Annotated in this window: 51 protein-coding genes (2 of these 51 running past the window's edge); 22 read left to right on the forward strand and 29 right to left on the reverse strand. The window is 68.7% G+C overall.

The window, feature by feature from the left end; genetic code table 11:
• Positions 1-160: the beginning of an extracellular solute-binding protein gene (locus tag CHC02_RS22380; RefSeq protein WP_089393608.1), read on the reverse strand. Its footprint begins 941 nt before the window's first position; the window shows 160 of its 1,101 coding nt (coding positions 1-160); it begins with the start codon at positions 158-160; the stop codon falls past the left edge of the window.
• 183 nt (positions 161-343) lie between these two features.
• Positions 344-1,384: a histone deacetylase family protein gene (locus CHC02_RS22385; protein WP_089393609.1), complete on the reverse strand. Its 1,041-nt coding sequence runs from the start codon at positions 1,382-1,384 to the stop codon at positions 344-346.
• Between the two features lie 225 nt (positions 1,385-1,609).
• On the opposite strand from CHC02_RS22385, the gene CHC02_RS22390 reads away from it, so the two are divergent.
• Positions 1,610-4,033 carry a DUF3772 domain-containing protein gene (locus tag CHC02_RS22390; protein WP_089393610.1) on the forward strand — a complete coding sequence of 808 codons (2,424 nt, stop codon included), beginning with the start codon at positions 1,610-1,612 and terminating at the stop codon, positions 4,031-4,033.
• A 226-nt stretch (positions 4,034-4,259) separates the two neighbouring features.
• Here the strand turns inward: CHC02_RS22390 and CHC02_RS22395 are convergent, their stop codons facing one another.
• Both CHC02_RS22395 and fabF read right to left on the reverse strand, forming a co-directional pair.
• A complete protein-coding gene (locus CHC02_RS22395) occupies positions 4,260-6,191 on the reverse strand; it encodes a DEAD/DEAH box helicase (protein ID WP_089393611.1) in 1,932 nt (643 codons plus the stop codon).
• Positions 6,192-6,276: 85 nt separating this feature from the next.
• A complete protein-coding gene (fabF, locus tag CHC02_RS22400) occupies positions 6,277-7,554 on the reverse strand; it encodes a beta-ketoacyl-ACP synthase II (protein ID WP_089393612.1) in 1,278 nt (425 codons plus the stop codon).
• A gap of 153 nt (positions 7,555-7,707) precedes the next feature.
• Between fabF and CHC02_RS22405 the strand changes: the two genes are divergently transcribed.
• The gene (locus CHC02_RS22405) at positions 7,708-8,193 is read left to right on the forward strand and encodes a GFA family protein (protein ID WP_089393613.1); all 486 of its coding nucleotides are present in this window, start codon (positions 7,708-7,710) and stop codon (positions 8,191-8,193) included.
• Here the strand turns inward: CHC02_RS22405 and egtB are convergent.
• Complete coding sequence (egtB, locus tag CHC02_RS22410) at positions 8,190-10,307, reverse strand: ergothioneine biosynthesis protein EgtB (protein WP_089393614.1); 2,118 nt, start codon at positions 10,305-10,307, stop codon at positions 8,190-8,192. The two genes, CHC02_RS22405 and egtB, sit on opposite strands and share 4 nt — an antisense overlap.
• Positions 10,308-10,560: 253 nt before the next feature.
• On the opposite strand from egtB, the gene bla reads away from it, so the two are divergent.
• From bla to CHC02_RS22425, 3 genes are all read left to right on the forward strand, one after another.
• The gene (gene bla / locus CHC02_RS22415) at positions 10,561-11,442 is read left to right on the forward strand and encodes a class A beta-lactamase (RefSeq protein WP_089393615.1); all 882 of its coding nucleotides are present in this window, start codon (positions 10,561-10,563) and stop codon (positions 11,440-11,442) included.
• 149 nt (positions 11,443-11,591) lie between these two features.
• Positions 11,592-11,864, forward strand: a complete 273-nt coding sequence (locus tag CHC02_RS22420) for a type II toxin-antitoxin system Phd/YefM family antitoxin (protein ID WP_089393616.1) — start codon at positions 11,592-11,594, stop codon at positions 11,862-11,864.
• Entirely contained in the window at positions 11,842-12,147 is a 306-nt protein-coding gene (locus CHC02_RS22425) for a Txe/YoeB family addiction module toxin (protein ID WP_244160949.1), read from the forward strand. Before CHC02_RS22420 ends, CHC02_RS22425 begins: the two co-directional genes overlap by 23 nt.
• 18 nt (positions 12,148-12,165) lie before the next feature.
• Here the strand turns inward: CHC02_RS22425 and CHC02_RS22430 are convergent, their stop codons facing one another.
• Together CHC02_RS22430 and parS are read right to left on the reverse strand one after the other, a co-directional pair.
• On the reverse strand, positions 12,166-12,633 hold the full coding sequence (locus tag CHC02_RS22430) for an RES family NAD+ phosphorylase (protein ID WP_089393618.1): 468 nt from the start codon (positions 12,631-12,633) through the stop codon (positions 12,166-12,168).
• Positions 12,633-13,091, reverse strand: coding sequence for a type II RES/Xre toxin-antitoxin system antitoxin (gene parS / locus CHC02_RS22435; RefSeq protein WP_089393619.1), 459 nt, complete (start codon positions 13,089-13,091; stop codon positions 12,633-12,635). Before parS ends, CHC02_RS22430 begins: the two co-directional genes overlap by 1 nt.
• Before the next feature lie 468 nt (positions 13,092-13,559).
• Between parS and CHC02_RS22440 the strand changes: the two genes are divergently transcribed.
• Together CHC02_RS22440 and mdtI are read left to right on the forward strand one after the other, a co-directional pair.
• A complete protein-coding gene (locus CHC02_RS22440; RefSeq protein ID WP_089393620.1) occupies positions 13,560-13,925 on the forward strand; it encodes a multidrug/spermidine efflux SMR transporter subunit MdtJ in 366 nt (121 codons plus the stop codon).
• Positions 13,913-14,242 (forward strand): multidrug/spermidine efflux SMR transporter subunit MdtI, encoded by a 330-nt coding sequence (mdtI, locus tag CHC02_RS22445; protein WP_089393621.1) that lies wholly within the window; start codon positions 13,913-13,915, stop codon positions 14,240-14,242. The genes CHC02_RS22440 and mdtI overlap by 13 nt, the downstream gene beginning before the upstream one ends.
• Before the next feature lie 263 nt (positions 14,243-14,505).
• Here mdtI and gabP read toward each other — a convergent pair whose 3' ends face one another.
• The 5 genes from gabP to glaH all read right to left on the reverse strand — a co-directional run bounded on the left by gabP (position 14,506) and on the right by glaH (position 21,208).
• On the reverse strand, positions 14,506-15,906 hold the full coding sequence (gabP, locus tag CHC02_RS22450; RefSeq protein ID WP_089393622.1) for a GABA permease: 1,401 nt from the start codon (positions 15,904-15,906) through the stop codon (positions 14,506-14,508).
• 144 nt (positions 15,907-16,050) lie between these two features.
• Complete coding sequence (gabT, locus tag CHC02_RS22455) at positions 16,051-17,325, reverse strand: 4-aminobutyrate--2-oxoglutarate transaminase (protein WP_089393623.1); 1,275 nt, start codon at positions 17,323-17,325, stop codon at positions 16,051-16,053.
• A 38-nt stretch (positions 17,326-17,363) separates the two neighbouring features.
• On the reverse strand, positions 17,364-18,812 hold the full coding sequence (gabD, locus tag CHC02_RS22460) for an NADP-dependent succinate-semialdehyde dehydrogenase (RefSeq protein ID WP_089393624.1): 1,449 nt from the start codon (positions 18,810-18,812) through the stop codon (positions 17,364-17,366).
• A 31-nt stretch (positions 18,813-18,843) separates the two neighbouring features.
• Positions 18,844-20,109: an L-2-hydroxyglutarate oxidase gene (lhgO, locus tag CHC02_RS22465; RefSeq protein ID WP_089393659.1), complete on the reverse strand. Its 1,266-nt coding sequence runs from the start codon at positions 20,107-20,109 to the stop codon at positions 18,844-18,846.
• 121 nt (positions 20,110-20,230) lie between these two features.
• Positions 20,231-21,208: a glutarate dioxygenase GlaH gene (gene glaH, locus CHC02_RS22470; RefSeq protein ID WP_089393625.1), complete on the reverse strand. Its 978-nt coding sequence runs from the start codon at positions 21,206-21,208 to the stop codon at positions 20,231-20,233.
• A gap of 193 nt (positions 21,209-21,401) precedes the next feature.
• Here glaH and csiR point away from each other — a divergent pair, with 193 nt between their 5' ends.
• Together csiR and CHC02_RS22480 are read left to right on the forward strand one after the other, a co-directional pair.
• Positions 21,402-22,103, forward strand: a complete 702-nt coding sequence (csiR, locus tag CHC02_RS22475) for a DNA-binding transcriptional regulator CsiR (protein WP_176450341.1) — start codon at positions 21,402-21,404, stop codon at positions 22,101-22,103.
• 242 nt (positions 22,104-22,345) lie between these two features.
• Positions 22,346-23,389, forward strand: coding sequence for a class I SAM-dependent methyltransferase (locus CHC02_RS22480; RefSeq protein WP_089393627.1), 1,044 nt, complete (start codon positions 22,346-22,348; stop codon positions 23,387-23,389).
• Between the two features lie 330 nt (positions 23,390-23,719).
• On the opposite strand, the gene CHC02_RS22485 is transcribed toward CHC02_RS22480, so the two are convergent.
• From CHC02_RS22485 to CHC02_RS22495, 3 genes are all read right to left on the reverse strand, one after another.
• Positions 23,720-24,736 (reverse strand): AraC family transcriptional regulator, encoded by a 1,017-nt coding sequence (locus tag CHC02_RS22485; protein ID WP_089393628.1) that lies wholly within the window; start codon positions 24,734-24,736, stop codon positions 23,720-23,722.
• A 162-nt stretch (positions 24,737-24,898) separates the two neighbouring features.
• Positions 24,899-26,080: a vWA domain-containing protein gene (locus CHC02_RS22490; RefSeq protein WP_089393629.1), complete on the reverse strand. Its 1,182-nt coding sequence runs from the start codon at positions 26,078-26,080 to the stop codon at positions 24,899-24,901.
• Between the two features lie 113 nt (positions 26,081-26,193).
• Positions 26,194-27,039, reverse strand: coding sequence for an AAA family ATPase (locus CHC02_RS22495; RefSeq protein ID WP_009623574.1), 846 nt, complete (start codon positions 27,037-27,039; stop codon positions 26,194-26,196).
• A gap of 285 nt (positions 27,040-27,324) precedes the next feature.
• Here CHC02_RS22495 and cysK point away from each other — a divergent pair, with 285 nt between their 5' ends.
• The 4 genes from cysK to aceK all read left to right on the forward strand — a co-directional run bounded on the left by cysK (position 27,325) and on the right by aceK (position 32,734).
• Positions 27,325-28,299 carry a cysteine synthase A gene (cysK, locus tag CHC02_RS22500; protein WP_089393630.1) on the forward strand — a complete coding sequence of 325 codons (975 nt, stop codon included), beginning with the start codon at positions 27,325-27,327 and terminating at the stop codon, positions 28,297-28,299.
• Positions 28,300-28,473: 174 nt separating this feature from the next.
• Positions 28,474-29,568 carry a polyamine ABC transporter substrate-binding protein gene (locus CHC02_RS22505; protein ID WP_089393631.1) on the forward strand — a complete coding sequence of 365 codons (1,095 nt, stop codon included), beginning with the start codon at positions 28,474-28,476 and terminating at the stop codon, positions 29,566-29,568.
• A gap of 432 nt (positions 29,569-30,000) precedes the next feature.
• Positions 30,001-30,894, forward strand: coding sequence for a DMT family transporter (locus CHC02_RS22510; RefSeq protein ID WP_089393632.1), 894 nt, complete (start codon positions 30,001-30,003; stop codon positions 30,892-30,894).
• 115 nt (positions 30,895-31,009) lie between these two features.
• A complete protein-coding gene (aceK, locus tag CHC02_RS22515) occupies positions 31,010-32,734 on the forward strand; it encodes a bifunctional isocitrate dehydrogenase kinase/phosphatase (protein ID WP_089393633.1) in 1,725 nt (574 codons plus the stop codon).
• A 292-nt stretch (positions 32,735-33,026) separates the two neighbouring features.
• Here aceK and CHC02_RS22520 read toward each other — a convergent pair whose 3' ends face one another.
• Complete coding sequence (locus CHC02_RS22520; protein WP_089393634.1) at positions 33,027-33,980, reverse strand: GlxA family transcriptional regulator; 954 nt, start codon at positions 33,978-33,980, stop codon at positions 33,027-33,029.
• Positions 33,981-34,101: 121 nt separating this feature from the next.
• Between CHC02_RS22520 and CHC02_RS22525 the strand changes: the two genes are divergently transcribed.
• Entirely contained in the window at positions 34,102-34,731 is a 630-nt protein-coding gene (locus CHC02_RS22525) for a cysteine hydrolase family protein (RefSeq protein WP_089393635.1), read from the forward strand.
• Positions 34,732-34,901: 170 nt separating this feature from the next.
• On the opposite strand, the gene CHC02_RS22530 is transcribed toward CHC02_RS22525, so the two are convergent.
• From CHC02_RS22530 to CHC02_RS22540, 3 genes are all read right to left on the reverse strand, one after another.
• Positions 34,902-35,426: a DUF2937 family protein gene (locus CHC02_RS22530; protein ID WP_089393636.1), complete on the reverse strand. Its 525-nt coding sequence runs from the start codon at positions 35,424-35,426 to the stop codon at positions 34,902-34,904.
• A 13-nt stretch (positions 35,427-35,439) separates the two neighbouring features.
• Positions 35,440-36,213, reverse strand: coding sequence for a class II glutamine amidotransferase (locus CHC02_RS22535; RefSeq protein WP_089393637.1), 774 nt, complete (start codon positions 36,211-36,213; stop codon positions 35,440-35,442).
• Between the two features lie 172 nt (positions 36,214-36,385).
• The gene (locus CHC02_RS22540) at positions 36,386-36,862 is read right to left on the reverse strand and encodes an MFS transporter (protein ID WP_089393638.1); all 477 of its coding nucleotides are present in this window, start codon (positions 36,860-36,862) and stop codon (positions 36,386-36,388) included.
• A 98-nt stretch (positions 36,863-36,960) separates the two neighbouring features.
• On the opposite strand from CHC02_RS22540, the gene CHC02_RS22545 reads away from it, so the two are divergent.
• On the forward strand, positions 36,961-39,012 hold the full coding sequence (locus CHC02_RS22545) for a S9 family peptidase (protein ID WP_089393639.1): 2,052 nt from the start codon (positions 36,961-36,963) through the stop codon (positions 39,010-39,012).
• Positions 39,013-39,332: 320 nt separating this feature from the next.
• Here the strand turns inward: CHC02_RS22545 and CHC02_RS22550 are convergent, their stop codons facing one another.
• Complete coding sequence (locus tag CHC02_RS22550) at positions 39,333-39,782, reverse strand: YcgN family cysteine cluster protein (protein WP_089393640.1); 450 nt, start codon at positions 39,780-39,782, stop codon at positions 39,333-39,335.
• Positions 39,783-39,992: 210 nt separating this feature from the next.
• Between CHC02_RS22550 and CHC02_RS22555 the strand changes: the two genes are divergently transcribed.
• Entirely contained in the window at positions 39,993-40,586 is a 594-nt protein-coding gene (locus CHC02_RS22555; protein ID WP_089393641.1) for a nitroreductase family protein, read from the forward strand.
• Between the two features lie 32 nt (positions 40,587-40,618).
• Here CHC02_RS22555 and CHC02_RS22560 read toward each other — a convergent pair whose 3' ends face one another.
• The 3 genes from CHC02_RS22560 to rnd form a co-directional block, all read right to left on the reverse strand.
• Positions 40,619-41,551: a D-2-hydroxyacid dehydrogenase gene (locus CHC02_RS22560; RefSeq protein WP_089393642.1), complete on the reverse strand. Its 933-nt coding sequence runs from the start codon at positions 41,549-41,551 to the stop codon at positions 40,619-40,621.
• Positions 41,552-41,779: 228 nt separating this feature from the next.
• Positions 41,780-42,073: a YcgL domain-containing protein gene (locus tag CHC02_RS22565; protein ID WP_089393643.1), complete on the reverse strand. Its 294-nt coding sequence runs from the start codon at positions 42,071-42,073 to the stop codon at positions 41,780-41,782.
• A complete protein-coding gene (rnd, locus tag CHC02_RS22570; RefSeq protein WP_425262404.1) occupies positions 42,070-43,209 on the reverse strand; it encodes a ribonuclease D in 1,140 nt (379 codons plus the stop codon). The genes CHC02_RS22565 and rnd overlap by 4 nt, the downstream gene beginning before the upstream one ends.
• Positions 43,210-43,344: 135 nt before the next feature.
• Between rnd and CHC02_RS22575 the strand changes: the two genes are divergently transcribed.
• Positions 43,345-44,403 carry an SMP-30/gluconolactonase/LRE family protein gene (locus tag CHC02_RS22575; protein ID WP_089393661.1) on the forward strand — a complete coding sequence of 353 codons (1,059 nt, stop codon included), beginning with the start codon at positions 43,345-43,347 and terminating at the stop codon, positions 44,401-44,403.
• Positions 44,404-44,409: 6 nt separating this feature from the next.
• Here the strand turns inward: CHC02_RS22575 and CHC02_RS22580 are convergent, their stop codons facing one another.
• Positions 44,410-45,207 carry a lysophospholipid acyltransferase family protein gene (locus CHC02_RS22580; protein WP_089393644.1) on the reverse strand — a complete coding sequence of 266 codons (798 nt, stop codon included), beginning with the start codon at positions 45,205-45,207 and terminating at the stop codon, positions 44,410-44,412.
• Between the two features lie 106 nt (positions 45,208-45,313).
• Between CHC02_RS22580 and CHC02_RS22585 the strand changes: the two genes are divergently transcribed.
• The 3 genes from CHC02_RS22585 to CHC02_RS22595 all read left to right on the forward strand — a co-directional run bounded on the left by CHC02_RS22585 (position 45,314) and on the right by CHC02_RS22595 (position 48,352).
• Positions 45,314-46,168 carry a sulfurtransferase gene (locus tag CHC02_RS22585; RefSeq protein ID WP_089393645.1) on the forward strand — a complete coding sequence of 285 codons (855 nt, stop codon included), beginning with the start codon at positions 45,314-45,316 and terminating at the stop codon, positions 46,166-46,168.
• A 250-nt stretch (positions 46,169-46,418) separates the two neighbouring features.
• Positions 46,419-46,898, forward strand: coding sequence for a hypothetical protein (locus CHC02_RS22590; protein ID WP_089393646.1), 480 nt, complete (start codon positions 46,419-46,421; stop codon positions 46,896-46,898).
• A gap of 176 nt (positions 46,899-47,074) precedes the next feature.
• A complete protein-coding gene (locus CHC02_RS22595; protein WP_089393647.1) occupies positions 47,075-48,352 on the forward strand; it encodes an outer membrane protein transport protein in 1,278 nt (425 codons plus the stop codon).
• A 443-nt stretch (positions 48,353-48,795) separates the two neighbouring features.
• Here the strand turns inward: CHC02_RS22595 and CHC02_RS22600 are convergent, their stop codons facing one another.
• From CHC02_RS22600 to CHC02_RS22610, 4 genes are all read right to left on the reverse strand, one after another.
• Positions 48,796-49,350 carry a glutathione peroxidase gene (locus CHC02_RS22600; RefSeq protein WP_089393648.1) on the reverse strand — a complete coding sequence of 185 codons (555 nt, stop codon included), beginning with the start codon at positions 49,348-49,350 and terminating at the stop codon, positions 48,796-48,798.
• A 58-nt stretch (positions 49,351-49,408) separates the two neighbouring features.
• Positions 49,409-49,534, reverse strand: coding sequence for a hypothetical protein (locus tag CHC02_RS30785; protein WP_279615549.1), 126 nt, complete (start codon positions 49,532-49,534; stop codon positions 49,409-49,411).
• Positions 49,531-50,727 (reverse strand): MFS transporter, encoded by a 1,197-nt coding sequence (locus tag CHC02_RS22605; RefSeq protein WP_089393662.1) that lies wholly within the window; start codon positions 50,725-50,727, stop codon positions 49,531-49,533. Before CHC02_RS22605 ends, CHC02_RS30785 begins: the two co-directional genes overlap by 4 nt.
• 74 nt (positions 50,728-50,801) lie before the next feature.
• Positions 50,802-51,218 (reverse strand): MarR family winged helix-turn-helix transcriptional regulator, encoded by a 417-nt coding sequence (locus CHC02_RS22610; protein WP_089393649.1) that lies wholly within the window; start codon positions 51,216-51,218, stop codon positions 50,802-50,804.
• Positions 51,219-51,368: 150 nt separating this feature from the next.
• Here CHC02_RS22610 and CHC02_RS22615 point away from each other — a divergent pair, with 150 nt between their 5' ends.
• Positions 51,369-53,189: an acyl-CoA dehydrogenase C-terminal domain-containing protein gene (locus CHC02_RS22615; RefSeq protein WP_089393650.1), complete on the forward strand. Its 1,821-nt coding sequence runs from the start codon at positions 51,369-51,371 to the stop codon at positions 53,187-53,189.
• A gap of 261 nt (positions 53,190-53,450) precedes the next feature.
• Here the strand turns inward: CHC02_RS22615 and CHC02_RS22620 are convergent, their stop codons facing one another.
• A complete protein-coding gene (locus tag CHC02_RS22620) occupies positions 53,451-54,815 on the reverse strand; it encodes a DEAD/DEAH box helicase (protein ID WP_089393651.1) in 1,365 nt (454 codons plus the stop codon).
• A gap of 134 nt (positions 54,816-54,949) precedes the next feature.
• Here CHC02_RS22620 and CHC02_RS22625 point away from each other — a divergent pair, with 134 nt between their 5' ends.
• A protein-coding gene (locus tag CHC02_RS22625) for an MFS transporter (protein ID WP_089393652.1) crosses the window boundary here: on the forward strand, positions 54,950-55,454 show its 5' end (the start). The gene runs 860 nt beyond the window's last position; only the first 505 of its 1,365 coding nucleotides appear in the window; its start codon is at positions 54,950-54,952; the stop codon falls past the right edge of the window.

The following is a 55,454-nucleotide window of genomic DNA, read 5'->3' on the forward strand; positions in this document are numbered from 1 at the left end:
GCGCGATGCCCGTGTCCTTCTGGAAACCCTTGAGGGTGTCCGGGCCGATGTAGTCGAACCAGTTGTAGATGCGCACCACCGGCTCGGCGCTGGCCAGGCCGGCGGCAGCCAGCAATGCCACGCCGAGCAGGCCGCGGATGGTCTTCTTGTTCTCGCGCATGACTCGCTCCTCGAAATGGCGCGCCCTCAGAGCCTGTTTACGATCTCGCGAGCTAGAGCAGAACAAGGCAAAAACAGGCGAGGGACGGACCGGGCTCGCGTTCGAGTTTAGGCCGCTAAATGAGCATCACTCGCCTGTTTTTAACGCAGTTATGCCGACGCGCAGCAGATCGTAGACAGGTTCTTAGCGGGCGGCGCCCTCGTAACCCTGCAGGACGTTGACCGCGTTCACCCCGATGGCTTCCACCGCGTAGCCGCCTTCCATGATGAACAGCGTCGGCAGGCCCAGGGCGGCGATGCGTTCGCCCATGCGCAGGTAGTCCGGGGAGTCCAGCTTGAACTGGGAGATCGGGTCGTCCTTGTAGGTGTCCACGCCGAGGGATACCACCACCGCGTCCGGCGCGTAGGCGGCGATCTTGCGGCAGGCATCCTCCAGGGCGGCGGACCAGCCGTCCCAGCCGGTGCCGTGGGCCAGCGGGTAGTTGTGGTTGAAGCCCTCGCCCGCCCCTTCGCCGCGCTCGTCGGCGTGGCCGAGGAAGTACGGGTACTCCACCAGCGGGTCGCCGTGGATGGAGGCGAAGAGCACGTCGCCGCGATCGTAGAACAGCTCCTGGGTGCCGTTGCCGTGGTGGTAGTCGACGTCGAGGATGGCCACGCGCCTGGCGCCCTGGTCGAGGAAGGCCTGGGCGACGACGGAGGCGTTGTTGATGAAGCAGTAGCCGCCCATGAAATCGCTGCCGGCGTGGTGGCCCGGCGGGCGGCACAGGCCGAAGGCGGTGCGCGCGCCCTGGCGCATGTGGTCCTGGGCGGTCAGCGCGACCTGCGCCGAACTGTAGATGGCCTGCCAGGTGCCGGCGGTGATCGGCGCCTCGGTGTCGAAGCTGTAGTGGCCCAGCTCGCCCATCAGCGCGGTGGGGATGGGCCCGTCGCGGCGCAGGCGGCGGCCCGGGAAGGTGGTGGAGACCAGGTCGCCGGTGTGGCCCTCGGCGGCCCAGCGGGCCCAGGCGCCCTTGAGGAAGGCGACGTATTTCGGATCGTGCACGCGGTGGATCGCATCCAGGCCGAAATCCTTCGGCGCGATGATCTCGCCGAGGTTCTGCGACTGCACCCGGGCCAGCACGGTGTCGGCGCGGCTGGGCATTTCGAAGCAGGGCTGGAGCTTGCCATCGACCAGTTCGGACTGGCCGAAATGCAGGCGATGATCGTCGCTGTAGACGGTCAACATGAATAAAACCTCTCGGCTTTGTTGTTCTTGGTGGGGGGATTCTGCCCATTCGGGCGGCCTCGGCTGAACGGTGGCAGCGGCCAAAAGGGGATTGATATGGCCAACATTTATGGCCCTTTACCACAGCGCCCCTTACCATTTCCCATCGGCTCGCTATGCTCTGGAGAATGGCTGCCGGCCTTGTCGGCCGGCCGGCGTGCACCTGTTGAACGCAAGGAAGGAAAGATGTCGGGGGACCGCAAGATCCTGCTCCGTTGCCTGTTGATCCTCAGCCTGTTCTGCGCCGGCTGGGCCCTGGCCGCGCCCGCCCCGCAGGTGCCGGCCGAACTGCCGGTGCTGGCCGAGGACGCCGGCCTGCCGGCCCTGGCCGAACGCCTGGAAAGCATCCGCCAGGGCGTCTCCGACCAGGTCGGCGACGACGACCTGGCACGCCTGCGCCTGGCCACCCTGGACGTGCAGAAGCTGGCCGGCCAGCACGGCGAAGAACTGCAGGCGCGCCTGGACCGCCTCTCCGACCAGCTCAACGTGCTCGGCCCGCCGGCCGAGGGCGAGGCCGCCGCGCTGGCGGTGCAGCGCGTCGAGCTGAGCCGGCAGAAGGCCGAGTTGCAGGCCCAGGCCACCCAGGCGGCGGACATCCTGCGCTCGGCCCAGGACCTGGCGGCGCAGATCGTCAACCTGCGCCGCAGCCTGTTCAACTCGCAGATCGCCATGCGCTCGCCGCCGCCCTTCAGCCCGACCTTCTGGTCCACCCTGACGCGCCCCACCGACGACGACCTGGCGCGCCTGCGCAACCTGGGCGACAGGTTCGGCGCCGGCCTCGCCGCCACCTGGCGCGACGCGCGCCTGGCGCTGCTGGTCTGCCTGGTCGCCGCCGCGCTGCTGTGGACGCCGGGCCGGCGCCTGCTGGAAAGGTTCGCCAGCTACCTGGTCAGCCGCTTCATCCCCGAGGGCCGCCTGCGCCGCAGCAGCCTGGCCCTGGCCACGACCCTGGCCAGCGTGGTCACCCTCGGCGGCGCCGCCGCGCTGGCCCGCCAGGGCCTGGACTGGAACGGCAGCCTCGACAACGGCCTGGCCGCCCTGGCCGACCAGATGGTCACCCTGGCGGTGTTCAGCGCCTTCATCACCGGCCTCGGCCGCGCCCTGCTGATGGTCAGGCGGCCGTCCTGGCGCCTGCTGCCGATCCCGGACCAGGCCGCCCAGGCGGTGGCGCACTTCCCCGGCCTGCTGGCCATCGTGGTCATGCTGCTCGGCGCCCAGGACCGCATCAACAGCAGCATCGGCGCCAGCCTGGCGCTGACCGTGGCGGTCAACGGGCTCACCGCGCTGCTGATCGCCGTGCTCTTCGGCATCGCCCTGCTGCGCCTGCGCCGCAGCGGCGAGGAGGACGAGGAACACCCGCGCCCGGCGCTGGCCGGGGTGATCCACTTCGCCGCCCTGCTGGTGGTGGCGCTGATCGTCCTGGCGCTGCTCAGCGGCTACCTGTCGCTGGCCTTCTTCCTCGCCACCAAGCTGCTGTGGGTCAGCGCCGTGGCGGTGATCGGCTACCTGCTCACGGCCTTCTTCGGCGACCTCTGCGACACCCTGCTGTCGCCCCGCCAGGCCGCCGGCAAGACCCTCGCCCGCGCCCTGGGCCTCGCGCCGCAGCACCAGGCCCAGGCCGCCACCCTGCTGGCCGGGGTGGGCCGCACCCTGCTGGTGCTGATGACGCTGATGGTGGTGCTCTCGCCCACCGCCAGCAGCCCCGACGAACTGCTCGCCGGCGTCGAGCGCCTGGCCCAGGGCGGCCAGGCCCTGGGCAACCTCAACATCGTCCCGCAGGACATCCTGCTGGCCCTGCTCACCCTGCTCGGCGGGCTGTTCGCCCTGCGCCTGCTCAAGCGCTGGCTGGCCGAGGAACTGCTGCCGGAAACCAGCATGGACGCCGGCATGCGCGCCTCCCTGGTGACCCTGGTGGGCTACCTCGGCTTCGTCCTGCTCGGGCTGCTGACGCTGTCGGCGCTGCGCATCAACCTGACCAGCCTGACCTGGGTGGTCAGCGCCCTGTCGGTGGGCATCGGCTTCGGCCTGCAGGCCATCGTGCAGAACTTCATCAGCGGCCTGATCCTGCTCACCGAGCGCCCGGTGAAGGTCGGCGACTGGGTCAGCCTGAGCGGCGTGGAGGGCGACATCCGCCGGATCAACGTGCGCGCCACGGAAATCCAGCAGGCGGACAATTCCACGGTGATAGTGCCCAACTCCCAGATGATCACCCAGAACGTGCGCAACGTGACCATGGGCGGCGCCCTGGGCAGCGTCGGCATCAGCCTGACGCTGCCGCTGGACACCGACGTGCACAAGGTCCGCGAACTGATGCTGGCGGCCTACGCCGAGCACCCGGCGATCCTCGAGACGCCCAGGCCCTCGGTGAGCTTCACCCAGCTCACCGACCAGGGCCTGACCCTGGCGGCCAGCGGCAGCGTCAGCAGCCCGCGCGGCGTATCGGCCGCCCGCAGCGACCTGTTGTTCAGCATCTTCGGCAAGCTGCGCGCGGAAGGCATCAACCTGGTGGCGCCGCGGAGCTTGCGCCTGGTGGGGGATGGGAAGGGGTTGGTGGAAGAGCCCGCTGCGGGTGGGTCGGGTGAAGAGCCCAAGAGCCCCTCCTCTCCCTGAAGGGAGAGGGTTAGGGAGAGGGAGCAGAGTAAACCCGAAGCACTGTTACCCCCGGGTAACACCATTCGCCAACAAGAGCCAGGCGCCCCCTCGAGCCTTGTAGGGCGCATAACGCCTACGGCGTTATCCGCCATCGTGCCCAGGCACCGGCGGATAACCGCGAACGGTTATTCGCCCTACGGTCACGCCGCCTCCCCGCGGTGGAGCAGGCCCACGTAAAGAACCTTTACCCCTTCCTCGCCAACAGCGCCGCCGCCCCCTGCGCCTTGCGCGAATACCAGAACACCCGGCTCACCCCGCGGGTAACCGCCACGTAGGCCAGGCGCAGGCTCTCGTCCTGCATCGCCTGGTCGTAGCTGTTGCGGAAGAACCCGCTGTGGGCATACAGCACGTTGCGCAGCGGATGGCGCTCGGGTGGCGCGCAGTCGTCGACGATGATCGCCACCTCCGCCTGCAGGCCCTTGGCGCGGTGGATGCTCATGGCCTTCACCGGCAGCTTGGCGTCGAGTTGCGCCTGGATCTGCTGCAGCGGCTCGTTGCGCCGGCTCAGCAGCATCACCGCGGTGCTCTCGCGGCTGCCGCGCTGGGCCACGTGTTCGCACTGGGCGCGAATGTCCGCCACCAGCCTGGGCAGGTCGCGGGCCAGGTCGAAGCGGGTTTCCACGCGCACGCCGTGGTCGCCCGGCTGCATCGGCTTGAAGGCGCGGCAGGTCTTGGCCTGCTTGAAGTTCACCTCGGCCAGCACCGCCTCGGCGTCGCGGATCACCGGTTCGATGCTGCGGTAGTTGGTTTCCAGCAGCAGCACCGTGCTCTGGCGGTTGCGGCCCTTGCTGGGGAAGTGCCTGTCGAAGTCCATGAACAGCTCCGGCGAGCTGCCGCGCCAGCCGTAGATCGACTGCCAGTCGTCGCCGATGGCCATCAGGCTCGGCGCCTTGCCGCTGCGCGCCAGGAAGCGGTGCAGGGCCTGCAGCCAGAGGACGATCTGCGGCGAGATGTCCTGGAATTCGTCGATCAGCAGGTGCGTCATCGGCTCGGCCGCTTCCAGCTTCGCCTCGCCTTCGGCGAAGCGCTGGGTGAGCTGCTGGAAGGCGGCGTTGAAGGTGGTCAGGCGCTGGCGCTTGAGCAGGGCCAGGAAGAAGCTCCAGTAGATGGCCAGGGCCTCGAGGAAGATCTTCTCGCGCGTCGAGCAGTCCAGCTCGGCCACCTTCAGGTCCTGCGGGCGCAGGCCGAGGCTTTCCATGAAGCCGGCCTGGGTGTGGAAGACCTCCACCAGCGGCGCCTCGACGAACTCGCCGGGCAGGCGGAACGGCTGGACCGGCGCGGGGCCCGGCACTTCCTCCGGCTTCTCCAGGCCCAGCAGGCGGTGCACCTTGGCGCGGAAGGCGCCATTCACCGCGTAGCATTCCTCGTAGGCCTCCAGCAGCAGGCGCTGCTGCGCCGGGCGCAGGCGGCCGCCGGTGAGGGGGTTGTCCGGCTCGTCGGGGTTCCTCTCCTCCAGTTGCTCGAACCAGCGCTGCTTGCCCAGCAGTTCGCGGGCCTGCACGCCCATGGCCGAATGGAAGGTGCGCACGCATTCGCGGGCGCGGGTCATGTCGAAGGGGTACTGCCAGAAGGCCAGGACGCGCACCAGTTGTTCGCGCAGCTGCGCGCAGGAAGCGTTGGTGAAGGAGATCACCGTGACCTTGTCCGCCTCGATGCCCAGGTGGCAGAGCATGAACACCAGGCGCAGCACCAGGGTGGTCGACTTGCCGGAGCCGGCGCCGGCGAAGATGCGCGCCAGCGGCTGGCGGCAGAGGATCATCGCCCACTGCTCGTCCGACGGCGGGCTGATCACGCCGGCGCTGACCGCCTGGCGCACCCGCTCGCGCATCGCCTCGACCTGCTCCGGGCGCACCGCCAGGGCGCGCGCCGGGTAGATGCCGGCGGGGCCCTGCGCCGCGGGTTTCGCCGGGGCCTTCTCGCCCTCGGCCTTGGGCTTGCGTGGCGCGCGGGGCTTGGCCCCGGCGCCGCCCTGCTTCCTCGCCGTGGCGCGCGGCTTCTTCGACGCCGGCGCCTGGGCGACCTCGTTCTGCTCGCGCAGGTAGGCGGTGGTGCGCGGGAAGTACCGCGCCAGGGATTCGGACAGCAGCAGTTTGTAGCGCCTTACGGCAGACAGCATCGGAAGGCTCCGGCCCTGGAGGATGTCGCTGAATGATAAGGGGTTTCAGTGACGATCCGACAGCGCCGGGCGCCTCGCGTTCGCCTCAGGCGCCGGTCCAGCGCCTGAACAGCACGCTGGCGTTGACGCCGCCGAAGCCGAAACCGTTGGACAGCGCATAGTCCGTCTGCAGCGCGCGTGGCGCACCCCGCACCAGGTCGATGCCGGCGGCGGCTTCGTCCGGTTCCTCCAGGTTGAGGGTCGCCGGGGCCAACTGGTCGCGCAGGGCCAGCAGGGTGAAGACCGCCTCCAGCCCGCCGGCCGCGCCCAGCAGGTGGCCGGTGGCGGACTTGGTGGCGCTCACCGCCACCGAGCCGGTGTCGCCGAACAGCGCGCGGATGGCCGCCAGCTCGCCCTTGTCGCCCACCGGCGTGGAGGTGGCGTGGGCATTGAGGTGGCCGATCGACGCCGGGTCGATGCCGGCCTGGGCGATGGCCAGTTGCATGGCCCGGCGCGCGCCGCTGCCGTCCTCGGGGCCGGCGGTCAGGTGGTAGGCGTCGGCGCTGGTGCCGTAGCCGACCAGCTCGGCCAGCGGCTGCGCGCCGCGGGCCAGGGCGTGTTCCAGCGATTCGATCACCAGCAGCCCGGCGCCCTCGCCCATGACGAAGCCATCGCGCTGGCGGTCGAAGGGCCGCGAGGCCTGCTGCGGATGGTCGTTGAAGCCGCTGGACAGCGCCCGCGCCGCGGCGAAGCCGCCCAGGGCGACGCGGTCGATGGAGGCCTCGGCGCCGCCGCACAGGGCGATGTCCGCCTCGCCGGCGCGGATCAGCCGCGCGGCGTCGCCGATGGCCTGGACGCTGGCGGCGCAGGCGGTCACCGGCGCGCCTATCGGCCCCTTGAAGCCGTAGCGGATGGACACGTGGCCAGCCGCCAGGTTGACCAGGAACGACGGGATGGTGAACGGCGACAGGCGCCGCGGCCCGCGCTCGTCGGTGGTGCGCACGGCGTCGGCGATGGCGCTGAAGCCGCCGATGCCGGAGCCGATCAGCGTGGCGGTGCGCGTCTGCCCGCGCTCGTCCCGGGGCGCCCAGCCGGCCTGGGCCAGGGCCTGTTCGGCGGCGGCCAGGGCGAAGAGGATGAAGCGGTGCATCTTCTTCTGCTCCTTGGCCGGCGCGGCGCGCTCGGCGTCGAAGCCGGCCTCGGCGTCCTCGCCGATGTCCGGTACCCGGCCACCCACCGCGCAGGGCAGGTCGCGGACGAATTCGTCGGCCAGCCGGACGATGCCGGAGCGCCCCTGCAGCAGGCGCTGCCAGACCGTCTCGGTGCCACACCCCAGGGGGCTGACCACCCCGGTCCCGGTTACCACAATGCGTTGTACGGCCATGACTTCACCTGCCTGAGGATGGCTTCGCCATCATTGAATTACGACCAACATATAACATCCCGGGCAACCTGACCATCCGTCGTCGCGCCCGGCGCGGCGGGAGGCGATCGACCACCCTTGCCCGGGTCCCGATCCGTATAGAGGAGATTCGCCATGCGACTGGAAGGTTCCTGCCATTGCGGCGCCGTGACCTTCAGCCTGGAGAGCGCCCATCCCTACCCCTACCAGCGCTGCTACTGCTCGATCTGCCGCAAGACCCAGGGCGGCGGAGGCTACGCCATCAACCTGGGCGGCGCCGCCGCCAGCCTCAAGGTGCGCGGGCGCAAGCACCTGCGCGTGTACCACGCCAAGCTGCGCGAGCCGGGCCAACGCACCCGCACCAGTACCGCCGAGCGCAACTTCTGCGGCGAGTGCGGCAGCGCCCTGTGGCTGTTCAGCCCGGAGTGGCCGGAACTGATCCACCCCTTCGCCTCGGCCATCGACACCCCCTTGCCGGTGCCACCGGAACACACCCACCTGCTGCTGGACTCCAGGGCCCCCTGGGTGGAGGTGGAGAAGCACCCGCGCGACCGGTACTTCGACGGCTATCCCGAGGAGTCCATCGCCGACTGGCACCAGCGCCTGGGCCTGGAGCGCTAGGCCTGCAGGCGGAACACCGCGAAGGCCGGCTCGGGGCTGGTCCACTGCTCGCGCACCAGCCAGCCGCCGCGCTCGGCCAGCTCGCGGAAGTCGTCGATGGCGTATTTGTAGGAGTTCTCCGTGTGCAGGCGTTCGCCGGCGCGGAACAGGTACTCCATGCCGGCGATGCGCACGCGCTGCTCGACGCGGCTGACCAGGTGCATCTCGATGCGGCCGTGTTCGGCGTTCCAGAAGGCCAGGTGGTCGAAGCGGTCGGGCTGGAAGTCGGCGCCCAGTTCGCGGTTGATGCGCCTCAGCAGGTTGAGGTTGAAGCGCGCGGTGACGCCCTCGGCATCGTTGTAGGCGGCCTCCAGCACGGCCACGTCCTTGCGCAGGTCCACCCCGACGATGAAGCCGGCGCCCGGCCCCAGCAGTTCGTGGGCACCCTGGAGGAAGGCCAGGGCCTGCTGCGGGTCGAAGTTGCCGATGGTGGAGCCGGGGAAGAAGCCCAGCCGCGGGCCGTCGGCCAGCGCCGGGGGCAGCGCTTCCAGGCGGGTGAAGTCGGCGCACAGCGGCTCCACGCGCAACGCCGGGTAGTCGCGCTGCAGGCGGGCGGCGGCCTTGTCCAGGGCCGCCGGGCTGATGTCGATGGGCACGTAGCGGCCGATCTGCGGCGCCGCGTCCAGCAGCAGGCAGGTCTTCTCGCTGGCGCCGCTGCCGTACTCCACCAGGGTGCAGTCGGCCGGGACGCGCTCGGCGAGGGCCGGGGCGATGCGCTTGAGCAGGGCGGTCTCGCTGCGCGTGGGGTAGTACTCGCGGGTGCGGCAGATGGCCTCGAACAGCTCGGAGCCGGCGGCATCGTAGAAGTACTTGGGCGACAGTTGCCGCGGCGTCAGCGAGAAGCCCGCCTCCAGGTCCTCGGCCAGCTCGCGGGCGCGCGGGTCCAGCGCGGCCTGCTCCGGCAGGTCGCGGGCCAGGCGCAAGCCGGCGAACATCCAGCGCTTTTCCGGGTGGAAGAAGTTGCGGTAGCTGGGCCGCGAGTGCCCGGCCGGGGTGATGCAGGCGCCGCCGCGCAGGACCATCTGGCTGACCATGAACTTGCCGTTGTACTCGCCCACCGCGCCGGCGCCGGGGCGGAAGCCGGGGTAAGGCGCATAGGCGCTCTGCGTCCACTGCCAGGCGGCGTCGTAGAGCTGGCGCAGGCGGCCGTCGCGGGCGGCCACCTCCCATTCCATTTCCGTGGGCAGGCGCGCGCCGGCCCAGTTGGCGTAGGCGCAGGCTTCGTAGTAGCTGACGTGCAGCACTGGCGCCTGCAGGTCCAGCGGGCGCAGGCCGGCCAGGCCGAATTCGTGCCAGCCGTCGTCCTGCCTGCGCCAGTACAGCGGGGCCTGCCAGCCCTCCTCCTGGATTTTCGCCCAGCCGTCGGACAACCACAGCTCGGGGCGGCGATAGCCGTCATCCTCGATGAACGCCAGCCACTGGCCGTTGCTCACCAGGGACTCGGCGATCTCGAACGGCGCCAGGAAACAGCGGTGCGCCGGCGCCTCGTTGTCGAAGGCGAAGCCCTCGCCATCATGGCCGATGCCCAGCAGCCCGCCCTGGATCGCCAGGAAGCGCTGCGGCCCGCAGGCCGAGGGCGCATGCCCCCCGCCATAGGCCGGGGCCAGCGGCGACAGGCTGAACAGGTGGAGGATGTCCATCAGCAGCAGCTCCTGGTGCTGCTCCTCGTGGGCCAGGCCCAGGCGCACCAGGGCCTCCAGCCCGGCATCCGGCGCCCGGGCCAGCAGCTTGTGCATGTGCTCGTCGACGTGCAGCCGGTAGTCGAGCACCCGCTGCAGCGGCGGCCGCGTCAGCATCCCCCGCTGCGGCCGGGGCTGGCGCGCGCCCAGGGCCTCGTAGTAGGAGTTGAACAGGTAGCCGAAGTGGGCGTCGAACAGCTGGTAGCCGGGCAGGTGCGGCTGCAGCAGGAAGGTCTCGAAGAACCAGGTGGTATGCGCGATGTGCCACTTGGCCGGGCTGGCGTCGGGCATCGACTGGGTGACCGCGTCCTCGGCGCTGAGGGGGGCGATCAGTTCTTCGCTGCGCCGCCGCACCTGGCGGTAGGCGTCGAGCGACGACGGGGCCTTGCTGGACATGGGGTGGTCCCCTTTTCCGTGGGCGGGTTCGGCACGCGGGCGGTCGACCTTCGCCGGGGAGAAGGCGCCGCTGCGACGGCAGTCATCGGGTTCGAGCCACGGCCCGGAGCAAAGGTTGCAAGAATCTGCCTTCGGCGCCTGCCTCCCTTGAGGGTAGAAGCGCTACGCCGGCGGCCGGGAAAAACCGATGGGCGTGGCCGCTTGCCCCGCCCTGCCCGGCTGGCCGATAGTCGCCCTTCGACCAGGAGGCAGCATGTTCAACAGAAGACAGATCAACCGCGCGCTACTGCTGGCGCCGCTGGCCGGGCTGCTCCCCGGCGGCGCGCGGGCTGGCGCCGTGCCGGCCGTGGAGCGCCTGAAGCAACTGGAACGCGACAGCGGCGGGCGCCTGGGCGTGGCCGTGCTCGACAGCGGCGACGGCCGCCGCTTCGGCCTGCGCGAGGACGAGCGCTTCCCGCTGTGCAGCACCTTCAAGCTGCTGCTCGCCGCCGCCGTGCTGGCCCGCGTCGACCGTGGCGAAGAGCAGCTGGCGCGGCGCATCGTCTACGGCCGCGGCGACCTGGTGCCCTACTCGCCGGTCAGCGAACGCCACGTCGGCAAGCCGGGCCTGAGCATCGCCGAACTCTGCGAGGCGGCGGTCACCCTCAGCGACAACGGCGCCGCCAACCTGCTGCTGGCCAGCCTGGGCGGCCCCGCCGGGCTGACCGCCTGGCTGCGCGGCACGGGCGACGAGGTCAGCCGCCTGGACCGCAACGAGCCCACGCTCAACGAAGCCCTCCCCGACGACCCGCGCGATACCAGCACCCCACGGGCGATGGTCGCCACCCTGCAGCGCCTGCTGCTGGGCGACGTCCTGCAGAGCACCTCGCGCGCCCAGCTGGACGCCTGGCTGGCGGCCAACAGGACCGGCGACAAGCGCATCCGCGCCGGCCTGCCGCCGCTCTGGAAGGTCGGCGACAAGACCGGCACCGGCGAGCGCGGCACCAGCAACGACGTGGCCATCCTCCGGCCGCCGGGCCGCGCGCCTATCCTGGTGGCGGCCTACCTCACCGGCAGCCCGGCCTCGGCGGAAAAGCGCGATGCGGTGCTGGCGGAGGTTGGGCGGCTGGCGGCGGGGCTGGTGGATCAGCCATAGCACGCGGCGATACCGGCGGCGCCAATGGCTGCGCTTGATCAAAGTACAACGTTCTGTACAATCATTTCGTCCAGCACCGGACCCGCCCTCCGCACTCTTTTCCCGTCGGAAGATTCAATCAGCCCTGGCTTCGCCAGGAGGTACCCGCCATGCAAATTCTGACATTCAGCCAAGCGCGAGCCAGCCTGAAACAGGCCATGGATGACGTATGCCGCGACCATGAGCCGACTGTCATCACCCGGCAAAGAGGCGAACCTGTCGTCCTGCTTTCGCTGGAGGACTACAACGGCATGCGCGAGACCATGTACCTGCTGCAGTCCTCGGCCAACGCACAACGGCTGCATGAATCCATCGAGCAGTTGCGAGCCGGCAAGAGCGCGCCAAGGGAATTGAGCATCAGTGACGACGCAGAAGAAACGTAACAAGGCCGGCGCCCGCAAGACGGTTTCGGTGGCTTTCACCGATCACGGCTGGGACGACTACCAGTACTGGAAGGGCCAGGATCCGAAGATATCCGCAGCCCTGGACCGGCTCATCGGCGAATGCCTGCGTACCCCCTTCAGCGGCACCGGCAAGCCCGAAGCGCTGAAGGGTAACCTCACCGGGTTCTGGTCCCGCCGCATAACCCACGAACACCGGCTGGTCTATCTGTTCGAAGACGGCCAACTCTTCATCGTGCAATGCCGCTACCACTACGACGGCTGACTCGCCTTCCCCATCGGCTCAGGCACGCCCCTGGAACATCCGCTCGTCATAGAGGAAGTCGTAGCTGTCCTCGACCTTCACCTGGGCGATCGCCGGGTGCCGCGGGTTGAGCAGGATGTTCCACTCCAGCGGCAGCACGGCCGAGGGCACTATCAGCCCGAGTTGCTCGCCGGCCCGCAGCCAGCGGGTGCCGTAGTCCATGCTCGGGCGGTCCGCCGGCAGGCTGTTCCAGCCTTCGGGCAATTCGCGGGGGTCGGGCCTGAGGTAGAGGTCGTCGCCTTCCGGGAGCCGGAAGGCGGTGATCTTCAGCGCGAAGGTCGGCCGGCCGCTGGCGTGCACGAAGGTTTCCAGGCAGCAGATGGCCGGCGTCAGGCCCAGGTACACCACGGGCAGGTCGCGATCGTTCCAGCGCCCGCCGAGGATGGCCGCGCCCTGGCCGGAGAGGTCGGTGGCCCGCGTCGCTTTCGCGACTCGCCAGGCCCGCATCAGGCGACCCCGCCCCACTCCAGCGCGTGCAGCACGCGGCGTACCTGGTTGGCGCCTATTTCGGTATCGCAGAGGCTCAGCGGCGTCTGGCCGCCGAGGGCGTCGTTGGGGCGCCCCAGCCACTGGGTCGCGGCGTCCTTGTCCTCGAACACCTGCTCGGCCAGCACGGCCACCGAGGCCAGGCGGTCGAGGCGTTCCGAGGTCACCGCGTCCAGGTCCTGGTCCGCCTTCTTCTTGCGCTCGTAGGTGGACAGGGAAATGTTGAACAGCTCGACGAAGCCCGGGCCGCTGATGCGGAAGGTGTCCCTCACCGATTCGACCCAGCGCCAGCTCAAGCCGTGGCGGATGTGCTGCAGCCGCTGGCTCTCGGTGAGGCTGGCATGGCCATGCACCAGGTTCCAGAACACCGGGGACGGCGAGTCGCTGCGACGACGATCTTCCGTCTTGATGGCCAACATGCGACCTCCTCAAATGATGAAAAACTAACCGTCAAATGAAAGCTACTCCTTTCTGGCGGTTTTGCCCAGCGGGATGGCGGGAACGAGGGCGCCGGGCGAATGAACAAAATATTGCACAGCTACTTTGAACACCCGCTATCCCACATACGGCCCACGTCAAGAAACAAGGGAATCGATCGCCATCAACCCATTGTCTGAGCCTATCGATTTGCCAATCATCCTAAACTCAGGCAATATAGTGTTCATTATGTTGAACAATACGATCCAAACCCGCTTCACTTCCCGCGTGGTCTCCCGCGAGCGCCACTGGACCGGCGACCTCTAGCGCCCTCCCCGAAGTCACGTTTTTGGTGACGATGCGCACGCGCGTCTCGCCGCTCGCCCAGCGTCACCTCCCCGTTCCGACTTTTCCGCCTGGCCCCGCGTCCATTCGCGAGGGCGGCGGCTTGCCCAAGGGAGGGCTCGATCATGCGTTCCTGGATCTATCTGTTCGCCGCCATCGGTTTCGAAGTGGTCGGCACCACCTCGATGAAGCTCACCACCACCCTGGCCCCGCTGTACGGCCACCTGCTGATGTACGCCATGGTCGGCCTGTCGTACTACTTCCTGTCGCTGGCCATCAAGCGCGTGCCGGTGGGCGTGGCCTACGCCCTCTGGGAGGGCATCGGCATCGTCCTCATCACCCTGGTCAGCGTCGCCTGGCTGGGCGAGCAACTGGCCCCGGAGAAGGTCCTGGGCCTGGCCGTGATGATCGCCGGCATCCTGCTGGTCAAGTCCGGCACCCGCGGCAAGCGCGAGCCGTCCGCAGAGGAGGCCGTCGCATGCCGAGCCTGAACTGGATTCCGTTCGCCTGGCTGGGCCTGGCGATAGTGCTGGAGGTGATCGCCAACCTGCTGCTGAAGTATTCCGACGGCTTCCGCAGGCGCGCCCTCGGCGCCACCTCCATCCTCTGCGTGCTGGGCGCCTTCTCGGCCCTGGCCCAGGCGGTGAAGGGCATCGAGCTGTCGGTGGCCTACGCGGTGTGGGGCGGCTTCGGCATCCTCGCCACCGTGGCCATGGGCTGGGCCCTGTTCGGCCAGCGCCTGGTGTGGCGCGGCTGGCTCGGGCTGGGCCTGCTGGTGGCGGGCATGGTGCTGCTGAAGCTGGCCTGACGGAACGAAAACGGGGCGCCCTGTTTTCATTTGGGACTAACAGATACCTGTAGGAGCGGGCCCTGCCCGCGATTTCGCGCGCAGGGCGCGCTCCTACAAGGGCACGGCATACGGGCAACCTGTAGGAGCGGATCTCATCCGCGAATCGCGCCGGGATGGCTGGCTATCGCGGACAAGGTCCGCTCCGGTTGAGCTACGTGCCTCACGGAAACCTGTAGGAGCGAGGAGCCGTTCGCGAGCAAGCTCGCTCCTACGAAGAGCCATCAGCGCTCAGCCACGCTCAGGCGTGTGGCGCCCTGCTCGCTACGCGCACGGCGGCGGGTGATCAGCAGGCCGGAGCAGACGATCAGCACGCTGAGCAGCGCGGTGGCGGTCACTTCCACGCGGTGGTCCGGGCGCAGCAGCATCAGCGCCAGCACGCCGACGATGAACAGGATCACGCCCCAGGTCAGCCAGGGGAACAGCCACATGCGGTACTGCGGCACCTGGCCCTCGGCGTTCATGCGCTTGCGCATGCGCAGTTGCGAGATGGCGATCACCAGGTACACCAGCAGGGCGATGGCGCCGGAGCTGGCCATCAGGAAGCCGAACACCTTGGCCGGCACCAGGTAGTTGGCGATCACCGTGGCGAAGGCCGCGGCGGTCGACAGCAGCACCGCCACCACCGGGGTACCGGCACGGCTGGTCACCCGCGCGACTGCCGGCGCGTCACCACGGCTGCTCAGCGAGAACAGCATGCGCGAGGCGGTGTAGAGCGAGGAGTTCAGGCAACTGGTCACCGAGGTCAGCACCACCACGTCGATCAGCGCCTTGGCGTTGGGCACGCCCAGCACCTCCAGCACGGTCACGTAGGAGCCGTCGGCGGCCAGGCGCGGGTCGGTCCAGGGCACCAGGGCGACGACGATGAAGATCGACAGGATGTAGAACAGGGTGATCCGCCAGATCACCGAGTTGGTGGCCCTGGAGATCTGCTTCTCGGCCGCGTCGGACTCGGCCGCGGCGATGGTCACCACCTCCGCCCCGAGGAACGAGAACATGGTGATCAGCATGGCGCTGAGCACCGCGCCGAAGCCGTTGGGCATGAAGCCGCCGTTGTCCCACAGCCGCGAGACGCCGCTCACCCCGGTATTGGGCAGCAGGCCGAGGATGGCGCAGGCGCCGAGGATGATGAAGCCGACGATGGCGATCACCTTGACCAGCGCCAGCCAGAACTCGAACTCGCCGTAGTTCTTCACGCTGAACAGGTTGGTCACGGTGAGCAGCAGGGTGATGGCCAGGGACAGCACCCAGATGTCCAGCTGCGGCACCCAGCTGTTGATGATGGTGGCGGCGATGTTCGCCTCGATCGGGATCACCAGGACCCAGAACCACCAGTACAGCCAGCCGATGGTGTAGCCGGCCCATTTGCCGATGGCGCGGTCGGCGTAGGTGGAGAAGGAGCCGGTGTCGGGCGACGCCACGGCCATCTCGGCCAGCATGCGCATGACGATCACCACCAGGGCGCCGGCCAGCATGTACGCGAGGATGGCCGCCGGCCCCGCCTCGGCGATGGCGCGGCCGGAGCCGACGAAGAGGCCGGCGCCGATCACCCCGGCGATGGACAGCATGGTCACATGCCGCGATTTCAACCCATGGCTCAGGTTGTTCTTGTTGAGCTGTTGCATGGTCTCACCTTGTAGAGCTGCGTCCCAGCGGCGGAAATGGCCCGGCCCGCCCGTGCGTGGGCACGGGCGGGTACGGGGTCCGTCTTTGTTCTCTTCGGCGCGGCCCCTCCAGGGAAAGGGGCCGCGGCGCACGCGCAAGCGCAATCAGGCCAGTTCGTCGAAGCACTCGCCGATGATGCCCAGGCCGCGCTGCAGGTCGGCGTCGCTGACTGTCAGCGGCACGAGGATGCGCAGGACGTTGTAGTAGGTGCCGCAGGACAGCAGCACCAGGCCCTTGTCGCGGGCCTTGGCGACGATCTTGGCGGTCAGCTCGGCGGCCGGGCTCTGGCCGTCGGCTTCGAACAGCTCCACCGCGACCATGGCGCCGAGGATGCGCACTTCGCCGATGCTGGCGTGGCGCTCGCCGATCTGGCGCAGGCCGGCGCCGAGGATCTCGCCCACGGCCTTGGCGCGCTCCAGCAGGTTCTCCTGCTCGAAGGCCTCGATCACCGCCAGGGCGGCGGCGCAGGAGACCGGGTTGCCGGCGTAGGTGCCGCCCAGGCCGCCCGGGGCCACCGCGTCCATCAGCTCAGCCTTGCCGGCCACGCCGGCCAGCGGGAAGCCGCCGGCGATGGACTTGGCGAAGGTGGTCAGGTCGGCGGCGACGCCCATCTGCTCCATGGCGAAGAAGGTGCCGGTGCGGCCGGCGCCGGTCTGCACTTCGTCGGCGATCAGCACGATGCCGTGCTCGTCGCACAGGGCGCGCAGGCGCTGCATGAAGTCCTTCGGCGCCGGGTTGAAGCCACCCTCGCCCTGCACCGGCTCGAGGATGATCGCGGCGATGTCGCGCGGCTGCGCGTCGTTCTTGAAGATGCGCTCGATGCTGGCGATGGCGTCGTCCACCGACACACCATGCAGCGCGTTCGGGTACTGGGCGCGGAACACGCCGCCGGGCATCAGCCCCAGGCCGGCGGCGTACGGCACCACCTTGCCGGTCAGCGCCAGGGTGTAGTGGGTGCGGCCGTGGTAGGCGCCGGTGAAGGCGATCACGCCGCTGCGGCCGGTGGCGGCGCGGGCGATCTTGATGGCGTTCTCCACCGCTTCGGCGCCGGTGGTCACCAGCAGGGTCTTCTTCTCGAAGTCGCCGGGGACCATGCCGTTGATCTTCTCGGCCAGGGCCACGTAGCCCTCGTAGCCGAACACGTGGAAGCAGGTGTGGGTCAGCCTGGCCATCTGCGCCTGCACGGCGGCCATCACCTTCGGGTGCAGGTGGCCGGTGTTGAGCACGGCGATGCCGCCGGCGAAGTCCAGGTACTCGCGGCCTTCCACGTCCCAGATGGTGGCGTTCTCGGCGCGCTCGGCGTAGATCTGGTGGATCTGGCCGACGCCGCGCGGGATGGCGGCCATGCGCCGTTGTTGCAGGCTCTGGTTGCTGTTCATGCTGTCTCCAGGTCAGGAATGGGGTGGATGGACGCGCGTTACACGCCGATGCACAGGTATTTGATTTCCAGGTAGTCCTCGATGCCGTACTTGGAGCCTTCGCGCCCCAGGCCCGAGGCCTTGATGCCGCCGAAGGGGGCGACCTCGTTGGAGATGATCCCGGTGTTGATGCCGACGATGCCGTACTCCAGCGCCTCGCCGACGCGGAACACGCGGCCCAGGTCGCGGGCGTAGAAGTAGGCGGCCAGGCCGTACTCGGTGTCGTTGGACAGCTCGATCACCTCGGCCTCGTCCTTGAAGCGGAACAGCGGCGCCAGCGGGCCGAAGGTCTCGTCCTTGGAAACCAGGGCGTTCTTCGGCACGTCGACCAGGATGGTCGGTTCGAAGAAGGTGCCGCCCAGGGCGTGGGGCTTGCCGCCGGCGACGACCCTGGCACCCTTGCTCACGGCATCGGCGATGTGCTCCTGGACCTTGGCCACCGCCTTGGCGTCGATCAGCGGGCCGGTGGTCACGCCGCTTTCCAGGCCGTTGCCGATGTTCAGCTTGGCGACGGCGGCCTTGAGCTTCTCGACGAAGGCGTCGTACACGCCGTCCTGCACGTACAGGCGGTTGGCGCACACGCAGGTCTGGCCGTTGTTGCGGTACTTGGAGACCAGCGCGCCTTCGACGGCGGCATCCAGGTCGGCATCGTCGAAGACGATGAAGGGCGCGTTACCACCCAGCTCCAGGGACACCTTCTTGATGTCCTTGGCGCATTCGGCCATCAGCTGGCGGCCGATTTCGGTCGAGCCGGTGAAGGTCAGCTTGCGCACGATCGGGTTGCCGGTCAGCTCGCCGCCGACTTCACCGGCGCTGCCGGTGACCACGCTGAACACACCTTTGGGGATGCCGGCGCGCTCGGCCAGCTCGGCCAGGGCCAGGGCGGAATACGGAGTCTGCGAAGCGGGCTTGAGCACCATGGTGCAACCGGCGGCCAGGGCCGGGCCGGCTTTACGAGTGATCATCGCGGAAGGGAAGTTCCACGGGGTGATGGCCGCGGTGACGCCGATCGGCTGCTTGATCACCATCAGGCGCTTGTCCGGCTGGTGGCCGGGGATCATGTCGCCGTAGACGCGCTTGGCTTCCTCGGCGAACCATTCGAGGAAGGAGGCGGCGTAGGCGATCTCGCCCTTGGCCTCGGCCAGCGGCTTGCCCTGCTCGATGGTCATCAGGCGGGCCAGGTCATCCTGGTTCTCGATCATCAGCTCGAACCAGCGGCGCAGGCGGTTGGCGCGGTCCTTGGCGGTCAGCGCGCGCCAGGCCGGCAGGGCGCGGTCGGCGGCCTCGATGGCGCGGCGGGTCTCGGCGGCGCCCATCTTCGGCACGCTGCCGATGGTTTCGTTGGTGGCCGGGTTGTTGACCTTCAGGGTCTGGCCGTTGTCGGCATCCACCCAGGAACCGTCGATATAGGCCTGCTGGCGGAACAGGCTGGAGTCTTTGAGTTGCACGCTGTCTTCCTCGTTATCGGTGGCGGGCGGCTCAGCCGGCGGCCCGCAGGTTGCTGTCCAGGGTGATGTCCGGGGTGGCGGCCTTGGCGAAGTTGCCGCCCTGCGCGGCGACCTGCTCGCGGACCTTCTCGACGATGTAGGCGCCGATCGGGATGGAAGAGGTGGCCGCCGGCGACGGCGCGTTGCAGACGTTGACGCTGCGCTTGGTATTCACGAAGAGGAAGTCGTCGATCAGCTTGCCGTCGCGCGACACCGCCTGGGCGCGCACGCCCGCCGGGTACTCGGTGAGGTCGGCCTTGACGATGCTCGGGCAGTACTTCTGCACTTCCTTCAGGTAGCCGCCCTTGAACAGCGAGTTCTTCATCTCGATCAGGCCCGGGCGCAGGTTCTTCGCCAGCACCTTGAGGATGCCCGGCGTGGTCAGGGTCTCGAACAGGTCGGAGAGGCTGATGTCGCGCTTGCGGTAACCCTCGCGCTTCATCGCCAGCACGGCGTTGGGGCCGACGGTGACGGTGCCGTCGATCATCCGCGTCAGGTGCACGCCGAGGAACGGCATGGACGGATCGGGGATCGGGTAGATCAGGTGGTTGACGATCTGGTTGTGCTGCCTGGGCAGCAGGTAGTACTCGCCACGGAACGGGCAGATGATGAACTCCGGCTGCAGGCCGAGCATGCGCACGATGCGGTCGGCCGTCAGGCCCGAGCAGGTGACCAGGTAGCGGCCACGGAACTCGTTGTCGGTGGTGCGCACCACCACCTCGTCGGCGCGCTCGTCCAGCGCCGTCACCTCGGCGTCGTAGCGGATCTCGCCACCGGCGGCCTGGAACTCGCGGCCCATGGCGGCGGTGACTTCGGCGTAGCTGACGATGCCGCTGGAGGGCACGAAGATGCCGCCCATGCCGACGATGTTCGGCTCGCGCTCGCGCAGCTCGCCGGCGCTCAGCCAGTGGCGCTCCAGGCCGTTGGCGGCGGTGCGTTCCCAGAGCGCCTTCATGCGCTCCATCTCCAGCTCGTTGGTGGCCACCAGCAGCTTGCCGCATTCGTCGTAGCGGATGCCGTGCTTGTCGCAGAAGGCCTTGGTGGCCTTGTTGCCGGCCAGGCAGAACTTCGCCTTGAGGCTGCCGGGGGTGTAGTAGACGCCGGCGTGGATCACGCCGCTGTTGTGCCCGGTCTGGTGGCGCGCCGGGCCGGCTTCCTTCTCCAGCAGGAGGATCTTCGCGTCCGGGTAGACCTGGGTGAGTTGCATCGCGGTGGACATGCCGACGATGCCGCCGCCGATGATGATGAAATCGTACACAGCCATTACCTCGCGCACTGGCTCAGCTGAAAAAACTCCACAGGAGGGGCCGGCGGCGGAGGTCGTGCGCGGACGCTTCGCCAGCCGGCCCTCCCCTGTGGAAAGGGTGACGCGTTGGGGATTACTGGCCGCGCTGGTACAGCGGTTTCTGGTAGGCGATGTAGCCGCGCTGGCGCATCAGCTCGCGGCGCAGGCCCTCGTGCGGGGTGAAGCGGTCGCGGCCGTGCAGCCAGAACAGGTTGTTGATCAGCAGGAAGCAGCCCTGGGGCACCGGCACCGAGAGCTTGGCCGGGCTGGTCTCCAGGGAGTCGGACAGGGCGTTCAGCCAGATGCCCTCCTCGAAGTCCTTCGGCTGCACGAACTGGTCGATGTAGCGCATGGTCGGGCGGCCTTCGGCGTCGCAGTCGAACACCGCGTGGAACACGTCCTCGCTGACCTTCTTGCTCGGCGGCGCGGTCCAGCGCATCTCGCGGCGGGCCAGCGGGTGGCGGTAGAACTCGTCCAGCTCGGCCCAGTCGTCCAGGTGCAGCAGCAGGGAGTTGCCGCCTTCCATGTTCTTTTCTTCGATCTTCATCATCAGCACGTAATCGGTGATCTGATTCACGAAGGTGCCGTCGTTGTGCAGCTCCATCACGCGGTGCGGCTGGCGCAGGTAGCTGTCGGAGTTGTCGCTGTTGACCACCACGAAGCGGGCGTAGAACTGGCCGCTCATGGCGTCGTAGTTGGAGCGGCCGACCAGGTGCGCCACGGCGGTGGAGAACTTGACCATGTCCTCGGCCTGGGCCACGTCGTCCAGGCCCAGGGGCTTGACCAGCATGCCGCCGGTGGCGCGGTCGAGGATGCTGTTCAGCAGCACCGGGCGCAGGGTGCCTTCGCACAGCTCGTCGAGAATCTGGGCGACGCGGAAGCGCAGGAACGACTTGTACTCCAGGGCCTGTACCGGCCACTGCGCCACCGCCTCGACGAAGGCCTGCACGGTCTCGCGGGCGAAGGTCAGCTCGAGCAGACGCGGCGACTGCGCCGAAGGCGCTACCGAGTAGCCGCGGGTCTCCAGCGGCAGGGGCATGGCGAGGTCCTGGATGGAGGTGAAGGCGTTCATGGCGGTGTCCTGGCAATGATGGGTTGGCGCCGTCCGGCAATGACCTGGATCAGGCGGGCAGGAGAAAAATATCGCCACAAACTAAAAATGTCTACATTTTTATTTTTCAGCGACAAACACTCGCCTTGTCTATTGTTTTTCGTCCATACGACATTTGGGTATGATCCAGCGCAAATCCCCACAGGAGCTGGATTTGGAAGCGATCGCCCCCCGACAGAACTCCGCCGTCAGCGGTTACGAGTGGCTCAAGAAGGACATCATCCGCGGCGTCTTCAAACCGGGCGAGAAGCTGCTGATGAGCACCCTGAAGGAGCGCTACGACCTGGGCGTGGGCCCGCTGCGCGAGGCCCTGTCGCAACTGGTGGCCGAGCACCTGGTGGTCGCCATCAGCCAGAAGGGCTACCGCGTCGCGCCCATGTCGCTGGAGGAGATGAAGGACATCTACGACGCCCGCGCCAACCTGGAGGCGATGATCGTCGGCCTGGCCATCCAGCGCGGCGACGACGCCTGGGAAGCGCAGGTGCTGGCGCATTCGCACACCCTGGCCAAGGTGGTGGAGGTGAAGACCCGCGAGCAGCGCCTGGACGTCTGGGACGAGCGGCACAAGGCCTTCCACACGGCCATCGCCCAGGGCTGCGGCTCCAAGCACCTGCTGCAGGCGCGCACCTACCTGTTCGACCAGGCCGAGCGCTACCGCCACCTGTGGCTGACGCACACGGTGTTCTCGGAGGAAGCCCTGGAGCTCAAGCGCCAGGAACACGCCGCGCTGGTCGAGGCGATCCTCGCCCGCGACGCCGCGCGCGCCAGCGAGATGATGCGCAACCACCTGATGACGCCGGTGCCGATCATCGCGCAGATCATGCGCAACGGCGGCCTGGGCGAAGCCGCCCGCTGACGCCGGGCGTCGGCCGGCGCCACCCGCCGCGGCCGCCGCGCTAGACTGGAACGACGCCCCGCCGAGGGGCCGCCCGCCCCGGGCCGGCAATGACGCGCGAACCGCGGCTGCCGGCACGCGCCCGTCCCGGGCCGGCGCCTGCCCTGCCCCGTCGTTCGCCTCGCGTACGGAGAACCGGCACCTCCCGCCATCCACCCGGAGCCCCCGCCGCCGCGCGGGCGCCCGACAGCGGAGGAGCTACCATGGACGAAGCCAAACTCAACGACTTCATGGGCCGCCTGGTCGCCGACATGGGCGGCGCGGCCATGCTGGCGAACGTCATCCTCGGCGACGAACTGGGCCTGTACCGGGCCATGGCCGACAACCAGCCGGTAAGCCCGCAGGCCCTGGCCGAACGCACCGGCTGCAACCCGCGGCTGCTGCGCGAATGGCTCAGCGCCCAGGCCGCCGCCGGCTACCTGGAACACGAAGGCGGCAACTTCCGCCTGCCCGAGGAACAGGCCATGGCCCTGGCCGTCGAGGACTCGCCGGTGTACGTGGCCGGCGGCGCCGGCGTGCTGGCCTCGCTGTACCAGGACAAGGACAAGCTGGTGGCCGCCATGCGCGGCGACGGCGCCCTGCCCTGGGGCGACCACCACCCCTGCCTGTTCCGCGGCACCGAACGCTTCTTCCGCCCCGGCTACCGCGCGCATCTTGTAGAGGAGTGGCTGCCGGCGCTGGACGAGGTGGTGGCCAAGCTGCAGCGCGGCGCCCAGGTGGCCGACATCGGCTGCGGCCACGGCGCCTCCACGGTGATCATGGCCCAGGCCTTCCCGGCCTCGCGCTTCGCCGGCTTCGACTACCACGCCCCCTCGGTGGAAACCGCCAGCCAGCGCGCCCGCGAGGCCGGCGTCGAGGACCGGGTGAGCTTCGCCAGGGCCAGCGCCAAGGACTACCTGGGCGAGTACGACCTGATCTGCTATTTCGACTGCCTGCACGACATGGGCGACCCGGTGGGCGCCGCCCGCCACGCCCTGCGCCACCTGGCGCCGGACGGCACGGTGCTGCTGGTGGAGCCCTACGCTGGCGACCGCCTGGAGGACAACCTGACGCCCATCGGCAAGCTGTTCTACGCCGCCTCGACCTTCATCTGCACGCCCAACTCGCTGTCCCAGGAAGTGGGCCTGGGCCTGGGCGCCCAGGCCGGCGAGGCAAGGCTGCGCGCGGTGTTCGAGGAAGCCGGGTTCACCCGCTTCCGCCGGGCGGCGGAAACGCCGTTCAACCTGATCCTCGAAGCGCGGCCATGAGGGGTCGGTCGTAGGAACAACTGCCTTGCAGGCCGCGCCGGGCTGCTCGCTCCTACGAGAAGCCGTGCCCGCCGGTACGTTCGGCTATCGCGGATAAGATCCGCTCCTACGCCATTCCCGGCACCGTGCCTCCTGTAGGAGCGGGCCCTGCCCGCGAATCGCGCGCAGGGCGCGCTCCTACATGGGAATGGCGCAGGTGGAATTGCGTAGGGCGAATAACCGTTCGCGGTTATCCGCCGTTGGCCGAAACACCGCTGCCCGACGACAACGGCGGATAACGCCATAGGCGTTATGCGCCCTACGGGTTGGAATGGCGTGGGTGGGTGCCACTCAGGCCCGGAAATGGCTCGGCGGCTGGCCGCTCCAGCGCTGGAAGGCGTGGCGCAGGCTGGCGGTTTCGCTGAAGCCGAGTTCCTCGGCGATGCGGTAGATGGGCATGTCGCCGTCCTGCAGCAGCTCCTTGGCGCGGGCGAAGCGCAGTTCGTCGAGCAGTTGCTGGTAGCTGGTCTGCTGTTGCTGCAGGTGGCGGCGCAGGCTGCGCGAGGAGCAGTTCAGGCGCCGCGCCAGTTCCTCCAGGCCCGGCGGCGACTGCAGGCGCTCGCCGAGGATGCCGCGGACCTTGTCCAGCCAGGCGCGGCGGGCGGCCAGGTCGACGTTCTGGCGGCGGCACTGTTCGAGCATCTCGCGGTGCGTCACCGGGTCGGCCAGCGGCAGGCGGCGCTCCAGCCAGGCGGCGGGGAAACCGAGGGCGCTGCGCGAGGCGCCGAAGCGCAGGTCGCAGGCGAAGCCCTCGGCGTAGGCGGCCTCGCGCTCGGGCGGGCCGGCATAGTCGAACTCGGCGCACAGCAGTTCCAGCGGCTGGCCCAGCAGGTCGCCGCAGGTGACCTTCATCGACCCCAGGCACAGCTCGGTGTTGAACGGCCGCAGGGCCTCGTCCTCGCTGTAGCCGGTGGCCACCAGCCAGGCCACCTCGCCCTCCACCTGCAGCGACAGGTGGAAGTAGGTGCCCAGCAGCACCGGGTAGCTCAGGCCGATGCGCAGGGCCTCGCCCAGGGTCGGCGCCGAGAGCAGCGCGTAGCCCAGCAGGCCGTAGGCGGAAATCCGCGTGCGCAGGCCCAGGCGCAGGCCCAGGGCGGGCTCGGCGGCCAGGCGCTCGGCGTTGGCGAACACCTGCTGCTCCTGCCAGGGGCTGACCAGCCGGCGCAGGTCCACCAGGTCGTCGGCGGTGATGCCGCTGCCTTCGAGGATGCTATCGCGCCCATGGCCTTCGGCTTCCAGCAGGGAAACCGTCAGCGTGGTCATGTGCAGGGAGTTGAGCCAGGTGTTGCGGGAGAAGGTTGCGATCATGTCTTGCCCATCGGTGCGCTGCGCCGTGCCCGCGATGTTACCGTCGCGGGCACGGGATTTGGCAAGGCAAAGGCGGCAATTGTAGGAGCGGGCCCTGCCCGCGATTCGCGCGCAGGGCGCGCTCCTACAGGGGAGCGCGATGGTTGGCGCAGCTCAGTGGGCTCAACCACGCGAAAGGAAGCGCATCCCCTCTTCCAGCCCGCGCAGGGTCAGCGGGTACATCTGGTCCTTCACCAGTTCGCGCACCAGGTTGGTGGAGGCGGTGTAGTTCCAGGTGTCCTTCGGGTAGGGGTTGATCCAGATGAGCTTCTTGTACTTCTCCATGAAGCGCTGCATCCACACGTAGCCGGCTTCCTCGTTCCAGTGCTCGACGCTGCCGCCGGCCTGGGTGATCTCGTAGGGCGCCATGGCCGCGTCGCCGACGAACACCACCTTGTAGTCCGCCCCGTACTTGTGCAGCAGGTCGAAGGTGGCGGTACGCTCGTTGGTGCGGCGCAGGTTGTTCTTCCACACCGATTCGTAGATGAAGTTGTGGAAGTAGAAATACTCCAGGTGCTTGAACTCGGTCTTGCAAGCCGAGAACAGCTCCTCGCAGACCTTCACGTGGGCGTCCATCGAGCCGCCGATGTCCAGCAGCAGCAGGAGCTTCACGGTGTTGCGCCGCTCCGGGCGCATCTGGATGTTCAGCAGCCCGGCGTCCTTCGCCGTGTGGTCGATGGTGCCGTCGATGTCCAGCTCTTCCGCCGCGCCCTCGCGGGCGAACTTGCGCAGGCGGCGCAGGGCGATCTTGATGTTGCGGGTGCCCAGCTCGACCTGGTCGTCGAGGTTCTTGTACTCGCGCTGGTCCCACACCTTGGCCGCCTTGCCCTGGCGCTTGCCGGCATCGCCGACGCGAATGCCCTCGGGGTTGAAACCGCCGGAGCCGAACGGGCTGGTGCCGCCGGTGCCGATCCACTTGTTGCCGCCGGCGTGGCGTTCCTTCTGCTCCTCGAGACGCTTCTTGAACTCCTCGATGAGCTTGTCCAGGCCGCCCAGGGACTGGATCTGCGCGCGCTCCTCGTCGGTCAGCAGGCGCTCGAACTCCTTGCGCAGCCATTCCTCGGGAATCAGCGCCTTGAGGTGGTCGTCAAGCTTCTCCAGGCCCTTGAAGTAGGCGCCGAAGGCCCGGTCGAACTTATCGAAATGGCGCTCGTCCTTCACCATGATGGTACGGGCGAGGTAGTAGAACTCGTCCATGTCGGCGAACACCACGCGGTGCTGGAGCGCATCGATCAGGTCCAGCAGCTCGCGCACCGACACCGGCACCTTGGCCGCGCGCATTTCGTTGAACAGGTTGAGCAGCATGGCTGCACCCTCTCATGAAGCATTGCTCTTGTAGGAGCGAGCTTGCTCGCGAACCCTGCGACCCCGCAAAGAGCTTCGCGAGCCAGCTCGCGCCTACGAAGAGCCGGTCAAATTCAGCGCGAAGCGCGGCGGCTCATGAAGGCGAGACGTTCCAGCAGCTGCACGTCCTGCTCGTTTTTCACCAGGGCCCCGGCCAGCGGCGGGATGGCCTTGGTCGGGTCGCGCTCGCGCAGCACCGCCTCGCCGATGTCGTCGGCCATCAGCAGCTTCAGCCAGTCCACCAGTTCGCTGGTGGAGGGCTTCTTCTTCAGGCCCGGCACCTTGCGCACGTCGAAGAAGATGTCCAGCGCCTCGCTGACCAGCGAGGCCTTGATGCCCGGGTAGTGCACGTCGACGATCTTCTGCAGCGTCTCGCGGTCGGGGAAGGCGATGTAGTGGAAGAAGCAGCGGCGCAGGAAGGCGTCGGGCAGCTCCTTCTCGTTGTTCGAGGTGATGATGATGATCGGGCGCTGCCTGGCCTTGATGGTCTCGTTGGTCTCGTAGACGTAGAACTCCATCTTGTCGAGTTCCTGCAGCAGGTCGTTGGGGAACTCGATGTCGGCCTTGTCGATCTCGTCGATCAGCAGGATGACGCGCTCGTCGGCCTCGAAGGCCTCCCAGAGCTTGCCCTTCTTGATGTAGTTGCGCACGTCGTGGACCTTGTCCACGCCCAGCTGCGAGTCGCGCAGGCGGCTCACCGCGTCGTACTCGTAGAGGCCCTGGTGGGCCTTGGTGGTGGACTTGATGTGCCAGGTGATCAGCTTGGCGCCGAAGGCTTCGGCCAGCTGCTCGGCGAGCATGGTCTTGCCGGTGCCCGGCTCGCCCTTCACCAGCAGCGGGCGCTGCAGGGTGATGGAGGCGTTGACCGCCAGCTTGAGGTCGTCGGTGGCGACGTAGGACTGGGTGCCTTCGAACTTCATCGGGGAATCCTCGAACGGTATCGGCCGGGCCGCGGCCCGGGCTGCGGGAACAGGGGGGACAGACTGCGACTATACCGCGCAGTTCGGGCGACTGTGAACGCAGGCATGGCATTCAGTCACTGAATGCACGGCCGCCAATCCATTCGTCGAACGCCGTCGGCGCCGCTCCACCCTCGCATCCCGCCGCCGTCGCGGGACCGATCTTTCCGCCGGTTTCACGGCTTTACGGCCAGGGCGCCGGGGAATAGGCTGGTGGGTCAGCATCGATCCACAAGGACACCCATCATGAGCCGCATCTTCGCAGACAACGCGCAGTCCATCGGCAACACGCCGCTGGTCCAGATCAACCGCCTGGCCCCGCGCGGCGTCACCATCCTGGCCAAGATCGAGGGCCGCAACCCCGGCTACTCGGTGAAGTGCCGCATCGGCGCCAGCATGATCTGGGATGCCGAGTCCAGCGGCCGGCTGAAACCGGGCATGACCATCGTCGAGCCGACCTCCGGCAACACCGGCATCGGCCTGGCCTTCGTCGCCGCCGCGCGCGGCTACAGGCTGGTGCTGACCATGCCCGCCTCCATGAGCCTGGAGCGGCGCAAGGTGCTCAAGGCCCTGGGCGCCGAGCTGGTCCTCACCGAGCCGGCCAAGGGCATGAAGGGCGCCATCGCCAAGGCCGAGGAGCTGGTGGCCGGGAACCCCGGGCAGTACTTCATGCCGGCGCAGTTCGACAACCCGGCCAACCCGGCGATCCACGAGAAGACCACCGGCCCGGAGATCTGGAACGACACCGACGGCGCGGTGGACGTGCTGGTGGCCGGCGTCGGCACCGGCGGCACCCTCACCGGCGTGTCGCGCTTCATCAAGAACACCAGGGGCAAGCCGATCCTCTCGGTGGCGGTGGAGCCGACCAGCTCGCCGGTGATCAGCCAGACCCTCGCCGGCGAGGAGGTCAAGCCCTCGCCGCACAAGATCCAGGGCATCGGCGCCGGCTTCGTGCCGAAGAACCTAGACCTGGCCATGGTCGACCGCGTCGAGCTGGTCGGCGACGACGAGGCCCGCAGCATGGCCCAGCGCCTGATGCACGAGGAAGGCATCCTCTGCGGCATCTCCTGCGGCGCCGCCATGGCCGCCGCCGTGCGCCTGGCCGAGGAGCCGTCGATGCAGGGCAAGACCATCGTGGTCATCCTGCCCGACTCGGCCGAGCGCTACCTGTCGAGCATGCTCTTCGAGGGCGTGTTCGAAGAACAGGAAATGGTCCAGTAGGCCCTGCGCGCCGCCCCGCCGCGGGGCGGCGCCCCGCCCCGCGGCCCTTTGCCACTGTCTGCGGACCCGCGGGCAACCGCGCCCCCTCCACATCCTCCGGCAATCCGGTTATTCCTTGAGCAGCCGTGGCCCAACCCCGGCCGCGCCACTACCGCTTGCCGTCAGGAAACAACAATGAAAACGACCGCACCGCTGTCCAGTGCCCTCGCGCTTTCCCTCACCCTGGGCGCCGCCGGCGCACAGGCCGAGACCCTGAAGATCTACAACTGGTCCGACTACATCGCCCCGGACACCGTCGCCACCTTCGGCAAGGAAACCGGCATCCAGACCACCTACGACGTCTACGACAGCAACGAGACGCTGGATGGCAAGCTGATGACCGGCAAGTCCGGCTACGACATCGTGGTGCCGTCCAACCACTTCATGGCCAAGCAGATCCAGGCCGGCGCGCTGAAGAAGCTGGACAAGAGCCAGCTACCCAACTGGAAGAACCTCAACCCGGTGCTGATGAAGGCCCTGGAGGTCAACGACCCGGGCAACCAATACGGCTTCCCCTACCTGTGGGGCACCACCGGCATCGGCTACAACCCGGCCAAGGTCAGGGAAGTGCTGGGCACCGACGCACCGGTCGACTCCTGGGACCTGTTCTTCAAGCCCGAGTACATGCAGAAGCTGGCCAAGTGCGGCGTCGCCGTGCTGGACAACGGCCCCGAGCTGCTGCCCATCGCCCTGAACTACCTGGGCCTGCCGCACCACAGCCAGAACGCCGAGGACTACAAGAAGGCCGAGGCGGCGCTGCTGAAGGTGCGCCCCTACATCGCCTACTTCCACTCCTCGAAGTACGTCAGCGACCTGGCCAACGGCAACATCTGCGTGGCCGTCGGCTTTTCCGGCGACATCCTGCAGGCCGCCACCCGCGCCAGGGAAGCCAACAACGGCATCGAGATCCACTACTCCACGCCCAAGGAAGGCTCGCCGCTGTGGTTCGACATGGTCGCCATGCCGGCCGACGCGCCCGACGAGAAGGCCGCCTACGCCTTCATGAACTACCTGCTGCGCCCCGACGTCATGGCCGGCATCAGCAACTACGTGCACTACGCCAACGGCAACCTGGCCGCCGAGCCGCTGGTGGACGCGGCGATCAAGGCCGACCCGGCGATCTACCCGCCGCAGGACAAGATGGCCAAGCTGTTCGCCCTGCAGTCCATGCCGATGAAGATCGACCGCCTGCGCACCCGCATCTGGACCAACGTCAAGACCGGCAAGTAAGGCCCCACGGGCTCCCGCCGCGGCGGGGGCCCGTTGCCTGGCGAATCGTCGCCGGGCTCGCGCGCCTGGCGCGAAACTCTCGTTCCCCCTCGCCTTCGCCCACAGGCGCCGCTATAGTCTGCCTCGACGCCACCACCACCCAGAGCCCGGCCATGCCCCTCTCCCACGCGAACCTCGCCCTCTCCATCGCCGCCCGCGGCGAGGCCGGTGCGCGCCCGCGTGGTGCCGTCGCCCTCCTGTCGCCTCCCGTCGTCGCTGCTGTCGCAGCGCCTCCGCCCCCGTGCGTAGCGGCCTGCCCGCCGCCGGGCGCCAGCGCTTTCTGACAGCGCCCCAGCGCCTTTCCTGAACGCATCGCCGCCGCGCCCGCGCGCCGCGGACTGCATCCGGCCGCCTGCCCGCCAGCCGGCCACCGCTTGCAAGACAGGTGACGACATGTCCCGAATCAACGCTTCCACCCTGGTCGGCGTGACCAGCTCCAGCCTCTTCGTGCTGCTCTGGAGCAGCGCCGCCATCGCCTCCAAGTGGGGCCTGGCCCATGCCTCGCCGCTGGCCTTCCTCATCGGCCGCTTCGCCATCGCCCTGGCCGCCCTGCTGGCCCTCGGCCCGCTGCTCGGCCTGCGCCTGCCGCGGCAGCCGCGCGAGCGCCGCCGCGCCCTGCTCACCGGCCTGGTGCTGCTGGGCTTCTACCCGATCTTCTACGTCTGGGCCCTGCAACTGCAGGTCACCCCGGGGATGATCGCCACCCTGCTCGGCGTGCAGCCGATCCTCACCGGCCTGCTCACCGAACGGCGCTTCGGCGCCACCCGCCTGGCCGGGCTGCTGCTCGGCCTGGGCGGGCTGGTACTGGTGGTCTGGCAAGGCATGGGCCTCGCCGGCCTGTCCGTCGCCGGCCTGGGCTGCGCGCTGCTGGCGCTGCTGGGCATCACCCTCGGCACCCTCCTGCAGAAGGGCCTGAGCGAAAGCCCGCTGGGCAGCCTGCCGCTGCAGTACGTGGCCGGCCTCGCGCTGTGCCTGGTGCTGCTGCCGACGCAGCCGCTGCACTTCGACTGCAGCCTGGAGCTGATCGCCAGCCTGCTGTGGATGGGCCTGCTGATCTCGGTGGGCGCCACCCTGCTGCTCTACCGGCTGATCGCGCGCGGCAACCTGGTGCAGGTCACCAGCCTGTTCTACCTGGTGCCGGCGGTGACCGCGCTGCTGGACTACCTGGCCTTCGGCAACCGCCTGGGCGCCCTCAGCCTGCTGGGCATGGGGCTGATCGTGCTCGGCCTGCTGCTGGTGTTCCGCCCACGGCCGGAGCGCGCCGAGGCACTGGCCGAGCGACGCTGAACGGACGGGGGCGGCAGCGCCCCCGTTTCCCCGACCGCCCGGTCACCCACGGCGCTTTCGCCGCCCACGGAGTCTGGCTAAGCTCGCTGCACAGGACACGCACGAGAGGCGCGCCATGCTCCACGCCCAGATCGCCCAGACCATCCTCGACGGCTTCGACGTCTACCGCGAGCGCTTCAAGCAGATCACCGACGGCGCCCAGGAGCGCTTCGAGCGGGCGCAGTGGCAGGAAATCCAGCGCACCTCCGCCGAGCGCATCAACCTCTACGAGGAAAAGGTCGGCGAGACCGTGGCCCGCGTCACCGCCGACTTCGACCCGGGGGCATTGCTGGACGTGGAGCGCTGGCCGCTGATCAAGAGCGCCTACATCGGCCTGATCGACCCGCGCAACGACGACGAGCTGGCGGAAACCTGGTTCAACTCGATCTTCTGCGGGCTGTTCAGCCACGACAACATCAGCGACGGCACCATGTTCGTGCACACCACGCGGCCGTCGCTGCGCGCCCACGCCCGCGACCCGCACACCCGCCTCTACCGGCCCCAGGGCCACCTGCGGCGGGCGCTGCAGCAGGTTTTCGCCGACTACCGCTTCCAGGTGCCCTACGAGGACGCCGAAGGCGACCTGGCGCGCCTGGACGCCCTGCTGCACAGCAACCTGCCCGACTGGGTGTGCAAGGACCCGGACCTGGCCCTGGAGCTGATCGGCTCGGTGTTCTACCGCAACAAGGGCGCCTACCTGGTGGGCCGCCTGTACACCCCCGACGAGCAGTGGCCGCTGGTGTTCCCGCTGATCCACCGCGAAGGCCAGGGCATCCGCTTCGACACCGTGATCACCGACGAGGCGGAGGTGTCGATCATCTTCTCCTTCACCCGCTCCTACTTCATGGTCGACGTGCCGGTGCCGGCGGAGCTGGTGGCCTTCCTCAAGCGCCTGCTGCCGGGCAAGCACATCGCCGAGCTGTACACCTCCATCGGCTTCTACAAGCAGGGCAAGAGCGAGTTCTACCGCGCCCTGATCAACCACCTGGCGACCACCGACGACCGCTTCGTCATGGCCCCCGGGGTGCGCGGCATGGTGATGAGCGTGTTCACCCTGCCCGGCTTCAACACCGTGTTCAAGATCATCAAGGACAACTTCAACCCGGCCAAGACCGTCGACCACGCCACCGTGGTGCAGAAATACCAGCTGGTGAAGAACCACGACCGCGTCGGCCGCCTGGCCGACACCCAGCAGTTCGCCGACTTCCGCTTCCCGGTGGGCAAGTTCGACCCCGAGTGCCTGGCCGAGCTGCTGGAGGTGGCGCCCTCCACCGTGGTGCTGGAGGGCGACGTGGTGCTGATCCGCCACTGCTGGACCGAACGCCGCATGACCCCGCTCAACCTCTACCTGGAGCACGCCACCGAGGCCCAGGTGCACGAGGCGCTGTACGACTACGGCCTGGCCATCAAGCAGCTGGCGGCGGCGAACATCTTCCCCGGCGACATGCTGCTGAAGAACTTCGGCGTCACCCGCCACGGCCGCGTGGTGTTCTACGACTACGACGAGATCAGCTACCTCACCGAGGTGAACTTCCGCCACATCCCGCCGCCGCGCTACGAGGAGGACGAGATGTCGTCCGAGCCCTGGTACTCGGTGGGGCCGATGGACGTGTTCCCCGAGGAGTTCCCGCGCTTCCTGTTCGTCGACCTGAAGCTGCGCCGGCTGTTCGCCAAGCTGCACGGCGACCTCTACGACGCCGACTACTGGAAGGGCCTGCAGGCGCAGATACGGGCGGGCAAGGTGATAGACGTGTTCCCCTACCGGCGCAACGAGTTGCCGGAGAAGGCGCTGGCGGAGTAGGCGCTTGTTTTTGCGAATGGGGTTTCCCGGTGACTATGGTGTTTCGGGTGAACTCCGTTCCCTCTCCCTAACCCTCTCCCTGAAGGGAGAGGGGACCGTTAGGTGAATGTGGATATTTCGGCGTCAGCCGGAAATGACGTTTCAGGTTGAAACCATTGCTATCCACCGGCACGGACAAGCCCCCTCTCCCGCTTGCGGGAGAGGGCTGGGAAGAGGGAGCGTGGCCCAGCCCCGAACCGACGCAACCGGCAAACCCCATTCGCGAGCAATCTCGCCCCCCACGAAACCCGCCTCACCCCCGAAACGCCTGCCGATAGGCGCTTGGCGACACCCCCAGCGCCGCGCTGAAATGCTGGCGCAACGAAGCCACCGAGCCGAAGCCCGCCAGGCACGCCACCTCCGGGATCGGTTGCTCGGTGGATTCCAGCAGCCGCTGCGCCAGGGCCAGGCGTTCGCCGCGCAGCCAGTCGCCCAGGGTGCTGCCGGTAAGCTGGCGGAAGTGCCGGCTGAAGCTGCGCCGGCTCATCAGCGCGCGCTCGGCCAGGCTGTCCAGGTCGTGGGGCTGGTCCAGGCGCTCGCGCACCCAGTCGAGCAGGCCGGACAGGCGGTTGTCCCGCGCGGTGGCCGGCAGCGGCTGCTCGATGAACTGCGCCTGGCCGCCCTGGCGGTGCGGCGCCACCACCAGGCGGCGGGCCTGCTGGTTGCTCAGGCCGGCGCCGCAGCGCTGGCGCAGCAGGTGCAGGCAGCAGTCGATGCCGGCCACGGTGCCGGCGGAGGTGAGGATCGGGCCATCGTCGACGTAGAGCACGTCCGGCTGCACCTGCACCCGCGGATAGTGCCGGGCGAAGAATTCCGCCCACAACCAGTGGGTGGTGGCGCGGCGCCCGTCGAGCAGGCCGGCCTCGGCCAGGACGAAGGCGCCCAGGCACAGGCCCACCAGCTGCGCGCCGCGGGCCTCGGCGGCCACCAGGGCATCGAGCAGGGCCGGCGGCGCCGGCTCCGCGGGGTCGCGCCAGCTCGGCACTATCAGGGTGTCGGCGCCCGCCAGCGCCTCCAGACCGTGGCGCGTGTCGATGGCGAAGCCGGCCGTGGTGTTCAGCGGCCCCGGCTCGGCGGCGCAGACCTGCAGTTCGAAGCGCATGCGCGCCCCGCCCGGGTCGCCCTCGCCGAACACCAGGCAGGGCACCGAGAGGTGGAAGGGGCTGATCTGGTCGAAGGCCACCACGGCCACGCGGTGGGTTTGCATGGGCATCCTCCGGGCAAGGGTTTGGCCCGATTCTAGCGAAAGCTGTCTTGCGGGCCACTCACGCCGACCGCCGGCCCCTGCGCAGAATGGTCCCATCCCCACTCCAGCGGAGACACCCAGCATGAGCAACGCCCCGAAACGCGCCCTGATCGTCGTCGACGTGCAGAACGAGTACTTCAGCGGCAACCTGCGCATCGAATACCCGCCGGTCGGCGGCTCGCTGCCGAACATCCTGCGCGCCATGGACGCCGCCCACGCCGCCGGCATCCCGGTGGTGGTGGTGCGCCACCAGGCCCCGGCCGGCGCGCCCATCTTCGCCCCCGGCAGCCACGGCGTGGAACTGCACCCGCAGGTGGCCGAGCGTCCCCGCGACCTGCTGCTGGACAAGAGCAAGGCCAGCGCCCTCAGCGGCACCGGGCTGGGCGACTGGCTGCGCGAGCGCGGCGTCGACACCCTGACGATCGTCGGCTACATGACGCACAACTGCGACGACTCCACCGCCCGCCAAGCCGCCCACGAAGGCTGGCAGGTGGAATTCCTCGACGACGCCAGCGGCTCGCTGCCCTACGCCAACAGCGCGGGCGCGGCCAGCGCCGAGGAAATCCACCGGGTGTTCAGCGTGGTGCTGCAGTCGTCCTTCGCCGCCGTGGGCAGCACGGCGCAATGGCTGGCGGCCGTGGAAAGCGGCAAGGCCCTGGAGCGCGACAACATCTACGCCTCCAACCAACGGGCCCTCGCGGCGCGGGGTTGAGAAGACACACCCTGTAGGAGCGAGCTTGCTCGCGAACCGTATTGGCACCGTTTCCGCAGGGAAACAGGTTCGCGAGCAAGCTCGCTCCTACGAAGAGCTCTTGCCGGTGCGTAGGAATAACCGTTCGCGGTTATCCGCCGCCTGACCGCACTCCCCGTCCCGCACGGCGTTCAACTCCAATGCCGGCGCGCCACATTGCGGTTGTCACCCAGCCCCGCCAGGGCCCCGACCGAAACGATCAGCAGCTCGACGATCCAGGCCAGCAGCAAGCCGCCGCCCAGGGCCCAGCCGATGGCTTCCGGCGCCAGCACCACCTGGTAGCTGTAGCCGTCCAGGGTTTCCCGCAGCAGCTCGCGGTTGGGCGCGCTCAGCAGGTGCCAGGCGCGGGCGTACCAGGGGCCCTGCAGGGCCTGCCATTCGTTGTCGAACAGCTTGGCGCGGCGCAGCAGGCGCTCGACGTTGTCGCCGTCGCGCTGGAACACCGGGTCCGGGCTGCCGCGGTAGTGCGCCACCAGGGCGTCGAGGTCGCCCTGGAAGTACTGGCCGGCGGTGTTGCGGTAGCCCTCCAGGGCCTGCAGCGCCTCCTGGCGGTGGGCGTCGACGCGGATCGAATAGTCCTTGATGAAGCCCGGCACCTGCACCCCGACCAGCAGGCCGAGGGCGAAAAGCACCAGGCGGATGTAGCTGCGCAACATGGGGGTCCCCCTCTCAGACGCGGCCCTGGTCGAGAATCTCGCCACGCCACCAGAGCATCCACTCGCCGCTCTGCTGCACCGACCAGTGCTCGTTGTCGGTCAGCGGCTCGGTGGCGATCACCGTGACCACGTCGTTGGGCGTGGTCTCGGACTGGAAGTCCACGGTCAGGTCGGCGTCCTTCAGCCGCGCCGGGCCGAAGGGCGCGCGGCGGGTAATGTACGCCAGCTTGCTGGAACAGAAGGTGAACAACCAGTCACCGTCGCTCAGCAGGCAGTTGAACACGCCCTTCTGCCGGTACTCGGCGCAGGCGGACACCAGGGTCGGCAGCAGCACCTCCACCGGCACCGGCTCGGGGAAGGCCCGGCGCACGCGGTTGAGCAGGTCGCAGAAGGCCGCCTCGCTGTCGGTGTCGCCCACCGGCCGGTACACCCCCGGCGGCGGTGCGAAGTCGGCCAGTTGGCCGTTGTGCGCGAAGGTCCAGTAGCGCCCGCCCAGCTCGCGCACGAAGGGGTGGGTGTTGGACAGGCAGACCTTGCCGACGTTGGCCTGGCGGATGTGGCCGATCACCGTCTCGCTCTTGATCGGGTAGCGCTGCACCAGGCGCGCCACCTCCGAGTCGACGCTGGCGCTCGGGTCCTGGAACAGGCGCACGCCGCGCCCCTCGTAGAAGGCGATGCCCCAGCCGTCGCGGTGCGGGCCGGTGCGGCCGCCGCGCTGCATCAGGCCGGTGAAGCTGAAGACGATGTCGGTGGGGACGTTGGCGCTCATGCCGAGCAGTTCGCACATGGTCAGCGCTCCTGTGGCAGGCACAGGCCCGGCACGGACTGGAAGGTGGCAAGGGAAATCAGGCGCCGGCCTGGCGCGAAGGTCTGGGGCTGCATTCGGGCTCGTTCCGCTACGGCAATGCCGCCATGCTGAACGCCCATCCGGCGCCGCGCAAGGGCGGCGCCGGTTTCGCTCAGAGGCGCGGCTCGATGCGCATGCCGCGGTTGCCGGCGCGCTCGTCGGCGCGGCTGTCGTCCACGTCGGGCATCAGCTGCGGCTGCATGAGCTGGCGCATGGTCGGCTCGTTCTCCGCCTCGGCGCGCTGGCGGCGGTTGCGCGCGGCGCGCTCGATGGGCCAGCGCACGGCGACGAAGATCAGGTACACGACGAAGGCCGCCAGCAGCACCAGGGCCAGGTCGGAAACCGCGCGCCAGGCGTTGTTGCCCACCTTGAACAGCACGTCCAGGGCGGTGATGGCGATGGCCGGGGCGTATTCGTTGTTGGCCGGGTCCACCGGCGTCGGCGTGAACAGCAGCACGAGGACGATCACCCGCAGCGGTTCGCGCAGCCAGCGCCACATCCAGCCGGTCATCAGGAACCAGACGACCAGGAGTCCGAAAGCGGCGAACAGGTAGACGCCCCAGGCGAGTTGATAATCGTGTTCGTTCATGCGCGTGCGTGCGGTGGCGGCAGAGGGGGGCTTATGATAGCCGCTTTTCCCCACGGGTGCGCAGCCGGGCGTCACCCCTGCCCCGCCAAGGAGCCGCCATGACCCACCGCCAGCCCCCCATCGCCCGCCGCGAAGCCGCCGCCGATCCCTACGCCTGGCTGCAGCAGCGCGACAGCGCCGAAGTGCTCGACTACCTCAAGGCGGAGAACGCCTACCTCGAAACCGAGCTGGCCGGGCAGGCCGAACTGCGCGAGCAACTGTTCCAGGAGATCAAGGGCCGCATCCGCGAGACCGACCTGTCGCTGCCCTCGCCCTGGGGCCCGTGGCTGTACTACCAGCGCACCACCGCCGGCGACGAGTACCCGCGCCATTACCGCTGCCTGCGCCCGGCCGGCGACTCGCTGGCCGTGGACGAAAGCGCCGAGCAGCTGCTGCTCGACCCCAACGAACTGGCCGCCGGCGGCTTCCTTTCCCTCGGCGCCTTCAGCATCAGCCCCGACCATTCGCGCCTGGCCTACAGCCTGGACACCAGCGGCGACGAGATCTACCGCCTGTACGTCAAGGACCTGGCCAGCGGCGCCGTGGAGGAACTGCCCTTCGACGACTGCGACGGCAGCATGACCTGGGCCAACGACAGCCGCACCCTGTTCTTCGGCGAGCTGGACGAGACCCACCGCCCGCACAAGCTGTACCGCCACACCCTGGGCGAGCCCGGCGCCGAACTGGTGTTCGAGGAACCCGACGGGCGCTTCTTCCTGCACTGCTACCGCGCCAGCTCCGAGCGCCAGCTGGTGCTGCTGCTGGGCAGCAAGACCACCAGCGAGGCCTGGGTGCTCGACGCCGAGCAGCCACGCGGCGACTTCCGCTGCCTGGCGCCGCGCCAGGAAGAGCACGAATACCACGTCGACCATGGCCTGCTCGGCCAGCAATGGACCTGGTTCATCCGCAGCAACCAGAGCGGCATCAACTTCGCCCTCTACAGCGCCAGCGAAGCGCAGCCCGACCGCGAGCACTGGCGCGAACTGATCGCCCACCGCGACAGCGTGATGCTCGAAGACGTCACCCTCAACCAGGACGCCTTCACCCTCAGCCTGCGCGAGGGCGGCCTGCCGATCGTCGAGGTCCATGCCGCAGGCCAGGCGCCGCGCCGCGTGGAGCTGCCCGACGCGGCCTACAACCTGTACGTGCAGGACAGCCTGGAATTCCACAGCCCGGTCATCCGCCTGCGCTACGAGGCGCTCAACCGCCCGGCGCAGATCCGCCAGCTGGGCCTGCTCGACGGCGCCCAGCAGGTGCTCAAGGAAACCCCGGTGGAAGGCCCCTTCGACGCCGACGCCTACGAGAGCCGCCGGCTCTGGGCCGGCAGCGTGGATGGCGTGCAGGTGCCGATCAGCCTGGTGGCGCGCCGCGAGGTACTGCAAGGCATCGCCGCCGGCCGCCCGGCGCCGCTGTACCTGTACGGCTACGGCGCCTATGGGGCGAGCCTCGATCCCTGGTTCTCCCACGCCCGCCTGAGCCTGCTGGAGCGCGGCTTCGTCTTCGCCATCGCCCACGTGCGTGGCGGCGGCGAGCTGGGCGAGGCCTGGTACCGCGCCGGCAAGCTGGCGCACAAGCAGAACAGCTTCAGCGACTTCATCGCCTGCGCCGAGCACCTCTGCGCCGAGGGCTACAGCACCCCGGCGCAGACCGTGATCAGCGGCGGAAGCGCCGGCGGCCTGCTGATGGGCGCGGTGCTCAACCAGCGCCCGCAGCAGTTCGCCGCCTGCATCGCCGAGGTGCCCTTCGTCGACGTGCTCAACACCATGCTCGACCCGGACCTGCCGCTGACCGTCACCGAGTACGACGAGTGGGGCAACCCGCAGGAGCACGAGGTCTACGAGCGCATCCGCGCCTACGCGCCCTACGAGAACGTCTGCGCCCAGGACTACCCGGCGCTGCTGGTGGTGGCCGGCTACAACGACAGCCGCGTGCAGTACTGGGAAGCGGCCAAGTGGGTGGCCAAGCTGCGCGCCAACAAGACCGACGACAACCTGCTGCTGCTCAAGACCGACCTGGGCGCCGGCCACGGCGGCATGAGCGGGCGCTACCAGGGACTCAAGGACGTGGCCCTGGAATACGCCTTCGTGCTCAAGGTGCTGGGCCTGTCATAACCGTAGGGCGCATAACGCCTACGGCGTTATCCGCCACCACTCGCGAGCACCGGCGTTGCAGCCAGCGGCGGATAACCGCGAACGGTTATTCGCCCTACGGCGCTACGGCCAAGCCATAACCGTAGGGCGCATAACGCCTACGGCGTTATCCGCCGTCATTCGCGGGCATCGGTGTTACGGCCAGCGGCGGATAACCGCGAACGGTTATGCGCCCTACGGCCTGCGCCGGGTCGATCGCGGGCGGAGTCCGCTCCCACAGGGGAATGACGTGGGTGGGGCGGCGTAGGAGCGGCCTGCGTCCGCGATTCCCCCAGGCGATATCACCCCGCCCGGAAGATCAGGTGCTCTTCCCAGTCGTCCTCGGCCACCGCGGTCTCGCTGAGCATCCGCCCCGACTGTGAAATCCGCTCATGATGCACCGCATCGGGGTCGCCGCAGACTAGGTGATGCCACAGCGGCAGGTCCTTGCCCTCGGCCACCAGGCGGTAGCCGCAGGTCGGCGGCAGCCAGCGGAACTCGTCGGCCTGGGCCGGGGTGAGCTGGATGCAGTCGGGCACGCTGGCGCGGCGGTTGGCGTAGTCGGTGCAGCGGCAGGTCTTCAGGTCCAGCAGCTTGCAGGCGATGCGCGTGTAGTAGACGGTGCCGTCGTCCTCGTCCTCGAGTTTCTGCAGGCAGCACAAACCGCAGCCGTCGCACAGCGACTCCCACTCCTGCTGATCGAGCTGTTCGAGGGTCTTGCGTTTCCAGAAGGGTTCGACTTTGGCGGCCATCGTTTTTCTAGGTGAGGCTTTTCACGGGGCGCCAAGTCTATGCCCAGGCGCCGCGCCGGCCAAGCGCAGGTGACCACCGGAGCGCTTGCCAGGGGCCGCGCGGCTGGGTAGCTTTCCTCCACCATCAGGCCCGAGCGGGCCGCCGCCTCCCCCATGATCCGCGATGCCCAGCCGTCCACGGCACCATCCCCCTTGCCAGCAGGAGCCGCCATGAGCGCCAATCCCCGCGTTGCCGACTATCCCATCGACCCGCAGTTCATCAATCGCTGGTCGCCCCGCGCCTTCAGCGGCGAGAGCATCCCCGAGGAAACCCTGCTGGGCTTCCTCGAAGCCGCGCGCTGGGCGCCCTCCTCGTTCAACTCGCAGCCCTGGCGCTTCCTCTACGCGCGCCGCGACACGCCGAACTGGCAGCGCTACCTGGACCTGCTGGGCGAATTCAACCGCGGCTGGGCGCAGAACGCCGCGGCGCTGGTGATAGTGCTGTCCAAGACCACCTTCGCCCCGCCCGGCTCCAGCGAGGAGAAACCGGCGCTCTGGCACACCTTCGACACCGGCGCGGCCTGGGGCTTCCTGGCCCTGCAGGCGAGCCTGGCCGGCTGGCACAGCCACGGCATGGCCGGCTTCGACCGCGAGGCCACCCGCGTCGAGCTGAAGGTGCCGGACGACCACGAGATCCACGCTGCCATCGCCATCGGCAAGCTCGGCGACAAGGCGATCCTCCCGGAAAGCCTGCAGGCGCGCGAGACGCCCAGCCCGCGCCGGCCGCTGGAGCAGCTGGCCGCCGAGGGCGATTTCAGCCTGTGAGGAACAGGGCGCCCCGCGCGGAGCGCCCGACGTCAGTAGCCACGGGTGAAGTCCACCTCGCCGCGCATGGGCTGCCCGGCCCAGAAGCGCGACAGGTTCTCGCGGAACAGCTCCACCATCGGCCCCGGCAGCGTCGGCGCGGCAGTGTGGCCGGTGAGCAGCAGGCGCGGCGCGCTCCAGAACGGATGCTGCGGCGGCAGCGGCTCCTGGCGGCAGACGTCGATGACGGCGCCGGCCAGGCGGTTGCTTTCCAGGGCGCTGACCAGGTCGGCGTCGACCACCGCGACGCCGCGCCCGGCATTGATGAACAGCGTCGAGGGCTTCATCCGCTGGAACAGCGCCAGGTCGAAGATGTCCTGGGTGTCCGGGGTGTCGGGCAGCAGGTTGACCACGTAGTCGGCGGTCTCCACCAGGCGCGGCAGCTCGGCCAGCGAGCCCACCCGCTGGAACGGCTGCAGCGGCCGCGGGGTGCGCGCCACGCCGGTCAGCTCGACGCCGAAGGCCGCCAGCATGTGCGCCACGGCCAGGCCGATCTCGCCGGTGCCCACCAGCAGCACGTGGCGGCCACGCAGGCTGCCGGGCGCGCGGTCGTCCCACTGGCTGCCCACCTGGCTGGCCAGGCGGCCGAGGAACTGGCGCTCGTGGGCCAGCATGTAGGTCAGCAGGTATTCGCTCATCACCTGGCCGAAGATGCCCACCGCGCGGCTCAGGGCATAGTCCTTGGGCAGGTCGTCGGCCAGCAGCGGGGTGATGCCGGCCCAGGTGGACTGCACCCAGACGGGGTGCACGCCCTTGCGCAGCAGCTGCGCCACCAGGTCGGGCTCGCCCAGCCACACCGGGCATTCGGCGGCGGCCTCGACGAGGTTGTCGGGTTTGTCGCCGGATACCACGCTGAGGCTGGGCTCGGCAGCCATGGTCAGCGCGGCGTAGAGGGTATGTTCGCGATCGAGGATGAGCAGGCGCATGGTTTAAATCGCACCCGTGGGGCAAGGCGAAGGCACGTTGATTGGCATTGTCGGTATCGTCCCTGCGTGCAGCGGCGATTTTGTGCGAGTTGAACGAAGGCCTGTAGACCGGCTGGAAGTCCAGGCGTTCCGCTTAATCAGGAATTTTCTGACGCAATAATGCTCTTGCACCTACAACTTGCACAGTTATTTCGTACCAATTCGCGTAGGCGTCGACTTTTCGACGCCTTACAGGGGATCGTTCATCCGCAGCAGCTCTTCGGGCAGGTGCTCGATGTACTCCTCCTCCGCCGGCGGCATCTGCAGGTGGAAGCCCTGCTTCTCGATGTTCTCCAGCACCTTGTGGATATCTTCGCGGGCCAGCTTGCGCTCGGGGCCGAGCACCAGGTCGAAGGCGTGCTGCGGCGCGCCGAACGCCGCCAGCAGGGCCTCGGGCACGCGGCTCAGGGCCTCGCGCTTGTCGACGTACAGGTACATCTCGTTCTTGCGCGGGCTCTTGTAGATGGAGCAGATGCGTTTCATGGGTTCTCCGGGGCGGCCAGGCAATCCAGCAGGGCCTGGCCCATCAGTTCACGGCGCCAGCCCTGCAGGGAATCGGGCAGGCGGTAGGGGCCGTCGGGGTAGCCGCTCTTGAGCAGCGCCTCGAGAATCTTCTTGCGCAGCATCAGCTCCGGGGCCATGCCCTGGCGCTCGGCCTCGCGCTGGCCGACCTCGCGCAGCCGCTTGAGCAGCGGCGTCACCTCGCGCGGCAGCGGCTCGGGCAACGGCTCGGGCCATTGCTCGGCGGGCAGCGCGGCGGCATGGGCGAGCAGCGCCAGCAGGGTGTCGCCATCCTGGCGCACGGTGCGCGGGTGCATCTCGTCGATGCGCGCCAGCGCCTGCTTGTCCTTCGGCTGCAGGCGCGCCAGCGGCCACAGCGTCTGCTCGCGCAGGATGCGGTTGCGCGGCTGGTTGCGCAGGCGCGCCTGTTCCTCGCGCCAGGCGCAGACCTCGCGCAGCACCGCGAGCTGCTGCGGGGCCAGCTTCCAGGCCAGCTTGACGTCGCGCCAGGCCTCGCGCGGGTCGCTGACGCGGGTCTGGTTGGCGACCAGGTCGGCGCCATCGGCCAGCAGCCAGGCCAGCTTGTGCTCGGGCAGGCGCGGCGCCAGCTTCACGTAGACCTCGGCCAGGTGCTGCACGTCCTCGGCGGCATAGCGCACCTGCATGTCGGTCAGCGGGCGCTGCAGCCAGTCCGAACGCGTCTCGTCCTTGGGCAGGTCCAGGCCGAGCATCTCCAGCACCAGCTTGGAATAGCCCATGGAATGCGCCATGCCCAGGTAGGCGGCGGCCAGCTGGGTGTCGAACAGCGGCTGCGGCAGGCTGCCGGTCAGGCGCTGGAAGACTTCCAGGTCCTCGCCGCAGGCATGGAACACCTTGACCACCGAGGGCGCCTCCAGCACCTCGGCGAAGGGCGTCCAGTCGCGGATCAGCAGCGGGTCGATCAGCCACGCCCGCTCGCCGTCGCCGACCTGCACCAGGCCGGCTCCGGGGTAAAAGGTATCGACGCGCATGAACTCGGTATCGAGTGCCAGGTACGGCAGTTGTTTCCAGTCCCGGCATTGCTGCGCCAGGCTGGCATCGTCGCGGATCCACCGGATATCGAGGGCGCTCACGAACATCTCCTTGCTTCACATGGGGCGCATTATATCGGGCCGGATGATGTACGAGCATTCCGCTTTTGCCTACAAGGCTGTACAGATGCGGACGAAGGCTTATCTTTCCCGCCCCAGGATCCCCGACAAGAAGCCTTCATGATGAAGAAACTCGCAACCCTGCTGGTACTGCTGATCGCTGCCGCCGCGGCCTACCTCGCCATCACCCCGAGCCCCATCGACCCCGTGGCCTGGAACCCGCCGCCGGCGCCGCCGATGACCGGCGTGCTGGAACCCAACGACACCCTGATGAAGGCCGAGCTGCTCGGCCTGGGCCAGGTGAAGGGCCCGGAAGACACCGCGGTGGACGCCCAGGGCCGCCTCTACGCCGGCCTGGACGACGGCCGCGTGGTGCGCCTGGACAACGGCCAGGTCAGCACCTTCGCCGAGACCGGCGGCCGCCCGCTGGGCATGGATTTCGACGCCCAGGGCAACCTGATCGTCGCCGACGCCTGGAAAGGCCTGCTGAAGATCGACGCGCAAGGCAAGATCACGGTGCTCAGCACCGAGGCCGACGGCGTGCCCTTCGCCTTCACCGACGACCTGGACATCGCCAGCGACGGGCACATCTACTTCAGCGACGCCTCCAGCCGCTTCCGCCAGCCCGACTACATCCTCGACTACCTGGAGACCCGCCCCCACGGCCGCCTGCTGCGCTACGACCCGGCGACCGGCAAGACCGAGACGCTGCTCAAGGACCTGTACTTCGCCAACGGCGTGACGCTGTCGGCCAACGAGGACTTCGTGCTGGTCAACGAGACCTACCGCTACCGCATCGCCCGCTATTGGCTGAAGGGCCCGAAGGCCGGGCAGCAGGACATCTTCATCGACAACCTGCCGGGGCTGCCGGACAACCTCCAGGGCGACCGCAAGGGCACCTTCTGGGTGGCCATGCCGACGCCGCGCAAGGCCGACGCCGACTTCATCCTCGGCCAGCCCTGGCTCAAGCGCCAGTTGACCAAGCTGCCGCGGGCGCTGCTGCCCAAGCCGGTCCCCTACGGGCTGGTCATCGCCCTGGACGAGAACGGCAAGATCGTACGCAGCCTGCACGACACCAGCGGCCAGCACCTGCGCATGGTCACCTCGGCCAAGCCGGTGGGCGACTACCTCTACTTCGGCAGCCTGGAAAACGACCGCATCGGCCGCCTGAAGATTCGCTGACGCGCCTCAGCCCAGCGCCAGCGGCTCCTCGCGGGCCGCTTCGGCGCACTTCGCGGCGCCCGGCTCCAGCAGCTCCTGCATGCGCCCGCGGACTTCGCCCATCAGGGCGTCCAGGCCCTGCCCGCGGAAGGCCGCGGCATCCACCGGGCGGCCCACCAGCAGGTCCACCGGCTGGCCCAGGTTGAGGTCGAAGGTGCGCGCCGGCAGCACCCGGTGGATGCCGCGGATGGCCACCGGGATGATCACCGCGTCGGTGTCCAGCGCCAGGCGGAAGCAACCCTTCTTGAACGGCAGCAGGCGCCCGTCGTCCGAACGGGTGCCCTCCGGCGCCGCCCACAGCACGATGCCGCTCTCCATCATTTGCCGCGCACGCTGCAGGTCGTCGCGGGCGCGCTGGCCGTTGTGCCGGTCGATGGAGGGGAACTCGGCGGCGCGCATGGCCCGGCCGAGCACCGGGATGCGGTACAGCTCGCGCTTGGCCAGCATGCGGATCGAACCGGGCAGCGCGGCGAAGCTGGCCGGGATGTCGTAGTGGCTGGAGTGGTTGCAGAGGATCATGTAGCGCCGCCCGTCGCCGAAGTCCGGCATGGCCCCGTGCACGCTCAGGCGCATGCGCACCAGGCGCAGCAGCAGGCCGGACCACTGGCGGGTGTAGCGGTCCACGCGCTCGCGGCGCAGGCGGCCGATGGCGGCCAGGGACAGCACCAGCAGGCTGTAGTAGAAGGTGATCAGGCCGGTCGCCAGGGCGATGGCGCAGACGCGCGCCCGCGAGGCCGCCTGGGTCGCCGGTTGCAGACTGGACATGGGCGAAAACTCCATCGGATCGAAGAAAGCCGCCGCGAACCGGCGTTTTCCATTGCACAAGCCTTATGATGCGCGAGGAAACCGTCACGACACAGGAACCCGAACGATGTCACTCGCCCGCCTGCTCAGCCCGCAACAACTGGCAGCCCGCCTGGACGAACCCGGCCTGCTGATCCTCGACTGCCGCTTCGCCCTGGACGACCCGGGCTACGGCGCCCGCGTGTTCGCCGAGAACCACATCCCCGGCGCCCAGTACGCCGACCTCGAGCGCGACCTCTCGGCCCCGGTGGTCAAGGGCGTGACCGGCCGCCACCCGCTGCCCGACGCCGCTGCGCTGATCCAGCGCCTGCGCGCCTGGGGCCTGGACAACAGCGACGAGGTGGTGCTCTACGACGACGGCCCCGGCGCCTTCGCCGCCCGCGCCTGGTGGCTGCTGCTGTGGCTGGGCAAGCGCGACGGCGTGTACCTGCTCGACGGCGGCATGAACGCCTGGCGCGCCGCCGGCCTGCCGCTGACCACCGCCGAGCCGGCGGTGCCGGCGGGCGCCTTCCACGGCGAGCCGGACAACGGCCTGCTGATCGATGCCGGCGAACTCTCGGCGCTGCTCGCCGACCCGCAGCTGCCGCTGATCGACGCCCGCGCCGAGCCGCGCTTCCGCGGCGAGGTGGAGCCCATCGACCCGGTCGCCGGCCACATCCCCGGCGCCCAGTGCGCGGCCTTCACCGACAACCTCGGCAGCGACGGCCGCTTCCTGCCGCCAGCGCAGCTGCACCAGCGCTTCGCCCGCCTGCTGCGCGGCCGCCCGGCCCAGGAGCTGGTGGCCTACTGCGGCTCCGGCGTCACCGCCTGCCACAACCTGTTCGCCCTGAGCCTGGCCGGCTACCCCCTGGGCCGCCTCTACGCCGGCTCCTGGAGCGAATGGATCACCGACCCGCGGCACCCGGTGGCCACCGGCGCCTGACGCGCCGCCCCAGGCCGCATCTGGCGCGGCCTGGGGCTCCTTTCCCGACGCGGTAACCCATTCCCGGTTAATCACATCGAGGAATATGCCTGGGCTGCAGAAAATCAAAACAATTTAAAAACAGTCCTTTACAGTGGTTTTGTCGCACTACACTTCAAATCGAGCGGCTAAGTCCGCTTACGGCGGGGCCCAGGAGAACATCAGAAGCTGCCAAGACGCCCAGCCCCGCCGTTCATCGAGGGACAAGACCATGGGAATCGCCGCCTGCGACCTGCGACAGCACGTCATCCGGCCCACCCTGCTGTACCTGGAACGTCACAGCGGGGAGGCCGAGGCGCTGTTGCTGGGAGCGGCGGCCTGTCAATCGGCGCTTGGCAGCAGCCTGGACAACGGCCACGGACACGGCCTGTTCCGCATCGACGAATACCGCCACCAACAGCTCTGGGATCGCTACCTGGCCCTGGACCCGAACCTTGCCAGCCGCGTGCGCGGCCTGGCCAGCCAGCACGCCTTCCTCGACGCCCCGCACCTGGAACTGACCGTGAACCTGCGCTACAGCACCGCCATCGCCTGGATGCTGGTGGAGGCCCAGCGCCTGCCACTGCCCGCCCCCACCGACCACCTCGGCCAGGCCAGGGTCTGGCGCCGGGTGTTCCGGCCCCATGGCCACCTGCGTGATTTTCTCGACGCCTGGCAGGCATACATCGGCGATCCGCTGCTCGCGGCCTGACCTCGGTCAATGACCGATCAGTCAGCTTTCATTTACATACATTAACGAAGCTAAAGGCTCGCCCAACGGCGGCACTTTGCGCGCAAAAGCCCGACGTAGAGCCCCTTTGGGGTACTACCAAAGGCCCGGGAATCTTGGTAGTTTGCGCGCCGTTGACCACAGGAGTTGCTCTTACAATGAAAACAACATGGCTCAAAACCACCCTCGCTCTGACCATCAGCGCTGCCTCTGCCCAGGCCCTGGCCAACGGCATCGCGATCAACGAACAGAGCGCCAGCGGCGCCGGCACCGCCTACGCGGGCCGCGCTTCCTCGGCACTCGATGCCAGTACCATCTACGGTAACCCGGCCGGCCTGTCCAAGCTCAAGCGCACCGAGGTCAGCGGCGGCCTGGCCATCGTCGATGCCAAGGACGACATCAGCGGCGCCTCCGGCCCGGGCTCCAACAAGGGCGACTCCGTCCCCCTGGCCGCCGTCCCGTTCGGCTACTTCTCCACCCCGATCAATGAGGACTTCACCGTCGGCCTCGGCGTCTACGTGCCCTACGGCATCATCAACGACTACGAGAACGGCTTCCAGGGCAGCTACCACGGCTCCTACAGCAAGGTCCAGGTGATCACTGTCCAGCCGACCATCGCCTACAAGATCAACGACAAGGTCTCCGTCGGCTTCGGCCCGACCTTCAACCGCATCGACGGCCAGTTGAAGAACGACCTGGCGACCAATGCGCTGAATGGCGGCCGCGGCGACACCCACATCGACATCAAGGGCGACGACACCGCGCTGGGCTACAACATCGGCGTGATGGTCGACCTGACCGACGACACCACCTGGGGCCTGACCTACCACTCCAAGGTCGACTACCACCTGGGCGGCCGCACCAAGGTCAAGAACGCCCCCGGCGCCCTGGGCCTGAACGGCAGCTACGACGCCAAGCTCGACATCACCCTGCCGGAGTCGGTGGATACCTCCTTCACCCACAAGTTCAACGACAAGTGGACCGGCTACGTCGGTGCCGTATGGACCCGCTGGAGCCGCCTGGAGGCCATCGAAGTGCGCAACAGCGGCGTACCGGCCCTGGGCCAGGCGCTGGGCTTCGGCACCATCGGCGAAGACCTGAAGTGGCATGACACCTGGTCGGCCTCCATCGGCGCCTCCTACCAGTTGAACCCGGAATGGGTACTGCGCACGGGCTACGCCTACGATCCGTCGCCGACCGACAACGACTACCGCAACGTGCGCATCCCGGTGGGCAACCGCCAGATCGTCACCTTCGGTGCCGGCTGGTCGCCGAACCCGGACCTGACCGTCGACGTCGCCTACGCCTACCTGTGGGAAGACACCGCCAGCGTCAACGTCAAGGACGGCACTGGCATCGGCCTGCAACCGGCCTATAGCGCCAAGTACGACAACAGCGCCAACGGCCTGACCGCGCAAGTCACCTATCGCTTCTGACAGGCGCGAGCGCACGGGGAGAAGCCGGGCAGATGCCCTGATGCCGTTCCCTTGAAGAATGCCGTTTCTTCCCATGGGAGAAACGGCATTTTTCATGGGGGCTTCGTTTGTTGCCCTGGCCCTGCGCTCCAATCAAGAACGGCATTGCTCTTCGTAGGATCGAGGGGGACGCCTAGTTCTTGCTCGCGAACCCTGGGCTCCCAGTTCGTAGGGCGCATAACGCCTACGGCGTTATCCACCAATCGCGGACAGAGTCCTACGGTTCCAGGAAAGCACGGTCGTAGGAGCGGACTCCGTCCGCGATTGGATTCACCGCCCACGCCGGACGCCCCGGTGGCACGGCCAACGGCGGATAACCGCGAACGGTTATGCGCCCTACGAACTTGCCGGCTGACCGCCCACGCCCAAGGGAGCGGAGCCAGGTATCGTCCGGCTTTTCATCCTTACGGCTGGCTGGCGATCGCCTTCTCGATGGCCGCCTGCAATGCCGGGTCGTCCGGCTTGGTCAGGCTGGGGAACTGCGCCACCACCTTGCCCTGGCGGTCCACCACGTATTTGTAGAAGTTCCAGCGCGGCGCCTGGTCGGCCTGGCGCGCCAGCTCGCGGAACAGCGGGATGGCGTCGTCGCCGCGCACCGGCTGCACCTGGGTCATGTTGAAGGTCACGCCGTAGTTGCCGTAGCAGACCTGGGCCGTCTCGGCGGCGTCGTCGGCCTCCTGCTTGAAGTCGTCCGAGGGCACGCCCAGCACTTCCAGGCCCTGGCCCTTGTAGCGCTGGTAGATCGCCTCCAGGCCCTTGAACTGCGGGGTGAAGCCGCAGTGGCTAGCGGTGTTGACCACCAGCAGCGGCTTGCCGGCGTAGAGCCCGCACAGGTCAAGGTCGACCTTCGAGCGCAGCTTCTGCAGGTGCCCCTGCTGCGCCAGCAGCGGCGGGCAGTCGGCGGCCTGGGCGGCCAGCGGCAGGCAGCACAGCAGGCCGAGGAACAGATGGCGGGACATGGCGATTCTCCTTCTTCGATCGGAGGACGCTACTCCCCTGCCCCGCGCTCGGCAATCCTCAGAAGCAGTGGCCCAGGCCCGCCTGCAGCAGCGCCAGGCCGCCATGGCGCCAACCCCACCAGGCCAGGCCCAGCAGCGCCACGGCCAGCACGGCCGCCCCCAGGCGCAGGGCCAGCGGGTTCATGCCGCCTCCGCGGCGCCCAGGCGCGCCACCGGGCGTTCGCGCACCGGCCAGTTGAGCAGGCCGGCGAGCAGCGAGAGGAGGATCGCGATGCGCCAGACCAGGTCGTAGTTGCCGGTGTGGTCGTAGACGTAGCCGCCCAGCCAGCCGCCGAGGAAGGCGCCGATCTGGTGGAAGAGGAAGGTGATGCCGCCGAGCATGGACAGGTTGCGCACGCCGAACAGCGTGGCCACGGTGCCATTGGTCAGCGGCACAGTGGACAGCCACAGCAGGCCCATGGCGATGCCGAAGGCGTAGGCCGTCCACACCGTCAGCGGCGCCCAGAGGAAGGCCAGGATCACCAGGCCGCGCACCAGGTACAGGCCGGTCAGCAGCTTCGGCTTGCTGAAGCGCCCGCCGAGCCAGCCGGCGATGTAGGTGCCGAACACGTTGAATAGCCCCACCAGCGCCAACACCGTGGTGCCGACGGTGGCCGGCAGGTGGCGGTCCACCAGGTAGGCCGGCAGGTGCACGCCGATGAACACCACCTGGAAGCCGCAGACGAAGAAGCCCAGCGACAGCAGCCAGAAGCCGGAATGCCCGCAGGCCTCGCGCAGCGCATCGCCCAGGGACTGCTCGTGGGACTGCACCGGCAGCGGCTTGTCGCGCATCAGCCCGGCCAGCGGCACGATCAGCGCCACCAGCAGGCCCAGGGCGAGCAGCGCCGCCGACCAGCCGAGCCAGCCGATCAGGCCGAGGGTGCCGGGCAGCATGGCGAACTGGCCGAAGGAGCCGGCGGCGGCGGAGATGCCCATGGCCATGCTGCGCCGCTCCAGCGGCACGGCGCGGCCGACGGCGCCGAGGATCACCGAGAAGGAGGTGCCGGACAGGCCGATGCCGATCAGCAACCCGGCTGACAGCGAGAGGCTGGCGGCGGAGTCCGCATAGCCCATCAGCACCAGGCCCAGGGCATACAGCAGGCCGCCCACCAGCACCGCGCGGGCCGCGCCGAAACGGTCGGCCAGGGCCCCGGTGAACGGCTGGGCGATACCCCAGATGAGGTTCTGCAGGGCGATGGCGAAGGCGAACACCTCGCGGCCCCAGCCGAACTGCGCGCTCATGGGCGCGAGGAACAGGCCGAAGCCGTGGCGGACGCCCAGGGACAGGGCCAGGATCAGGGCGCCGGACAGCAGTATCCAGAAACCCGCACGCGACAGCTTGGACATTGTTCTTCTCGCTCCAACAGGGGTATATACCCGCATTTATCCAGAAGAGCCCTTGGCAAAGGGGCTCAATCGAGGGCTTCCAGCTCCCCCAGCAAGGCCATCAGCTGCTCGCGGCGTTCCGCGCCCAGGCGTTCGTACATCCGCCGCTGCGCCGCCTCCCACGGCTGCGCGCCCTGCTCCAGGCGCTCGCGTCCGGCGGCGGTGAGCAGCACCAGACGGTTGCGCTGGTCGCCGGCATCGCCCTGCAGCACAACCAGGCCCTCGGCCTGCAGCGGCCGCAGGTTGCGGCCCAGGGTGCTGCGGTCCAGGCCCATGGCCTCGGCCAGCTCGGAAATGCTCGGTTGCTCCAGGCGCGCCAGGTGACGCAGCAGGGAAAACTGCGCGACCGTCAGCCCGATGCCCTGCAGGGCATCGTCATAGACGCGGGTGACACCACGGGCGGCACGGCGCAACTGGGTGCAGAGGCATTGGGTGGTCAGCATGATACGTGTATATACCCGCGACACCCGCGGCGGTCAATCGCGATGACGGTCGATTGTCCGATCTGCCAGGCGCCGGCTGTTGCCGCTGCCAAGGCCAGGCGGGGTGCGCGGCCGTATAACTGCGACCACAGTCCCCCCGAGGTCACCCCAATGCCCGTCTACAAAGCCCCGCTGCGCGACACCCGCTTCCTGCTCAACGAGGTCTTCGACTTTCCCGAGCACTACCGCAACCTGATCAACGGCGCCGAAGCCACCCCGGACATGGTCGACGCCATCCTCGGCGAATGCGCGAAGCTCTGCGAGGAGGTGATCGCCCCGCTCTACCACTCCGGCGACGAGGAAGGCTGCCACCTGGAGAACGGCGAGGTGCGCACGCCCAAGGGCTTCAAGGAGGCCTACGACGCCTACGTGGCCGGCGGCTGGCAGGGCCTGTCGCACCCGGTGGAATACGGCGGCCAGGGCCTGCCGATGAGCCTGGGCGCGCTCAAGCAGGAGATGCTCGGCACCGCCAACTGGCCCTTCTCCATGTACCCGGGGCTGTCCCTGGGCGCCATGAACACCCTGATGCAGCACGGCACCGAGGAGCAGAAGCGCACCTACCTGGCGCCCCTCACCGAAGGCCGCTGGGGCGGCACCATGTGCCTCACCGAACCGCAGTGCGGCACCGACCTGGGCCAGGTGAAGACCCGCGCCGAACCCCAGGCCGACGGCAGCTACGCCATCACCGGCACCAAGATCTTCATCTCCTCCGGCGAGCACGACCTCACCGAGAACATCGTGCACATCGTCCTGGCCCGCCTGCCCGACGCGCCCAGGGGCACCCGCGGCATCTCGCTGTTCATCGTGCCCAAGTTCCTGCCCGGCGGGGACGGCGGCCTCGGCCCGCGCAACGGCGTCAGCTGCGGCGCGCTGGAGAAGAAGATGGGCATCAAGGCCTCGGCCACCTGCGTGATGAACTTCGACGAGGCCCGCGGCTTCCTCATCGGCCCGGCGAACAAGGGCCTGGAATGCATGTTCACCTTCATGAACAGCGCCCGCATCGGCACTGCCATCCAGGGCGTGGCCACCGCCGAGCTGGCCTACCAGGGCGCCCTGGCCTATGCCCGCGAGCGCCGCTCGATGCGCGCGCTGTCCGGCACCAAGGAACCGGAACAGGTGGCCGACAGCCTGATGCACCACGGCGACGTGCGGCGCATGCTGCTGACGCAGAAGGCCGTGGCCGAGGGCGGCCGCGCGCTGGTCTACCTGGCCACGCAGTATGCCGACAAGATGATCCAGGGCCTGCTGAGCAACGACGACGCCGAGTACCAGCGCTGGGACGACAAGCTCGGCTTCCTCACCCCCATCCTCAAGGGCTGCCTCACCGAACTGGGCCTGGAAAGCGCCAACCTGGGCATGCAGGTGTTCGGCGGCCACGGCTACATCCGCGAGCACGGCATGGAGCAGATCGTCCGCGACGCGCGCATCGCCACCCTCTACGAGGGCACCACCGGCATCCAGGCCCTGGACCTGCTGGGGCGCAAGGTGCTGCTGATGACCCAGGGCAAGGCGGTGCGCGACTTCACCAGGGTGGTGGCGAAGTTCGCCACCGGGCTGCTCAGGGAGGAGCCGGCCATGCGCGGCCGCGCGCTGACGCTGCTGAAACTGTGCGCGCAGTGGAACCTGCTGACCCTGCGCATCGCCCTGAGCGCCCGCAAGGAGCGCGACCTGGTGGGCACGGCCAGCCACGACTACCTGATGTTCTCCGGCTACGTGGCCCTGGCCTACGCCTGGGCGCTGCAGGAAGCCACGGCGCGCAGGCGCCTGCGCCAGGGCGGCAGCGAGTCCGGCGATTTCTACAAGGCCAAGATCGCCACCAGCGACTTCTACTTCGCCCGCCTGCTGCCCCGCGCCAAGGGCCACGCGGCGGCCATGGGCAAGCCGGTGCGGTCGGTGATGGGGCTGAAGGCGGAGCATTTCGCCTTCGAGTGATCCGGGACGCCCGCCAAGCCCCGGGAGTTGCTGTAGGAGCGAGCTTGCTCGCGAACGGATTCCGCCGCGGGGTTTGTTCGCGAGCAAGCTCGCTCCTACGAAAAGCCCTGGCGCAAACTACGCCTAGGCCGCTCTTCGTAGGATGGGTTGAGCTTGTGCTCAACCCATCCTACGGGGCTTCGAACCCACCTGTAGGAGCGGGCCCTGCCCGCGATTTCGCGCGCAGGGCGCGCTCCTACGAAGAGCCTCGGTGCCGGGAACTTACTCGGCCGCCGGCTTCCTGCGCTTGAGCGGCGCCATGCCGTCGTTGCTGACCACCGCGGACGGCGCCGCCTTCGGCTTGTTCGCCGGCTTGCGCCTGGCGGCGGGCTTGGCGCCGGCCTTCTTGCCGGCGTCGGTCTTTTTCTTCTTGGTGCCGGCGGCCTTGCCCGAGGCCTTGAGCTTCTTCGGCCCCTTGTAGCCGGCCTTCAGGCCTGGGATGCTGCGGGCTTCGAAGCGCAGCTTGAGGTAGCGCTCGATGCTCGACATCAGGTTCCAGTCGGTGTGCGCCACCAGCGAGATCGCGGTGCCGGCGGCGCCCGCGCGGCCGGTGCGGCCGATGCGGTGCACGTACTCGTCGCCCTTGCGCGGCACGTCGTAGTTCACCACCAGGTCCAGGTTGTCCACGTCCAGGCCGCGGGCGGCCACGTCGGTGGCGATGAGGATCTTCACCGCGCCCTGCTTCAGGCGCTCGATGGCCAGCTTGCGGTCCTTCTGGTCCTTCTCGCCGTGCAGCACGAAGACCTTGTGCCCGGCGGCGATCAGCCGGCCGGTCAGGCGGTCGGCCTGCACGCGGGTGTTGGTGAAGACGATGGCCTTCTCATAGGGCTCGTTCTGCAGCAGCCAGAACAGCACGGCTTCCTTGTGCTCGCCCTCGTCCACCAGGATGACCTGCTGGCGGACTTCCTCGTTGATCTCGCCGACGCGGTTGAGCAGCAGGTGCTCCGGCTCGCGCAGCACCTGCTCGATCATCTCGCGCAGGCCGCTGCCGGCGGTGGCGGAGAACAGCAGGGTCTGGCGCTGCGCCGGGCACTGGCCGGCGAGCTTGAGCACGTCCTCGGCGAAGCCCATGTCGAGCATGCGGTCGGCCTCGTCCAGCACCAGCACCTCGACGTCGCCCAGCGGCAGGTTGCCGGCGTTGAACTGCTCGTTCAGGCGGCCGGGGGTGCCGATGATGATCTCCGGGTTCTTGCGCAGGCGCGCGCCCTGCACCTTGAAGTCCTCGCCGCCGGTGATCAGGCAGGCCTTGATGAAGGTGAACTGGGCGAAGCGCTCGACTTCCTTGAGGGTCTGCTGGGCCAGCTCGCGGGTCGGCAGCAGGATCAGCGCGCGGGCGCCGCTCCTGGGCTTCTCCTCGCTGAGCAGGCGGTGCAGCAGCGGCAGCACGAAGGCGGCGGTCTTGCCGCTGCCGGTCTGCGCGGTCACGCGCAGGTCGCGGCCCTCCAGCGCCTTCGGGATGGCCGCGGCCTGGACGGCGGTCGGCTCGGTGAAGGACAGGGTTTCCAGCGCCTTGAGCAGGCGTTCGTGGAGGGCGAATTGGGCGAACAAGGCAGACCTCGGGAAGACGAAAGGAACAAACAGCTGCATAGCGTAACGGTTGCCGCGCGCGCGCGCAGGTTTTATTCGCCGGTCGCGATCCGCACGCCCCGTGTCGCCCTCGGGCAAGTCCGCCGCCGGGGCCCATCCCAGACTGGCCGCAGGACAGCCCGAGGAGTGTCGAGATGCCGCATCGCCCCACCGCCGCCGAGCGCCTCGAGCGCCTGCCGCTGAGCCCCTACCACCGCCTGATCTTCGTGATCATCGCCCTGGCGTTCTTCTTCGACTCCATGGACCTGGCGATGATGACCTTCCTGCTCGGCTCGATCAAAGCCGAGTTCGGCCTGTCCAGCGCCCAGGCCGGGCTGCTGGCCAGCTCCAGCTTCTTCGGCATGGTGCTGGGCGCGGCGCTGTCGGGCATGCTCGCCGACCGCTTCGGGCGCAAGCCGGTGTTCCAGTGGAGCATCGTGCTCTGGGGCCTGGCCAGCTACCTGTGCTCCACCGCCGGCGACGTGCAGAGCCTGACGCTGTACCGCGTGCTGCTGGGCATCGGCATGGGCATGGAGTTCCCCATCGCCCAGTCGCTGCTCTCGGAGATGATCCCGGCCAGGGCCCGCGGCCGTTACATCGCGCTGATGGACGGCTTCTGGCCGCTGGGCTTCATCGCCGCCGGCTGCCTGTCCTACTTCG

Origin of the sequence: Pseudomonas delhiensis, from assembly GCF_900187975.1 — a bacterium.
GTDB classification, from domain to species: Bacteria; Pseudomonadota; Gammaproteobacteria; order Pseudomonadales; family Pseudomonadaceae; genus Pseudomonas; species Pseudomonas delhiensis.

Excerpts from the sequence above, each read along its gene's own strand:
- CHC02_RS22385 (WP_089393609.1), bottom strand. The coding sequence starts at position 1,384 with ATGTTGACCGTCTACAGCGACGATCATCGCCTGCATTTCGGCCAGTCC.
- CHC02_RS22390 (WP_089393610.1), top strand. The coding sequence starts at position 1,610 with ATGTCGGGGGACCGCAAGATCCTGCTCCGTTGCCTGTTGATCCTCAGC.
- CHC02_RS22395 (WP_089393611.1), bottom strand. The coding sequence starts at position 6,191 with ATGCTGTCTGCCGTAAGGCGCTACAAACTGCTGCTGTCCGAATCCCTG.
- fabF (WP_089393612.1), bottom strand. The coding sequence starts at position 7,554 with ATGGCCGTACAACGCATTGTGGTAACCGGGACCGGGGTGGTCAGCCCC.
- CHC02_RS22405 (WP_089393613.1), top strand. The coding sequence starts at position 7,708 with ATGCGACTGGAAGGTTCCTGCCATTGCGGCGCCGTGACCTTCAGCCTG.
- egtB (WP_089393614.1), bottom strand. The coding sequence starts at position 10,307 with ATGTCCAGCAAGGCCCCGTCGTCGCTCGACGCCTACCGCCAGGTGCGG.
- bla (WP_089393615.1), top strand. The coding sequence starts at position 10,561 with ATGTTCAACAGAAGACAGATCAACCGCGCGCTACTGCTGGCGCCGCTG.
- CHC02_RS22420 (WP_089393616.1), top strand. The coding sequence starts at position 11,592 with ATGCAAATTCTGACATTCAGCCAAGCGCGAGCCAGCCTGAAACAGGCC.
- CHC02_RS22430 (WP_089393618.1), bottom strand. The coding sequence starts at position 12,633 with ATGCGGGCCTGGCGAGTCGCGAAAGCGACGCGGGCCACCGACCTCTCC.
- parS (WP_089393619.1), bottom strand. The coding sequence starts at position 13,091 with ATGTTGGCCATCAAGACGGAAGATCGTCGTCGCAGCGACTCGCCGTCC.
- CHC02_RS22440 (WP_089393620.1), top strand. The coding sequence starts at position 13,560 with ATGCGTTCCTGGATCTATCTGTTCGCCGCCATCGGTTTCGAAGTGGTC.
- mdtI (WP_089393621.1), top strand. The coding sequence starts at position 13,913 with ATGCCGAGCCTGAACTGGATTCCGTTCGCCTGGCTGGGCCTGGCGATA.
- gabP (WP_089393622.1), bottom strand. The coding sequence starts at position 15,906 with ATGCAACAGCTCAACAAGAACAACCTGAGCCATGGGTTGAAATCGCGG.
- gabT (WP_089393623.1), bottom strand. The coding sequence starts at position 17,325 with ATGAACAGCAACCAGAGCCTGCAACAACGGCGCATGGCCGCCATCCCG.
- glaH (WP_089393625.1), bottom strand. The coding sequence starts at position 21,208 with ATGAACGCCTTCACCTCCATCCAGGACCTCGCCATGCCCCTGCCGCTG.
- CHC02_RS22480 (WP_089393627.1), top strand. The coding sequence starts at position 22,346 with ATGGACGAAGCCAAACTCAACGACTTCATGGGCCGCCTGGTCGCCGAC.
- CHC02_RS22485 (WP_089393628.1), bottom strand. The coding sequence starts at position 24,736 with ATGATCGCAACCTTCTCCCGCAACACCTGGCTCAACTCCCTGCACATG.
- CHC02_RS22490 (WP_089393629.1), bottom strand. The coding sequence starts at position 26,080 with ATGCTGCTCAACCTGTTCAACGAAATGCGCGCGGCCAAGGTGCCGGTG.
- CHC02_RS22495 (WP_009623574.1), bottom strand. The coding sequence starts at position 27,039 with ATGAAGTTCGAAGGCACCCAGTCCTACGTCGCCACCGACGACCTCAAG.
- cysK (WP_089393630.1), top strand. The coding sequence starts at position 27,325 with ATGAGCCGCATCTTCGCAGACAACGCGCAGTCCATCGGCAACACGCCG.
- CHC02_RS22505 (WP_089393631.1), top strand. The coding sequence starts at position 28,474 with ATGAAAACGACCGCACCGCTGTCCAGTGCCCTCGCGCTTTCCCTCACC.
- CHC02_RS22510 (WP_089393632.1), top strand. The coding sequence starts at position 30,001 with ATGTCCCGAATCAACGCTTCCACCCTGGTCGGCGTGACCAGCTCCAGC.
- aceK (WP_089393633.1), top strand. The coding sequence starts at position 31,010 with ATGCTCCACGCCCAGATCGCCCAGACCATCCTCGACGGCTTCGACGTC.
- CHC02_RS22520 (WP_089393634.1), bottom strand. The coding sequence starts at position 33,980 with ATGCAAACCCACCGCGTGGCCGTGGTGGCCTTCGACCAGATCAGCCCC.
- CHC02_RS22525 (WP_089393635.1), top strand. The coding sequence starts at position 34,102 with ATGAGCAACGCCCCGAAACGCGCCCTGATCGTCGTCGACGTGCAGAAC.
- CHC02_RS22530 (WP_089393636.1), bottom strand. The coding sequence starts at position 35,426 with ATGTTGCGCAGCTACATCCGCCTGGTGCTTTTCGCCCTCGGCCTGCTG.
- CHC02_RS22535 (WP_089393637.1), bottom strand. The coding sequence starts at position 36,213 with ATGTGCGAACTGCTCGGCATGAGCGCCAACGTCCCCACCGACATCGTC.
- CHC02_RS22540 (WP_089393638.1), bottom strand. The coding sequence starts at position 36,862 with ATGAACGAACACGATTATCAACTCGCCTGGGGCGTCTACCTGTTCGCC.
- CHC02_RS22545 (WP_089393639.1), top strand. The coding sequence starts at position 36,961 with ATGACCCACCGCCAGCCCCCCATCGCCCGCCGCGAAGCCGCCGCCGAT.
- CHC02_RS22550 (WP_089393640.1), bottom strand. The coding sequence starts at position 39,782 with ATGGCCGCCAAAGTCGAACCCTTCTGGAAACGCAAGACCCTCGAACAG.
- CHC02_RS22555 (WP_089393641.1), top strand. The coding sequence starts at position 39,993 with ATGAGCGCCAATCCCCGCGTTGCCGACTATCCCATCGACCCGCAGTTC.
- CHC02_RS22560 (WP_089393642.1), bottom strand. The coding sequence starts at position 41,551 with ATGCGCCTGCTCATCCTCGATCGCGAACATACCCTCTACGCCGCGCTG.
- CHC02_RS22565 (WP_089393643.1), bottom strand. The coding sequence starts at position 42,073 with ATGAAACGCATCTGCTCCATCTACAAGAGCCCGCGCAAGAACGAGATG.
- rnd (WP_425262404.1), bottom strand. The coding sequence starts at position 43,209 with ATGTTCGTGAGCGCCCTCGATATCCGGTGGATCCGCGACGATGCCAGC.
- CHC02_RS22575 (WP_089393661.1), top strand. The coding sequence starts at position 43,345 with ATGAAGAAACTCGCAACCCTGCTGGTACTGCTGATCGCTGCCGCCGCG.
- CHC02_RS22580 (WP_089393644.1), bottom strand. The coding sequence starts at position 45,207 with ATGTCCAGTCTGCAACCGGCGACCCAGGCGGCCTCGCGGGCGCGCGTC.
- CHC02_RS22585 (WP_089393645.1), top strand. The coding sequence starts at position 45,314 with ATGTCACTCGCCCGCCTGCTCAGCCCGCAACAACTGGCAGCCCGCCTG.
- CHC02_RS22590 (WP_089393646.1), top strand. The coding sequence starts at position 46,419 with ATGGGAATCGCCGCCTGCGACCTGCGACAGCACGTCATCCGGCCCACC.
- CHC02_RS22595 (WP_089393647.1), top strand. The coding sequence starts at position 47,075 with ATGAAAACAACATGGCTCAAAACCACCCTCGCTCTGACCATCAGCGCT.
- CHC02_RS22600 (WP_089393648.1), bottom strand. The coding sequence starts at position 49,350 with ATGTCCCGCCATCTGTTCCTCGGCCTGCTGTGCTGCCTGCCGCTGGCC.
- CHC02_RS30785 (WP_279615549.1), bottom strand. The coding sequence starts at position 49,534 with ATGAACCCGCTGGCCCTGCGCCTGGGGGCGGCCGTGCTGGCCGTGGCG.
- CHC02_RS22610 (WP_089393649.1), bottom strand. The coding sequence starts at position 51,218 with ATGCTGACCACCCAATGCCTCTGCACCCAGTTGCGCCGTGCCGCCCGT.
- CHC02_RS22615 (WP_089393650.1), top strand. The coding sequence starts at position 51,369 with ATGCCCGTCTACAAAGCCCCGCTGCGCGACACCCGCTTCCTGCTCAAC.
- CHC02_RS22620 (WP_089393651.1), bottom strand. The coding sequence starts at position 54,815 with ATGCAGCTGTTTGTTCCTTTCGTCTTCCCGAGGTCTGCCTTGTTCGCC.